The following is a 57,671-nucleotide window of genomic DNA, read 5'->3' on the forward strand; positions in this document are numbered from 1 at the left end:
ATATAGACCACGGCAAAGTTAGGGATATTTTGGAGAATAAAGGAAAAGCTATTAAATCATTACCATTTCCAGGAGCAGTTTATATCCTGGACACAGGAGAAAACCTTTTTGATAATTCCAAAAGATTAAAATTTAACATTTTTAATCGCAAATTATTAAATCAATCAGTTCAGGACGAATTTGGATTGTACAACTTACAGCAATCCCAAAAAATTTGTCAAGTATAATGTATTACCTTGATACTGATAGGCGACAGCCCTACTATGCCGAAAATAAAGTCAAAATCCAAGACATCTAAAAAATCAAAAAAGCAGACTTCTAAGGAAACTTCTACTCTTAGTCTCAAAGAACAGTTAGCCCAAAAACGCAAAGCAGCCCTAGCACGTAAAGAACTCATTAGTTTACTCACCACCGCCACTTTTGGCGGTTTATTCATTGGCGTTGTGCTTTTTTTCGTAGGTGGAATTAAAGCAGCAGTCCCCGGTGTTTTAGGGATAATCATCATGTCCCTTTCTTACAAATATCCGCGCCAAGCCCTATATGCCTTCATCATTTACGTACCTGTTGGGGGCACTATCACTTACTATTTAGGCAGTAGTCCCATACTCCAATTAGCTAAAGATGCCTTTTATGTTCCAGCGCTAATTGGACTTTGGCAAACTTGTCGAAAGCAGGGATTACCTTTAATTATTCCCCAAGGCATTAAAATTCCGCTTTATATTGTCTTGGGTTGCAGTGTACTAACGCTATTATTTGTCAATGGTGGACAGCAGTTTAACCCGCCTAGTGTCGGACTATTAGAAAAAGTAGAGAAAGAAATACCTTTAGGTATGGGAATTTTGGGGCTAAAAGTATTTTTAGGCTATGTCCCCCTTATTGGTTGTGCTTACTATTTAATTCGGGATAAGCGGGATTTTCTCTTTTTATCGCGCCTCCAAATTGTTCTCATACTGTTTTGTTGTGTGTTGGGATGTATCCAATACCTCTTACTGCTAACTGGTATATGTCAAGGCACTAGAGGTCTTGAAGGAAATGCCCTATTTGTCACATCACTAGAAGCCCGGTGTTATTTTGGTGGAGCGCTTTTATATAGTCCCGAAGAAGGGGTAATTCGTCTGCCAGGAACATTTGTAGCCCCTTGGCAATGGGCGTGGTTCTTAATTTCCAGCACCTTTTTTACCTTTGCCACCGGCTTCACCGATCCCTCTTTTATTTGGCGGATAGTCGGTTTAGGTTCTTTAGTGACAGTCTTTATCAATGCTGTAATTTCTGGACAAAGAATTGCCTTAGCCTTAGTACCAATATGCTTCGGGATTTTGCTATTGCTGACTGGTCAAATTGGCAACCTTAAAAAATTTATCCCCATAGGCATAGGACTGGCTATAGTTTTAGGAATTGTGATGGTAACTAACCCTACCGTCGTCCAAGAGAGAACCGAGAGTTTTACCAGTCGCTGGGACGCTTCACCACCTCAAGATTTTATCGTCCAGCAATTTGAAGAGAATTGGAAAAATGTAGATGGGCCTTTAGGAAGTGGCTTAGGTCGAGCAACTAACTCTGCCCGCGCAATGGGTAAAACTAAACTGGTAGAAACCTACTACCCCAAAGTCCTTTTTGAAGTTGGAATTATTGGAGTACTAGCTTTTTTGGGTTTGGTAACAACTTTAACAATTATGGGCTTTAAAACCTATCGCTCCATAAAGAACCGTAATTTCCGCAGTTACGGAGCAGCTTTATGGGTGTTTATATTGTTTATTAGCTACAACACCTACTACTATCCTCTAGATGTTGACCCGGTTGCTGTCTATTATTGGTTTTTTGCGGGAGTTCTTTTTAAACTGCCAGAACTAGAGAAACAAGATAAGGAAGATGCCGACCCTGAGCAAAAAAACAAGAGAAAACGTCTAAAAACAATTTAAATGAAATAAAAATGGCAAAAGTTATTATATGTGGTCAAAAACACCTCAGCATTCCCAACTTACCTAGAAATTCTCGGCATACACTCATCTACCCCAAGCCTTTCCCCGCAGGAAGATATCCTATAGAAAAAATTTGGTATCCTTTAGCCAGTTTTATGGCTTGGCAACCTGTATGGCAAAGATACCAAGCAATTCATTCTTTCAACAGAATTTTATATACAAATAAACCTTGGTTTCTCACCTTTGAGGATCATCGTGTTTTATATAGAAATCCTCAAAATCAAGTTGAAACAGTAATTTATGAATTATTAAATAATCGATTAGCACTAGACAATTGTCAAAAAATTATTGCAATTTCTGATTATGCCAAGTTGAGATTAATCAAGCGGATAGAAGGTTGGAAAATAGAAGAAAAAGTAAGTAAGAAAGTGGATGTTATTCATCCCAACTTCCCAATTAAAGTTAAGCAATCAAAACTTTATCAGGAACAGCAAAATCTCCAGCTTGTATTTATTGGAAATCACATTGCCCGGAAAGGTGGAGTTGTTGCTTTAAGACTAGCCCAGAAAGCTGAAAAGCTAGGTTTGCCCATTACTGTACATATAATATCGGGACTGGAACATGGTTCAGGAGTTCCAACTGATTTCCCAGATCGCAGTAAATATGTAGAGGATTTAAAGTTACTGAAATTAAATAACGTTGTCTTCCATAGAAATATTCCGAATGACAAAGTTATTGAGCTATTATCGCAAAGCCATTTTCAATTAATGGCAACATTACATGATACTTATGGCTTTAGTATCATCGAAGGTTTTTCTGTTGCAACTCCTGTAATTACGACAAATGTATGCGCCTTACCAGAGTTTGTTCGTAATGGTGAAAATGGCTATATTTTAGAGTTGCCAATTAATGAAATTAGGCACTGGAGCAATTGGCTACATGGAGAGAAAACTAAAACCGATGAATATTGGGAAATTGTCGATAGCACTTATGAATATTTAGCAGAACAAGCATTGCAACAAATCATGCAATTTCTTGATAGAAGTGATAAACGAGAACATTACGAATTTTTAAGTGCAGGAGCATTAGCTCAAGCGCAACTTGTACATAACTCCGAAAAGCAAAATGAGTTATTTGATAATCTCTATGCGGCTACGGCGGTTGAAATATAAAGAATTAAAAGCAATCTTATTCGGTTATTCGATTATTGACTGACTGTAAATTAAGGCAAGAGTAGCTTAGTAAAATTAATGAAAATTAATTTTTATAAGGTTATTATCGAAATAGAAAAATTACTTAATAAAAATCATGGATAATTATCCTTTAATTTCTGTAGTTATCCCGACTTATGGTAGAGAGGAAGCTCTACGAGATAGCATTGTAGATGTCCTAAAACAGGATTATCCTAATTTTGAAGTTTTAGTAGTAGACCAAACCCCAACGCACCAACCAGAAATTCAAGCCTACCTAGAAGAGATGGCAGATGTAGGTAAAATTAAATGGTTGCGATTAGATTGGGCAAGTTTGCCAGGGGCGCGAAATTATGCTGTGCGGCGGTCTTCTGGTGAAATAATATTATTTATTGATGATGATGTTCAGCTAACCCCAGGATTGTTAGCAGCCCATGCGAAAAATTATTTGCAAAATCCAGAAGTGGGGGCTGTAGCTGGACGGGTGTTTGACAGAATGAAATTAGGTGATTCTGGAGGAGATTTACAGATTGAATATCTGCCTCCCGAAGCTATGGACCCAGGAATTGCTTGGTATCATATTGATTTAGTACATACCACCAAACCTCAGCAAGTACTGACAGCAAGGGGTTGTAATATGTCATTTCGCCGCGAAATATTTACTAAGTATGGATTGAGGTTTGATGAGAGGTTTCGCGGTAGTGCAGTGCGCGAAGAGTCAGATTTTTGTTTGCGGGTGCGACAAACCGGATATAAAATTTGGTACGACCCAGAAGCCCATTTGGTACATTTAGGCGAAGAAACAGGGGGTTGTCATGATATTAGTATGCGATCGCTAAAATATCAACTCACCTTTTATCACAACCATTTCCTACTAGGGCTGAAAAACCTTACTTTTGCCCAAGCTTTACGCTTATACGGTCGTTTATTTGACTGTCACGTTCTGGGACGACCACCTTGCCATAAAAGTGGTTCCCCCATCAAAATTGCCACTCGCGGCATTTTCTACATTTTGGGTTTTTTCAAAGCCTTGGGTAGTGTTATCCAATCACTATGGAATGATGGTCAAATTTACAGTCGATTGGATAAACAAGTTTAGTCATTAGTCATTGGTCATTGGTCATTGGTCATTAGTCATTAGTCATTAGTCATTGGTCATTTGTCATTGGTCATTAGTGAATAACAAAGGATAGATGAAAATCTTAGTCGCTAGTCATACTTATATCGTAGACCTCAACTGTGAGAAATTACGCGCTTTATCTCAACTAGAACCTAACATTGAAGTGACGGTTGTAGTGCCAAAGCGTTGGAAACCAGGCGGTGTACAAAACAGAATTATTGAAACTGAATACCGTGATGAAGGCAGATTTAGAATAGTTCCAGTTTCTAATTTTAGTCAAAATCATCAGGGACTTCTTACTTTTGGTGCGGATTTGATATCTTTATTAAAACAATTTCGCCCGCAAATCATCCAAGTAGAACAAGGGTCTAGAGCCTTGGCTTATACTCAAATGATTGCCTTAAATCAGTTATTAGGACTCAAGGCAAAAAATGTATTTTTTACCTGGTGGAATCTTCCTTACCAACTGAAACTACCAATTTATTTATTAGAAAAATATAACCTCAACCACAGCCACGGCATTATTTCTGGCAATAAGGATGGAGCAGAAGTTTTGCGACAGAGGGGATATAAAGGAGCAATTAAAGTCATGCCGCAACTGGGCGTAGATGAAAGTTTATTTACTCCCAAAGCTCAACCAGAGTTAGCAGCTAGATTTGGTATTGATAAAGAAGATTTTGTGGTAGGTTTTGTAGGGCGATTTGTGCAAGAGAAGGGTTTGTTAACGCTTTTGCAAGCCTTAGTAAATTTGAAAAATAAACCTTGGAAGTTACTGTTATTGGGACGCGGAGAGTTGCAGACTGAATTACTCAAAATTGCGGCAGAAAACAATATTAGAGAACGGTTAATTTTAATAGAAAGTGTTCCTCATAATGAGGTTGCAAGTTATATCAATTTAATGAGTACTTTAGTATTACCTTCAGAAACAACTTACAAGTTTAAAACCCTAACTTCTGCTGGCTGGAAAGAGCAATTTGGTCATGTGCTAATTGAAGCGATGGCTTGCCAAGTTCCTGTGATTGGTTCTGATTCCGGGGAAATTCCCTATGTAATTGGCGATGCTGGCTTAGTATTTCCTGAAGGTGATGTTCAAGCTCTTGCTAATTGCTTAGTTCAATTAATGGATAAACCAGATTTTGCTCATAATCTCGGTGAAATGGGTTATCAAAAAGCAATGATTCAATATACAAATAAAGCATTGGCTAAACAGCAATTAGAGTTTTATCAAGAGTTAGTCATTAGCCATTAGTCATTGGTCATTAATAAATCAATACGGTTAAGTTAAGGTTAGTAGTCTTTCTAAAAGTAATTTTTTTAACGAACCACAGAGGCGCAGAGAACGCAGAGAGAAGAAAGAGAAGGAAAATTATATTAACTGGACCTATTGATAAATAACAAAGAAAAAAGTACAAATAAAAATGACAAATGGCAAGAAAATGAAGATATTACAAATTGTTCCCTCTATTTCTCTGATTTACGGTGGGCCGAGTCAAATGGTACTTGGATTAGCTCCAGCTTTGGTAAAAGAGGGAGTAAAAGTTACAATTCTCACAACTGATAGTAATGGCGATAATGGTCAAACACCTTTGGATGTTCCTTTAAATCGTCCAATTAAACAAGATGGCTATGAAATAATTTACTTTCGTTGTGCGCCGTTTCGTCGCTATAAGTTTTCTCTAGATTTATTAAACTGGCTAAAACGTCACGCTCACGAGTTTGACATAGCACATATCCATGCTCTATTCTCGCCAATAATTAGCGCTGCTGCTATTGTGTGTCGTCAGCAAAAGCTACCTTATATTTTCCGTCCTTTGGGTACTCTTGATCCGGCTGATTTACAGAAGAAGAAGCAATTAAAACAGCTTTATGTTGCAATTATAGAACGCCAAAATTTAGCTGGTGCGGCAGCTATTCATTTTACCAGCGAGCAAGAAGCTAAAATATCAGAAAGATTTGGAGTATCTACACCAGATTTGGTAATTCCCTTGGGTGTGATTCCCCGTCAATCTTCTATTAAAAATGTATGTACTCAGCTAGAAATACCAAAGGATGTGCCTTTGGTGCTGTTTATGTCACGAATTGACCCGAAAAAAGGGTTAAATTTGTTGATTCCGGCGCTAGAGAAGCTGTTAACGGTTGGTTATAAGTTTCATTTTGTCTTAGCTGGGACAAATCCTCAAGATCCAGATTACGAAAAAAAGATAGTATCCCAAATTCAAAATTCACCACTGCGATCGCACACTGCAATTACTGGCTTTGTCACTGGTGAACTCAAAGTTAGTTTACTACAAGCTGCTGATTTATTTGTCTTACCTTCCTACTACGAAAATTTTGGGATTGCTGTAGCTGAAGCGATGGTTGCAGGTGTACCCGTAGTCATTTCTGACCAAGTGCATATTTGGCAACAGATACTTGATAGTGAGTCGGGTTGGGTAGGTGCAACAGATGTCCAAGCACTGGTAGAGTTACTACAAGAAGCTTTGGAAAATCCCGCAGAACGCCAACGACGGGGATTAAACGCCCAAAAATATGCCTTGGAAAATTTTAGCTGGGATGCGATCGCAAAGCAAACAATCCAAGCCTACCAAAAAATCCTGGCAAACAAATGAATTTAACCCAACGCAGACAACAGCAGTTTTTGCCAAATAGGTGCTAGAACCGCTTTGACAACGATATCCGCAATCACAAAACTAATCCCAATTAACATATAAGTTTTCGGAAAGGGAGACTTCGGAACTTCGCCTCTGATGCGAGTTACTAGATTTAATCCTAATGCAGCTAAAGCTACCCCAGTGGCGATAAACCCGATTATCCGCAGAAGTGACCAAGGATACCATCCTAAAATAACTGCTAACCAAGGTTTAGCACTAACTTTTACCAGTTCTGCAACATAAAAATTCATGTAGTTCAGCATCCAGGTGCCGAATATCAATGCCACGCTACTAATAGTGGCAACGCAGAGAATACAAAAAATACCGTAGTGCAATAAATGGTCTGGTAAAAATAAATTGAGTGAACCTTCCATACCTTCTCCCGTGCGAATCCAGTGAAACATCTCAGTAGTGTATGACTGTCCACGGAGGATAACTTTTGCTGCTGTTTCTGGTGCGATCGCAGTTGCTACAATTACAGCAATACTCTGCAAAACTCCCCACAATAACATCCACCAAAAAGCACTTTTATATTGTTGACGACGCACTCGTAACAAGAAAATGGGATAGGGAACAGCAGTACCTAAAATCGGCATCAACCAAGGAACTCCAAAAACAAAACTTGCAGTTGTGCTGAGGATAACACCAATAACCAAAAGGATTAATATCATAATTAATTCAAAAATAATAAATATATTTGTAATCTTTATTCTCATTAGTCGTTCTGTGACAATTAAATTTGTCATAGCTTATAAATTTCTCATAATATTGCATCGATGCGAAGAAAAATTATCGGAATTTTGCAATAATGTGGAAATGTTGTAAATCAATAAGCCAGACGTGCAATAGCTTATAGCCAGCTATTGCCCTGATATTTGCAATCCTCTATGTAAAGAAAAACCTATAGGGAAAAAATAATAAACTAGAGCATGTATGTGTACTTTAGTCAATACTTTTTACCTCCTTTTAATCACTGATCTGAGAGCGCTGAAAACCTAAAATTTTGTTTCAAACTGCTAAAGTCCGATTGGGAAATCGGGGTTTTATGTCATGATGACATACTAGAATATATATGCCTTTTAACTACAGGGAATCTCACATGGCTCTCCGTCTAGGTGACACAGTACCCAACTTTACGCAAGCCTCAACACACGGCGACATCGATTTTTACCAATGGGCAGGTGACAGCTGGGTTGTGCTGTTCTCTCACCCTGCTGATTTTACACCTGTTTGTACAACAGAACTCGGCACAGTTGCCAAGCTCAAACCAGAATTTGACAAGCGCAATGTCAAAGCGATCGCACTCAGCGTTGATGATGTAGAATCCCACAAAGGCTGGGTGGGAGACATTGAAGAAACTCAAAGCACCACCCTTAACTACCCAATTTTGGCGGATGCGGATCGTAAGGTTTCTGAGCTTTACGACATGATTCACCCCAATGCTAATGCGACTGTGACAGTGCGATCGGTTTTCGTGATTGACCCCAATAAGAAACTCCGCCTAAGTTTCACCTATCCTCCCAGCACGGGACGTAACTTTGATGAAATTTTGCGGGTAATTGATTCTCTGCAATTGACTGATAATTACAGCGTGGCGACACCAGCTGACTGGAAAGATGGAGAGGATGTTGTAATTGTCCCCTCACTCAAAGATCCAGAAGTACTTAAAGAGAAATTCCCCAAAGGTTACGAGGAAATCAAACCCTATCTGCGGATGACTCCTCAGCCTAACAAGTAAATCTGAGAATGATTTCGGATAAAAAAACAAAGGCGCAAAGTTATATTTTTGCGTCTTTGTTTCTTCGCATGAGAATATAGTCAGTTAGCTAAGTATCCGAACCTGGAGAAGAACTTATAGATAATGATGTCTTGCAAAATACAGCGATTTTTGTTTTTTTACCGTAATGTGAGAAAAAAGTTTGACTGAAAAACTGCTATATGCCAGACAAAATCATTGAGCGCATTCTCGCTGCTGCCAATACTCCAGACCTTCTTGATATCTTGACGAATCGGTTGAGCTTGTCAGACTTACAATCTCTTCTACTTGAAGTTTATCGCCAACGCGCAGCTTCCCTCACGCCTAGCGACATCTTAAAGCAGTATGAAAACAATCGCTTTGTAGTGCCGTCGCAAGTGAATCCTGAACAACAACTTGAATTCGATCGCCTTGCTTATTCCGTTCTTCCACCAGGGTTTGAGGCGCTAGAACTTTCGCCCGTTTCTCCACTGGGGACAAACTCTGCCGTAGCAACAGTTAACCAAAACAAGGTACTGTCCACCGTTCGTAATACTGAAGTGACTGCGGACGTAACAAACGTTTTGGCGTTAGAGTGTGCAAAGCGCAAACGGGCTGCCAAACATACACGCGACCATGAAATCATAAAATTGTGTGCCAGTCATCATGTGTTACGCACCCAGCAAGTAAAGGGGCCAAATTTATTCCAGCATTTTCGTTTGCTGGGTCTTTGTACGGCTGGACGTGATACAGGTTCTTATCGTTTTGAAATTGATGCCCTTATAGAACATTTGGAATTCTATTTCCAGCTATTTGAAGCAGCTAACCATAGTGGCTTTGCGATTGCAGATGTGCGTGTCTCGTTAACCGCGTTTGATAAAATTCGCTACAGTGCGCTTCAAACCTCCGTACTTGAAAAACTAGCCACCCAATATCCACAAATTACCTTCGCATTCGATCAGGAGCGTGAAACTGGTCGTGGTTATTATGATAGTGCTGGATTCCATATCTATGGTCGTGACTCATCAGGAACAGAATATTTCCTTGTAGATGGTGGATTTACCAATTGGACTCAACAATTACTGAATAACAAAAAAGAACGATTGCTCATTAGTGGGATTGGAAGTGAAAGGTTTGTCCTCTGCTTTAAATAACAAGTTCAGATGCAGGGTTTATTTTGAATATGAGTAAAGTTTGGTAAGAAAATTTTATTTAAATTTAGGCTGGCGACGATACAGCAATTTAAATTGGGAAATTGGTGTCACATCTAAGGGTAATTGAATAGTAAAAGTGCTACCTTTACCTAATTGGCTCTGCACATTTAAACTACCTTGGTGTGACTGAATAATTGCCTGAGCGATCGCTAATCCTAATCCAGAACCGCCAGTTTTACGAGAGCGATCGCTATTCACTCGGTAAAAGCGATCAAAAATCCGAGTCAATTCCTGGTGTGGAATACCAATACCTGTATCTTGAACCTGAATCACAGCATAATTTTCACTGCGATCTAAGACAACAGTTACCTTTCCAGATTGTGGCGTGTATTGAATTGCATTGATAATTAAATTAGAAACCAGACGATAGAGTTGGTCAGAATCACCTACGATATTTAGAGGTTGCTCAACTCTGATTGCAGATATTAGTGTAACTTGAGCAGAAAAGGCGATCGCTGCAAATTCCTCTATTAAGTCATTGACAATATCATTTAAGCAACATTCATGTCGTAATGGCAGAGGTTGCCGATCTAGGCGAGCCAAGAGGAGCAAATCAAGAACTAAAGAAGTAAGTCGATGATTCTGACGGTTTATAGTTTGTAGAATGTCCCGCGCTTCGATTTCATCTAATTTCGGCATCAACAAGGCTGATTCCACCGTTGCTTGTGTTGCAGCTAAAGGTGTTCGCAATTCATGTGCTACATCTGCTGTAAATTGTTGGATTTGTCTATAGGATTGATAAATAGGTTGCATTGCTAATCCTGCTAACCACCAGCTAGCAACACTAACTACAACCATCGTTGTAGGCAATCCCACAGCTAAAATTAATTTCACAGCATCCAGATAACTATTGAAATCTTCCAGACTTCGCCCCACTTGGATGTATCCCCAATCACGATTATCCTGAGTGTGGAGTACAAAAGAAATTTGGTAATATGGGTTGCCTTTGCTGTCTTTGAGATTTTGCCAAAGCTCCTTGTTAAAGGCTAGAGAAAGTCCCTCTGGATGAGAACCTGCGATCGCAATCAAGTGTTCTGAATTATCAAAAAAACGTACATAGTAGTAGCCTTGATGGATGGCGCTGAGAATATGCCTTTCAGAACTCGACTGCTGTTGAATGCAACTTTCCCCAATTACACAAATATTTGGTAAAAGCTGCTTTACGACTGGTTCAATGCGTCCGGGTTGCTTTAGTTTCAGTTCGATACTGTCATGTATCGTTCCCGCGACAGATTCCAGTTCTCGGTCTAATGTTACCCAATGGGCATGGGACACGGCTGTGTATACGCCGAATCCGCATAGGCTTAAAATCACAGCCATCACAAGCGCATACCACAGAGCCAAACGCACCCGCGTTAAGTTAAAAAGTTTATTTTGATTCATAATCCACGTAGTTAGTAGCCATGCAACTTGAGCTTGACAAGGAAAACAGTTAGATGGAATTTATAAATCCTAAAAATGGTCGAGTCAGGCTCTTGCTGCGCGGTCGAAGGCGCGACCCTAGCGGATGGATAAACTCATACTGGGTCGAGATATTAATCGAAATAGCCTACTAACTACAATAAGCTAGACTGCTTAATCTAGGAGTATTTACTAAGTCAGTATTGGCTATCCAACCATTACCGGATAACTCTCCAGGGAAACTTCTGGAAAGGTCGATTTCTACCCAAATGTAATTTTCAGATTGGTGTGACTTAACTACATTACCTGTAACCAAGTTCACAAACACGATTGCGTTTGGATAAAGTGTTGTAATATAATCTCCTTTTAGACTTGGTTGGCGACGTAGAGTTTCAGTTTGCACAATTTGCCGACATACACTGCCAATAGTAGGTTTACTCAACAGGTTTTGAGTGTTGTTATTTGTCTGACAAAATTTCAGCACAGCAGTTTGAATAAACCCTGAACTCGGAGATTTAATTCTGACAAATCTATCTCCACTAACTGGTATATATGCTAAAGTAATCCTTGTTTGTGCCGACAATATTCTGATAGCATTGGATGATGTTGAAGGTTCTTTAAAAATTGGAGTATCTACTTTAGTTGCACGACAACTCGACTGTGAAGAATTGGAGGGAATCTGGGTGATTTGAGCAAATACAGGTACACTCAGAGCGAACGTAGCAATCTTTACTAAAGTAAAAATAGACAATAACTTCTGAAATTCCACGTTTTTTCCTCAATATCACTTACGTGAAGACTGTACATTATATTTGGTAGCCAGAATTGTTATTGTCTCATTGGTTTTTTTACCTAAAAATTGCTGTAAGAATGGGGATTTTCATTGGTGAGATTGAGACGATATCCCACACCATGCATAGTTTCAATAGGATTACCGCAGCCACTACTGGCTAATCTGCGGCGCAGCAAACGTATTTGAGCCGCCACCACATTACTAACGGGTTCTGCACTCACCTCCCAAAGCTGATTGCGAATCTGTTCAGTTGTGACAATTTGGTGCGGATGCTTCATAAAATACTCTAGTAGCTGGAATTCTTTATTAGTTAAAGGAATTACCTGTTTATGCCCTTGATGGTTCTGGCTGACAACCATACTGTTGCTGTAATAAAGAGTCAGGTTGCCAACAGTTAATTCTTTGGATTGAAATTGGGGCGATCGCCTCTGCAAAGCACGCAACCGCGCTAACAATTCCGCCATACCAAAGGGCTTCACTAAATAATCATCAGCACCTGCATCCAACCCAGCAACTTTATCTTCCATCCGATCTTTGGCTGTCAGCATCAATACTGGCAAAGGATTACGTCGTGTTCGTAGCCGACTACACAGTTCTAACCCAGACAATCCTGGCAACATCCAATCGATAATAGCCAAAGTGTACTGCGTCCACTGGTTTTCTAGATAATCCCATGCTTCATTACCATCTAAAACCCAGTCAACTACATACTTTTCCAGATTCAAGGTGCGCTTGATTGCCGAACCCAAATCTGGCTCATCTTCGACTAGCAACACTCTCATATTATTTATTAAAACTAAAACGACCATCTACTTTTTTGCCATCAATATCTACAAGCATCTTTACTTGATATTGACCAGAAGATTTTTCTGGTAGCAAAACAGTGTAGTGTTTATCTTCTCGATCATAAGCAAGGTTTAAAGTTTTCTGCCTTCCATCAGGTGTCTGAACTTGAGCCTTTACTTTGGCATTAGATATTGCTTCGTGATTGTCTCCTTTTTGTAAGTAGAAATCTATATGAGTTCCATTAGCTTCTTTCTCAGCTACAAACTCTAAATGATAGGCTCCTGTTTCCACAACCTGACCTCCTTTAGATTCACCATGCTGGCTAGATGTTTTGCCAGCAGGCGAAGCTGGAGTTGAGGTAGAAATAGCTGGACTTTTCTCGATAGTAGCTACTTGATTACTGTTACTACAAGCTCCCAAAAAAAGTAGCCCTACACTTCCTATAAGAATCAAGCTTGATTTTACTGAAATCATTGATTTACTCCGGATCATAAATAATAAACAAATATAAAATTCAAATTATAATACTGGATTTTTGGCTACATCAATCTTTTGTAAAAAAATAGTATTTTTAGGAGCCAAAAACTTCCTAAACTGAGCATACAGAGCAGGAATAACTAACAGTGTTAATGCTGTCGAGGTAAACAAGCCACCTAATACTACTATCGAAAGGGGTTGCAAAATTTCTTTACCAGGGCCACTCTCAACTACTAATGGTGCTAATCCTAAAGCAGAGGTAAAAGCTGTCATTAAAATGGCGTTAAGCCGTTCCATTGAACCTTGAATAAGCACTTCTTTAAGAGGCATCCCTTCTGCAAATTTGGTATTGTAATTATCTACTAGTAACAAACCATTACGGGTGGCAACACCAAATAGAGTGACAAAGCCAACTAAAGAAGCAATAGAAATAATGCCGTCTGTTAAAGCTACCGAAAATACTCCTCCCACTAACGCCAAAGGTAAGTTAATCATAATCATGATGGTAGAAGGGATGGATTTGACTGAAAGATACATAATTACTGTAATGACAACAAAGGCGATCGCACCGGAAATGAAGATATTCTGAGTGGCTCGTTCTTGCGCCTCAAATTGCCCTGCATATTGAATATAGTAACCAGAGGGAGGATGCACTTGTTGATTAACTTTGTCTCGAATTTCATTTACGATAGAGCGCAAATCTCTACCGCTAGCGTTAGCGGAAACAACAATCAAGCGGGAAACATTTTCCCGGTTAATCGTATTTGGTCCTGTGCCATTGTTAATTATGGCAACTTGTGATAAAGGAATCTTTTGACCGCCAGGAGTATCAACTAATAAATTGCCAATGGTATCCAGACTTTGACGTGCATCTGGTTTTAACCACACAACTAAGTCAAAAGTTTGTTGTTTTTCTAAGACTTGGGAAACGACTTTTCCATTGAGGGCAGTTTCAATAATTTCGGAAAGTTTTCCTACCGTTAAACCATATCGAGAAGCAGCTTGGCGATTGAACTTAATTTGTATTTGTTCCACTGGTACTTGAGGCTCAAGTTGTAAATCAACAATTCCATTAACGGTTTTCATCACCTCATTTACCTTGCTCCCAATGATGCGAAGTTGTTCTAATTCTGAACCGAAAATTTTAATAGCGATCGCACTTCTCACACCAGACAAAACCTCATCCATCCGATGAGAGATAAAACCTCCAATATTTGGCGCTACTCCTGGTAATTTAGCAAACTCTTCCCGCAGCTTTTTAATACTCGCTTCCCTATCTTCCATCGCCGCTTTGCTCAACTCAATATCCAAATGCCCCAAATTCACCCCTGCTGCATCTGCATCACCAGGCGCACGTCCAGAACGCAACTGCACGTAAGGAAATCTAGAGTCTCCCTTCAGCGCATCTTGAAGTGCTTCTCCAGCTACATTAGTAGCTTCCAAAGATACACCAGGATAGAGAGTAAGGGTATTCACCAAAGTTTGCTCTTGAAATTCTGGTAAAAACACTCTTCCAAAGGAAGGAGCAATCACAGCAGATGCTACTAAACTGGCCGCAGCTAGAGTTAAAATAATTCCAGAATGCCGTAGAGAAAATGTTAATAGGGGATGATAAAGCTTCTTAAAAAATCTTGCTATCCAAGGCTCGGTTTCTGGCAAGTTACCGTAAGGTAATAAGATTGCACATAATGCCGGAGTCACCGTTAATGCTGTAATACTAGAAGCGATAACTGCCGCCATATAGCCTAATCCCATTGGGATAAAAATACTACCTTCTACACCAGCCAAAGCAAAAACTGGAGAGAAGACAACTATTGTAATTATGGTGGCTCCAAAAACTGAATCGCGTACTTCTTGACAACCGTCAAATACTACATCTAAAACTGGACGCGGGTTGGGTGAATATTTGTTTTCTCGGAGGTTACGATAGACGTTTTCAGCATCCACAATTGCATCATCAACTGCGGAACCAATTGCTACTGCTAACCCTCCCAAAGTCATAGTATTTAAACCTTGTCCTAGCAAATTTAGTAATAGTACTCCTATTAGTAAGGATAATGGTAGAGCCGTTAGACAAATAGCTAAGTTACGCCAATTCATCAAAAATGGAATCAAGATAAGTGCAACAATAATACTGCCTTCAATTAAAGCTTCTCTAACATTGGCAATGGAAGAATCAATATAGTTTTCTTGGCGGAAGGTCGGAGTTATATTAATATCTTTGGGTAAAGCAGCTTTTATTTCCGACATCGCCTCTTCTATGGCACGGGTAATAGTAGGCGTATCGGCTTGAGGCTGTTTATTAATCATCACAATAATTGCCTTTTGACCGTTAAAACTGCCATCACCGCGTTTGATAGCTGCACCAATTTGGACATCAGCTAAATCGGATATTTTTACAGGTGTACCGTTGCGGGCAGTAATTACTGACTGCTGTAATTCTTCAATAGATTCAATCCGTCCAATACCTCGAATTAATTTTTCGCGATCGCGGGTAATTAAATAGCCACCAGGTGCATTAACATTGGCAGCAGATACAGCTTCCTGCACATCTGCTAAAGTGACATTAAATGCTTGTAACTTCTCTGGGTCAATTAATACTTGATATTGGCGAGTATCGCCGCCATACGCTATAACCTGACTAACACCTGGAACAGCCAAAAGGCGATTTGTTACTTGCCAATCGACAATGCGTCGCACTTCCATCAAAGGAGTATTTTCAGAAGTGAAGGCGTATTGCAGTACAGTACCGATGGGGGAAGTGGTGGGGGAAATTTGTGGCGTTTCCACTCCTTCAGGAAGCTTACCAGAACTCTGCTGCAATCGCTCTGTTACCAATTGGCGAGCTTGATAAATATCGCTTCCCCAGTTAAAAATTACTTTGACAACGGAAAGTCCCGATGCGCTAGAAGAACGTACTGCTGTAATTCCTGGAGTACCGTTAATGGCACTTTCAATTGGTAAAGTTACCAGAGATTCAACTTCTTCTGGTGCTAGCCCTGGTGCTTCAGTTTGAATTTCAACTTGGGGTGGTGCAAAGCTGGGGAAAACATCTAACGGCATTTGGATAATTGTCCGAAATATCCAAAGCGTTATGACAATTGTACCTAGGATAACTAACCAACGGCGGGCGATCGCCCATTTAATAATCGCACTCAGCATTATTTGTAGTTCGTAATTCGTAATTCGTAATTCGTAATTAAGATGGTGTAAGGGTTTTAGACATTTCAAATGGGTGGTTTATTTACGTTGTGCTGTGCTGGTTGAAGTTGGTTGGTGCGACGATTAGACCAAAAAGCACCTGCAATGAAAGCGATCGGGGTTAATGCGGCTCCTGCTCCCAGTAGCCACAGTGGTGCTGGCTCTTTTGTAGCCTGTATAGGAGTTTCTGGGTGTTCATCTACTTTTGGCTTAGTATCGCCACGCAAAGACTGAGCATAAAGCTGAGGCGATCGCACTGTCACGATCAAATCGTCCTCGAATAAGCCAGTTTTGACCTCAACCATATCCCCAGAGGTTCGACCTAAAGTAACTTCAACAGGCTGATAGGCATTGCCATTTTGTACATAAACCTGTTTTTTCCCATTGGCTTCAACTACAGCCGCGCTGTTAATTGCTAATATGCCTAATGATGTTTGGTTTGTAACAACTTCTAATTCCGCAAACATTCCTGGTTTTAGCACTCCACCAGAATTCTCTAGTTCAGCTTGCACTGGTACGACTCGCGTTTCCCCTTCCACCACAGAACCAATGCGGGTAATTCGTCCGATAAAGGTACGGTTGGGTATAGAAGCAACTTTGACCCTTACCTGTTGACCGCTTTTTACCTGATTCAAATCTTTTTCATAAATATTCGCGGTGGCAAAAACGCGACTGTCATTGATAATTGTCATCAACTTCCCACCCGCATCCTCAAACGATTGACCAAGGGTAACTTCCCGATCGGCAACTTTGCCGGAAATTGGAGATGTCACGGTAACAAGTCCTTGAGCATTAGCGCGGGTTCCCAATTGAGAAAGCCGAGTTTGATAAATACTATTACTTAGTTGGATACGAGACTTTGCTACCTGAACGGCTGAATCAGCGCGTTTTAGCTGATTTTCTGCCTCGATAACATCACGACGACTAGCAGCTTTCGCAAGTTCGGCTTTGGCTTGAGCTAACTGAGTTTCGGATTCAAGAGCGTTACGACGTGGTAAAGCGCCAGCATTAACTAACCGTTGATCTTGGTTAAACTTCTCTTGAGCAAAAGCCACTTGGCTCTGTGCTTGAGCGATTTCAGCTGCGGCTATTTGTTGATAGCGATCGCGGTTTTGTTGAGCTAGCCTTAAATCAGCCTGCGCTTGCTGTAAATCAGCCTGACCTTGAGCAAGTTTTTCCTGGGAATTAACCCGCATTTCCACCAGTTCAGGACTGGATATAATGGCAACTGGTTGACCTTTTTTCACCATGACACCAGGTTCCACTAATAACTCAACCACTTTCGCTTGAGAAATTGGCGTATTTACTTCCACTTTTTGGCTGGGTAGAGTTTCAATCTGTCCGGTAGTTTTAATACCAACAGCTAGCTGCTGGCGTTTGACAGGTTCAACTTTAATTCCTAGCCGTTTGGCTGTTTGGGCATCAACTTGAATAGAGCCACTAGCACCACTTGCTTTACTTCCTCCTTGAAATTCATTTCCGTGTCCAGTGTGAGCTAAAACAACTGCGGGACTAGCAAGTAAAAAAATATTGAAAAGTGTCCCAGAAACACAGCGAATAACTGTAAGTGCTTGGGAATAGGATTTAGGCATCGCTATCAAAAGTCTTTGGATACAGAGGCAGAGGAAATATAGTGGTTCCGTCTCACTACCCAGTCTTCCATTGGGAAATGAAATTAGGATGAAATTTTGCTGCGTAGGCGTAGCCCATCGTAGACAGCGCTCCTGGAATAACCAAACACCTACCCCGAATTACGTTAGCGAGTCATCAAGCATCTACTTGTTGTACCAAGCTTTTCGCCACTGTTGCATTTGTTTAATCTCTATATCTTGGGCTTTAACAATTTCTTGGGCTAATTTCTTGATTTCAGGGCGCTTAGACTTACTTAAAGCATCTTGCCCCATTGTTACAGCCCCTTCGTGGTGAGGAATCATCGCATTGATAAAGCGCAGATCAAATTCCGCATCAGCTGCACCTAAATTCTGATTCATCATCATGGTTTGCATTTGATCAGAAGACATTTCCATCATGTGGCCCATTTGACTGTTGTAAGCCATTGGTTTATCCCCCGCCTTGGGATACCAAGCTTGTCGCCACTGCTTCATCTGAGTGATTTCTTGGTTTTGCGATTTGATGATATTGTCTGCTAGCTTTTTGATTTCAGGACGTTTTGATTTCTGCTGCGCTTCTTTAGCCATTTCCACCGCCCCTTGATGGTGCGGTATCATAGCATCAATAAATCGTAAATCAAAATTAGTATCGGCTGGGCCTAAATCCATTCCCATGCTGTGATTCATTATGCCACCACCGTGATTCATCATCTGCTTGTCATTAGCATTGGTGGCGGTTTCCTTTAGGGCTTGGCTTTGGTTCTGAGAAGTAGTATTGGTACATCCTGTGATTAACCCACCTGCTGAAGCGATCGCAGTAAAAGTTAACGCCAAAAAGCCATTCCTCAAAGATAGCAGTTGCATAAGTCTCACCTCATAGTTTCCTAATTCTATATTTACTTATTAGCTTGGCAGCCAGAAATGAAATTAGGATGAAATCTCACTGATTAAATAAGTCCAGTATCTTGTTGTTTATTTATCACTCAAAATTGTGTAAGCATCATTAACTAAGTGCATTTTTTCTTGTGCTTGTTTGAGCAGTTGCGGCTGATTCACAAACAAATCTGGATGCCATTTTTTTACTAAGGTTCGATAAGCCTGCTTTACCTCAGCCTGAGAAGCATTTGTTTGCAATCCTAAAATGCCGTAGGCGCGGGTAATCTTATCTTTTTCCGTTTGGGTTTTTGGTTGGTTGGGTGCTTTATTGCTTTGAGTTGAATTTTGCTGTTTGCTAGTTTGGGAACCAGGTGATTGCATCTCTGCTTTCATCCGTGCTATTTCCTCATTGAGTTCCCACTCACGAAATTTCGCTTCCACTTGTTCTGGAAGCGGAGACGGAGAAGGTTTTGGCGATGGTGGTGGAGAAACAGATTCTACCCTTGTACCACTATTTTTAGCAGTCTTTTCCTGTTGTTGCTTAATAACAGGATCTTTTTCAGGGGAAAGTTTAACTCTTTCTGGCTGTGGTGAATATTTTCTATTAATATTTGTGTATTTCGGTATTTCTTTATAAGGTTGATAGTTTGAAAGTATTTTGACTTTTTTTAACTCTCGTAACAAATCATTAAAACCATTTTGTAACTGTTGCAAATTTCCCCGTTTATTAGTAATTTCTCCTGGCTCTTGGCTGAATTGAAAGCAAATAACTTTTTCCGATTGCCGTTCATATTCAGCCAGAATGGATAATCCTTGGCTGCTAAAACTAGAAAAATAATCTTCAATTGTAGTTATACAAAGTTTAGCAACTTCCTGATGATAAGATTCCTTTGCTAATTGATCATCTTGTTTTTGGATATTCTTGTTTAACAAATAAGAAATACTCCCGACGACAGCAGCGCCAACTGGGCCGCCTAATAACCAACCGATACCACCACCAACAGCGATAGAACCAGGTTCACTCAAATCATCATTATTGTTTGGCCTTGGGGGTAGTATTACTTGTGGTTCGCTAGGAAAAGGAATTAATAAATCTTGCGGTCGTTCTTCTTGGAAAAATTCGTAAGCTTGATAAAGCCATTTTACAGCAGCTAATTGTAATTGATTCAGGTCTTTTTTAAGAGTATTTGTTTGCCAATCTTTAAACTTATTTTCTGCCAATGCAACTGCCGCATCAGCTTGATATTTTGTAAGTAGCTTGGGTAATTCTAGCCAATCGCGTAATTCTTCGATGCTGGTAGCGAAACCTTTATAAATTAAGTTAGCTGCTTTTTGTTTAATTTCAATTTTACTATTTTGTTTATCATCAAAAGATTTTATTTCAATAGCAATCGGGTCAATTTTAGCTTTTAATGATAGTTGGATTTGAGAAGCGATCGCTTCCACTCTTGGCAAACGCACGCTACCACGGTTTGGTTGCAAAATCCCCACAATATTTTGCAAAGCTGTTTCAAAAGCCGCTAACCCGCTACTATTGGCAGCCGCAACATCACCTTTTAATCTTGCTCTTAAAGCAGGTAAAGCATCGACGCGATATAAATTACTAAAACCTGGAGATAATTCGGCTCGAAAGCTTTCTGCAACAAACAGCAAGCGATTTTGGACTTGTTTTTGCTCGTCGGGTTCGAGTAAGTTCAGAAAATTAGCAACAAATATAACTGTTTTAATACCGCGATCTAATAGCCAATCTCGTAAGTTCTCCCGCTCACCTAAAGTCATTAATTTACGTGCATCTAATAATTGGATAACTAAATCTGCACCTAAAAGTTGTTCTCGAACTAAATTATCTTGTTCATCTCTATCATTTGTTCCCGGTAAATCAAGGAATTCTACACCTGTTTCCAAAAAGGGATGTGGACAAAAAACTTCCACAGATGCTACATCTTTTCGCATCTGTCTATTGCCATCAAGAATTGCAAATTGTTGTAAAATTTCTGTGCCACTGCGATAGATTTCTGTGCCATCTACCAACATGATGCGAGTTCGCACATCAGAGCCATACTTGACAGTAATCGATGCGCCTGTAGTAGGGATTAAATCAATTGGTAAGGTGCGATTCCCTAGCATGGCATTCAGTAAGGTAGACTTGCCATGATTAAAAGGGCCAAATACTGCAATGCGGAAACTAGGATTAACAAGATGATTGCAAATGGTAATTATATCTTGATGCAGTTGCGATTTGCGTTCTAAATTAAGTAAACCAGATGCAGATTTGAGAGAATCTGCTAAATCCTTATAACCTTCATACTGTTGTTGCATAGTTCTCGTTCTCAGCTTCTAGCTAGTCATGCATATCGTTGAGGCTAACATCTCACATTATTATGTTTATGCCAGGCATAATTAAACATATAACAAAATTTTAGATCGTCGTGAGCAATTTATCGTTTATAGGCAAGCTTATTAAGACTAAACTTCTGACACCATTATTTTTTGTTAGGTTGCGCCAAAGTTCCTTTCTTTCTTTCTTTCTTTGTGTCCTTTGCGGTTCGTTCCTAATTGCCAAAGTCAATTATTTTAACGAACCGCAAAGGACGCAAAGAACGCAAAGGGAAGAAGGAAACAGTTAACTGAATCGTATTGACTTATAGTTAGGGGAGGCATAGTTCAGAGCCTCCCTATAAGCATTTTTAGCTTCTATCTAAGAATGGAATAAACTATTATTAGCTATAGTAAGCTAATAAATTACTATACGCCGCTTCAATTTTTTGCAACTGAGCTATTACGTCTTGCTGTAAGTTTTTTAAACGATTCAACTCACCCTCACGATTGATTTCACGGGTTTGTTTCTGTTTGACTAAATTATCTAATTCAGATTTGCGCGAGACAATATCATCGTTAATCCGCTTACCCACTTCTTTTTCGTAAGAGTCAAAACACTCTTTTACAGCATTATATACAACCTGAGATTGCTCGTGTGCTACTTGAGGTAGATGTTTAACTAATTCTTTCTTTGCCGTTTTAACTAACTCTTTACGGGCTTGATCTGCTTGCAAAAAGCCGACTCCTAAACCTAGCAGTGCAAATCCGATTGGTCCAAGAAAAATACCTGTCACTGCTGTAATTATTCCGCCAATACCAATTACAGTGAAGTAGTTTAACAAGATATTTTTCCAATCAAATCCGGCTCCAGCTAGTGCGAAACCAGCAAGATTTCCTTTAGATAGTGATAACAATCCCATTGCCCATTTTGCCCAACCGGGAGAGTTATCTTCTTCAGCAGTAGTAGTGGTATGTACCTTTACTTCTTGTCCAGTCAGCTTTTCTGTAATTTGGTCTGTGATTTGATTGTAAGATGCGCCATATTGTGCAGCACTGCGAGAAAGTTCTTTAAAAGCTGCATTGATATCTTTTTCAGCAGTTAATGTCCAAGCCGCAGATTTGTCAGTGATATATTGCTCAAAGGCTTTTTGCAGTGCGGCGTTAAATGCTTCTCGTTTACCACTGCTGAGAAAATCAAACAAATTTAATTCTGGTTGATAACGTAAGAAATCGGTTTCAAAAGTATTACCTAAATTTAAAACGTAGCCGCGAAAAGATTCAGAAATTGTTCTTGCTTGGGTGTCTCTGGTATTGATAATTTCTTTTTGGAACTCATCTCGAATACCTGTAAGTTTGTTAAACTCAGGTTCCACTGAATCAATCCGTTTTTTTAATTCATTTACATCTTGATCGAGTAATGGTATGCGTCTAGCAACTGCTTCACGGGTATGATTGCAGGCTTGCCTTGCCAAGGTTCTGACTTGACGAAGTTCTGCGATCGCACGTTCTCTGGTAAGAAATGTATTAAGGGCTTCCATAAACTTCGGAAAGCCAGTCCCATCTAAATCAGCTTGGGGGTTCTTCAACCGTCGTCTGAGCGCTTGAATTGACGAAAGCTCAAACACCCTTTCGTCATAAATATTCTGACCTTCTACAGTACAATATTCTGCTAAATTGGCGTTAAATACTTGCCGTAATCTATTCTCCGATGCTTGTAATTCTTCGACATCATCAGGATCAATCAATGATTCCCGCACCTGATCCCAAGCATTAACTAAAAAGAAAACCGTTAACCCTCGACCTTTGATATAATTTTCTAGGTAGCGACGCTCACCCAACGTACAAGGTTGAGAAGCTCTCATGACAAACAGAATTGCATGGCAGTTATTTACATAACCCAAAGATAATTCGTTGCGCGCTTCTGTATCATTCAATCCCGGACTATCGACAATTTCAATTCCCTTTTCTAGTAGCGTTAAGGGATACTCAACTACTGCATAATCAACATCAGGAAAGGCTTGTTTTTTCTCCTGCTCTAGTTTTTTAGCTTCAGCCGGATCAATGGTATATTTATATTTAAAGTTCTGAAAATCTAGCTGTTGTGGACTTTTACCATCATTAAAATGAATAGTAACTTTCTTTTCTGGCCCATAACGTAAAACTGTTAACACTGCGGTACAAGGGTTAACGTCGCTTGGTAATAAGTTTTCACCAATCAAAGCATTAAGAAACGTACTTTTTCCCCGCTTCATATCACCCAATACCAAAAGGCGAAATACACCTTGACGGAGATTTTTGCTAGCTATTGTAATATCTTCAATATCTCGTTCTAAACTGAGTTTTCCTGACGAAGAATCTCCAGCCAACTCAGCTTGATTAATTGTTTCAGCCAGTTTACTTAAACATACAGACATTTCCGATCGCACTTGAGCAACCCGCTCTAAATCTTGGATAAATCTGTCAGTTGCTACCTGATTTGTCATAAAAATTACACCTTTATTAAGGATTAGTTTTTTTAGATTCCAAAAATAATTTGTAAGACATCCATCCCAGCGCCCCAACAATAATAAACCCAGCCAATACTGAGGCTATTCTCACTGCAACTAGTGTTACTACAGCAAAAGCAAACAGCTTTCCACCCAGAATCAGTTTTTTCATCCAAGGTTTCTGATCTGGTTGATGCTTCACAGTTTGATGAAAAGCCGCATCAGTAGCATGGATGTTAGTTTCCATTTCCCGGAGTCGCAATTCAACTTCTCGTTCCCGTAATATACGTTCTCGGAGTTCAAGTTCTTTTTGGCGATCGCTCTCAGATGTCATCGGTGTTCATCCCGTCTAAGACAATGAAAAGATGTCAGCATTTACTCATCAATCATGCTGTATACTAACTTACGTAAATATTTAGCAACCCCAGTAAAATTACTATTTAAATGCGATCGTGCGATGCCTGCGGCAAGCTACGCTTACGCAATGGGCATCATTTACTGTAAATGATGCCTAATTTTTGTTGGTTACGCCGTCTGTTTAGAAGTTGCTTTTAAGTCTGCGGTCGATTTTATCCGGGTGATAGTGGCTTTACGAATGCGTAGGCGTAGCCCGCCGCAGGCATCGCTCTTGCGTACCCCGCCTGTCATCTCGTATTCCCGGCTATCTTTGCCATATTTCAACACTACACCACTAACTAAGCGTTCTGAGGTTTCGCAAATGCTCTTTTCGAGGGTTTCTATTTTTGCCTTTGCCGAATCAAGGGCAGTTAGCATCATATTATACTGGTCGATTTGGTTGCGGAGTTGTCCGGTTAACTGGATTAAATTGTTTAAACTGATAGAATCACCAAAGTCAAGGCTGGAATCAATCGATTTAAATCCGATTACTCTCTTTTCGGTTTTTTATAGCACGGAAGAGCTTCTTGTTTTGCGTGGCATCAATCTATACTTTTTACTAAACTTTATCTCTCTAGAGTGTCTCAATGGGATAATGTAGCGGTTCAGTAAAGCTTGCAAAAAAAGGTGTTTTTTTTAATAAGATTGGATTGCTAGCTCAGTAATTGCACGATACTAGATAAGAAATTGTTGAGAATGGACTTATGTTCTGACAGAATGGACTTGTATTCTGACAGAATGGACTTGTGTTCTGACAGAATGGACTTGTATTCTGACAGAATGGACTTGTGTTCTGACAGAATAGACTTGTGTTCTGACAGAATGGACTTGTGTTCTGACAGAATGGACTTGTATTCTGAACGAATATAACAATCAATACAGCCACAGCCCAAACAACAGCAAAGATTTGCCCTCATCTGTCCTGATTTTATAGTTGAACTGCGATCGCACCAATGCAGTATCTTCGCCAGTCACGCCATTAGTACCAGCTTATCGCCGATAATTTCGGGAAAAAGGTGATAATACGGTGAAGGTTACTCTGGAAACTCCTGCTGTCAGCCATGCCCCTAAACTTCACCTTCGCCCTCAGTCAACAGCAAACTTTTGAACTGCGCTGTGATTATGGCTCACGTCGCCTGGATAAAACGGAGTTGGCAGCGCTGATTGATTTGTGTGAGCAAAATTATTATGCTCAAGGTACTCAAGATGCTCAACGAAGAGAAAGCTTACTCCAAGACTTAGGACGGCAACTTTATCAATGGCTGGATGGTAAAGAAGGATGGCTGAAAAAGGCGCTGGATGAGGCGGATGAGCAAACGATTAATCTAGATTTGATTCAAACCAGCGAAGCGCAGGGGTTAAACCCGGAAACAGAACGGGTAGCGTTGGGTTTGGCGCATCTGCCTTGGGAATTGCTACATGATGGTGCAGGGTTTTTAATAGAACGCCAGAATCTTTCCGTTTTACCAGTGCGTTCTGTGCAGCAGCGTCAAACTCAAATAATTGGCGTGCAAAATCGCCCTTTGCGGTTGCTGTTTATGGCGACTTCTCCTGAAGATCCCAGAGTTCCACCACTAGGGTTTGAGCAGGAAGAAGCGAACATTTTGCAAGCAACTAAAGATCAGCCTTTGGCGTTGATTGTCGAGGAAAGTGGCTCGCTTGCAGAGTTAGCCAACTTGGTGCAATCCTACGAAGAAAACTATTTTGATGTCTTTCACCTCACAGGACACGGGATAATTTATACCAAAAAAGATTACGGCTCTTTGCTGTCAACAGGTGTAACGCTGGCAGACAATACCCCTTGCTTCATTACTGAGGATGAGGTGGGGAATATGCAACTTACTACTGTCAATGATTTAGCAAAAGCCTTTCGGGGACGCTGGCCGCGTGTAACTTTTCTCTCTGGTTGTCATACGGGACAGGTTGCTAACCAGGGGACAGTACCCTCGATGGTACAGGCATTGGTGAAAGCGGGGGCAGGTATAGTTTTAGGCTGGGCGCGTCCGGTGTTTGACCGCACGGGTATTGTAGCGGCACAGGCACTTTATCAAGCTTTGGCGACGGGGGAAACTGTTGAAGAAGCGGTGAAAGCGGCGCAGCAGGAGATGATTGAAAAAGAATGCACCGACTGGCATCTGTTGCGGATGTATCGGGATACGCGCCCCATTGCAGAACTAGTGACAGCGCTGAGAACAAGAAATCGTGAAAAGCTGAAGTTCACAGCGCCAGAGCAAGAATTTTTGGATGAGAATAATCAAGTTAAAGTTGCCAGTCAGTTTGAGTTTGTCGGACGCAGACGACCTTTGCAACGCTGTCTCAAGGCTTTGCAGGAAACCAGCGACCAAATCGGCGTGTTTATTGCGGGGATGGGTGGACTGGGTAAAAGTAGTCTGGCGGCGCGGTTATGTACGCGGGTGCAGATGCAGCGTTCTAATTTTGCGCGAGTTGTGTTGGTTGGGCCTTTGGATGAGTGGGGTTTGCTGAATAAGCTTTCTAATAAGTTTGAGCGGTTTGCAGATGTGCCCGCACTTTTGAACGAACCAAAGGTGTCTCTGAAAGGACGGTTGCAAAACTTTTTTGAAGCAATAGAAAACATTCACAACCAACCCTTACTGCTGGTGCTGGATGACTTTGAGCAAAACATCCCCACAGGTAATATTGAGGATGGCTCACTGCGGATGACGGCGGAAGCTTACGAAATTTTAGGGGCGATTTGTGCGGCGTTGGAGGAAAACGGGGCAGAAAGTCGGCTTATTGTCACCTGTCGCTATTTAAAAGCAGACACCTTGCCACCTCATCGCCTGCACTTAGAATCTTTGGCAGGGATGAGCAGCAGTGATATTGATAAAATCTGCTTTCCTTTAGATAAAGAAGTTAGGCAGCAGTTAAGAACTCAAAGGATTATTCACATTGCCGCTGGTAATCCCCGGTTGCTGAAGTGGCTGTTAGAGGTGATTCAGCAACCAGGAATAGCGGCGGATGAATTACTGAATCGGTTGGAGGCGACTGAGCAGAAATTCCGTGAAGATATTTTGGCACAAACTCTGCTGGATACTTTGGAACCGGAAGAACAAAAGTTTCTCGCACGGTTGAGTGTGTTTAATTTGCCTGTTACTGTTGAAATCATTAACGCCATCTCCCCCTCTGTTGCTTCTCTGCAAAAGCTTGTCAGCCTCAGCTTAGTTGAGTCTGCCACCACTCACCCCACCCAGACAGCTAATTATCGGGTGACGACAATTTTAGAATCGTTGCTAGAAACAGTGTTGATTCAGGAAGAATGGCAAGCAACGCGACAGCAAGCGGTTAGGGAAATTCATCAAGCTTGGTGGGAGGAGAATGACAACCCCACGGAAGTAGAAGCACTGGAAATTGTACGTTTGGGATTGCTGGCAAAAGAGCAGGAGATTGCTGTCAGCGTTGGAAATAGAATTGCAAGCAATTGGCTGAACAATTCCCGCTTTGTGGAAGCTTTTGATTTGTGTAAGCAAGTTCTGGCAGTTTTTCTAGACTACCGCATTTTAAGAAGCATCGCCTTAGCTGAAGATGTTTTGGGTTTTGTGCAAGAGGCTCTTTCGCATTATCAGCAAGCTTTAGACCTTTGCCCTGAAGATGACTTAATCACAAAAGCTGCAACTCTCAACAACATGGCAGAGATAATCAGCCAACAGGGAGATATAACTAGTGCATTTGCACTCTACAAGCAATCCTTGGAGATAATTGAGCAGACTGGCAATGCCCAAGGCAAAGCCGCTATCCTCAACAACATAGCAGGGGTAATTCGCCAACAAGGGAACATAGCTAGTGCAATCGCGTTCTATCAGCAATCCTTGGAAGCCACTGATCGGATTGGTGATGTCAAAAACAAAGTCACTATTCTAGGCAGAATGGCAAGTATTCTCGGCCAACAAGGATACATAGCTAATGCGATCACACTCTACGAGCAATCCTTGGAAATAATTAATCAGATTAGCGATATCCAAGGTAAAGCCTCAACCCTCAACAACATGGGACTGGTCATCGCCGACCAAGGGGACATAGCTAATGCGATCGCACTCTACAAGCAATCCTTGGAGATAATTGAGCAGATTGGTGATGTCGAAGGTAAAGCCAAGACCCTAAACAATATGGCAATGGTTATCGACCGACAAGGGGACATAGCTAGTGCATTCGCACTCTACGAGCAATCCTTAGAAATAATTGAGCAGATTGGCGATGTCGAAGGTAAAGCCGCTATCCTCAACAATATGGCTTGTATTGCTGGTAAAACAGGAGATAAAGCTAGGGAGTTAAAGCTAAATTTGCAAGCTGCTTTGGCTCTTGTGCAGGTTCGTGCCTATAGTCATTTGGTAACGGTTCTAAATAATTTAGGTGTAGCAGATGAAAGCAACGGTTTAGTCTACCTAGCTCAAGCAATCTGGCTAACGCTGAGAATTCAAGCCCCCTTATCGGTCACTATTCAATTAATCCGTGTTTTACATAATAGAGTGCTTCAAGGCGATGAACTAAAAGTTTTGCTGGGGGCAACAGCAGTATTCTTTTGCATTTACCAAGGTGAAGGTCATCCTCGGTTAGGAGAACTCCAGGATATAAGTACCAGATTGATATCAGAGACGGCGGATGCCCAAGGAATTGAAACAGAGGAAGCCGTTGGTGCTTGGTTTATCCAGCAACGACTAAATGATCCAGAATATTTCCTCCCCCGACTCAATCAACGCCTAGAGGAGATTGTCGGCGATGGGTGGTTGTTTGACCGCAGTCAAGTTTTAATGGGTGAATAAGGGGAAATGCGATTACGATTACACCGTAAGATGATTTCTAATTAAAAAAATACCTCTGTTGACGAGTTTCGACTTCTCTGCGAGACGCTACGCGAACGCTCAACTCTCGACCACTCAGTTGGTTGAGCGAAGTCGAAACCAACGGCTATGGTAAATTTATTACTAGAATTCACCTAAAGTCAAAAATTCACTCTACCGTAAAAGCAAATACCGCCCTTAGCGCTTCTGAGGTAAGGGTAGGATAGTTTTCTAGCACTTGTTGTTCTGTCCATCCCGCAGCAAACAAACCCAATAAGAACTCTACAGATAAACGAGTTTCTTTCACAGTCAGCTTACCCAGCAAAATTTTTGGGTCTGAATGAATGTACTGTTGCCAGTCCATAGTTTTACTCCGACTAAGCTACAGCTATTGTTGCACAGTATGATTTTTGTTGAATTGCTGAAGGGAAATGCGATCGCGCTAATCTTAAATTAATTGATGACAATATAACCAGCTTATGCAATCCCTAAATATCATACTGCCAGATGCGATCGCTAATGCTCTCAGTGCTTACATCGGCGATCAAGAAGTTTCCCTACCTGCTAACGCTATCGTAGAAAATGCCCTCGAAGAATTCCTCAGCCAACGTGGTTATTTACCTCCACAAAAGCAAGGTTTACGCCTTACTCCTGCACCCAAGGGAAGCGGATTTAAAGATACGTCAGTAAATCACGATAAAATTCTAGCTGAACAAACGTTTTTGCAGTCATTGCCACCAAACACACCTTGAGAGCCGTAATTGCTGACACTGGGCCTTTATATGCTGCTGTAGATATAGACGACCAATATCATGAGCGCTCCCAAGCCGAACTACAACGTATAAATACAGAAAATTTAATAATCCTAGTTCCCTTTCCTGTTTACCTGGAAACATATAATCTTTTGCTATATCGTCTCGGAACTGAACAAGCGATTAGCTTTGCTAGACAATGTATAGGAGCAGTTCATTTCGTCAATCCTTCACAGGAACAATATATGGCAGCAGTTAAAAAAGCTGCAAGTTTTCCAGATCAACGGATTACCGTCTGCGATGCTGTCACTGCCGTTTTGTCAGAAGAAATGAAGCTACCAGTGTGGACGTATGACTTTCATTTTGATCTGATGCTGGCTCAGGTATGGCGGTAAACAACTATGATTATTGTTGGATTGCTCAGAGACGAAATGCGATCGCGCTACTCTTAAATTAATTGGCGACAATATAATCAGCTGATGCAATCCTTCAATCTCACACTGCCAGATGCGATATGGAATCTCAACTAATACAGAGTTCTCCCGACATCCTTTCTGGTACACCCGTTTTCTATGGAAGTCGCGTACCAGTACAAACATTGATTGATTATATCGAAGCAGGCGAGAGTGCTTCGCACACGCTTCGTGAACGCCTTGACGACTTTCTAGAAGATTTTCCCACTGTGAGCCACGCACAGACAACAGCGTTTCTCAAGCTAGCCCTGAAAGCTGAAGGAAAATGCGATCGCGTTAATCTTAAATTAATTGCTGACAATATAAGCAGCTTATGCAACCCTTAAATATCACACTGCCAGATGCGATCGCTTAGGTAACTATGATTATTATTGGATTGCCGAGTGGGGAAATGCGATCGCTATAAGCCAAAATTTTTATAGATACTCACACAGGTATAGTCAAAATGGATATTAAAAATGGCTTCGTTGGCGCTGTTGGCAACACACCCCTGATTCGCTTAAACAGCTTCAGTGAAGAAACAGGGTGTGAAATCCTCGCTAAAGCTGAATTTCTCAATCCTGGCGGTTCCGTCAAAGACCGCGCTGCACTTTACATCATTGAAGATGCAGAAAAAAAAGGTTTACTCAAACCCGGTGGTACTGTTGTAGAAGGAACTGCTGGTAATACTGGCATTGGACTAGCACATATTTGCAACGCCAAAGGCTACAAATGCCTAATTATTATTCCCGATACTCAGTCACAAGAAAAAATAGATGCACTGATCGCATTAGGCGCAGAAGTCCGTCCCATTCCTGCTGTACCCTACAAAGACCCAAATAACTACGTCAAGCTATCTGGCAGAGTCGCTGCTGAGTTGGAAAATGCTATTTGGGCGAATCAGTTTGATAACCTAGCCAACCGCCACGCCCACTACGAAACCACAGGGCCGGAAATTTGGAAACAGACAGATGGTAAAATAGACGCATGGACAGCTGCAACTGGTACTGGTGGTACTTATGCTGGTGTGGCGTTGTACTTAAAAGAACAAAATCCAGCAGTTAAATGCGTTGTTGCCGATCCACTGGGTAGCGCACTTTATAGCTATGTCAAAACTGGCGAAATCAATATAGAAGGAAATTCCATCACCGAAGGCATCGGAAATGGTCGTGTCACAGCCAATATGGAAGGCGCACCTGCTGATGATGCCATCCAAATCGATGACAAAGAAGCTTTACGTGTAGTTTACCAACTGCTGAGGAAAGATGGACTGTTAATGGGCGGCTCAACAGGTATTAATGTTGGCGCAGCTGTCGCCCTAGCAAAGCAGTTGGGGCCAGGACATACCATTGTCACCATCTTGTGTGATAGTGGTTCCCGGTATCAGTCGCGGATATTCAACCCTGAATGGCTAGCCTCAAAAGGACTTTCAATAGATTAGTTATGGGGAATTGGGAATTGGGCATTGGGAATTGGGAATTGGGAATTGGGCATTAGCTAAATTTCAATACTGCTTCCCCTACTCCCCCTGCTCCTCTCCCCTCTGCGTCCTCTGCGTCTCTGCGGTTCGTTAAAAAATGACAAACATAACTCAACCATCAAACTTCTCGACAATAGACCAACCTTCTTCTTCTAAATGTGTGCGGGTTTGTCAAAATCGCACCTGCAAAAAGCAAGGTGCAGCCAAGGTATTAGCAGCTTTTACAGCTTTGCCAATTCCTGATGTAACGATAACGGCTAGCAGCTGTTTAGGGCAATGTGGTAATGGGCCAATGGTGCTGGTATTACCCGATATGGTCTGGTATAGCGGTGTTCGACCCGATGAAGTCTCTCTACTGATAGAAAATCATTTGCTAGGTGGTCAAAGAGTCAAACAGATGCTCTATTATCGGTTTCATCCCCAGAAATAAAGCTAAATTTTCAATATCAGGCTCTGTAATCTTGTTGACTGAAGCGAGGCATCCAATGAATATCCAACAGCTGCGTCAATCCTTAAAACAAAAATGGCTTATTTACTATAAGCAAAATATTACCTGGCTGGTCAAAATGCGAATTTGGGGGACTTACGATGGTTTGCGCCGTCCTTTGTCCGGTTTTATTTTGGCAACACTGTCTGTTTTAGAACCCCAGTTTGATGAAATACTTGCTTTTATGCTGGATCTGAATAACGATCCAGATAAAATAGTTGCCGCTTTAGGTCTTAATTTCAATCCTGATGAAGAGTTAGATTTAATAAAATCAGAACATTTTATGGCTACAAGCCAAGTTGAAAGCGAGTCGCCAGATGAGAAGCATTTTGAGGATAAACATCTGTCAGAGGTTGTAACTGCCAGCAAAATTGCGCTTCATTCTCTTGCCAAGACTTTAGACTCCAACTTGTCACAGACTGATACACTTGTGCCATCCTTTACGGCTACTGCTGAGGTAGTTCGCACACGCAAACCTGAGTTAGCTGTTGCATTTGCTACTAAAATCGCTCCAGATACTCCGGTTAAAACGCCAAATTCTGGTTTCCTAAGCGAATATCAACCACTACGTAGCTACTTTGCAACTACTCGTCAGACATCACTTCTTGAACGCCTCCCTTCAGGAATGACCAGTGAGGTTAACAGCAAAGCCAAAACTATGCCATCTGTGGCATTAGCTAGCGAGGTTAAAAGCAACGCGCCATCTGTCCGAATCCCTGTAGGCGCATTGCTGGCAATTACTACTGAAATTAACAGTAATGGTAAACCAGTGCGATCGCTAGCAATTACTACTGAGGTTAAAAGTAACAGCAAGCAAACGAATATTCAACCACAAGATGTTAAGAGCAAAGTGAATTTACCAACCACAAATGCCCGTAGTTTAGCTTCTTGGGTAGATGAATTTTGTTACGGCACTAGGAATAAAGAAGATATTTTGACTTGAATTACTTACGGGTATTCGTGAGAAACAAAGGGTATTTCTATGACTTCACCTTCAGTTTCTCCCACTTTAACTTTTAAGCCGACACCACCAGCTTTGGTGCGAATGTAACCTAGTCCAAAATAACCATCAGCCGTTTCTGTGTAACTGGTAAGTTTGCCGACCTTTTCATCTCCCACTGCGATCGCACTTCCAACTGACGCAGGGGCACTGAGCCGGATACCCAAAAGGTGTTGTTTTACACCTTTATATGTATTTAACCGAGCAATGGTTTCTTGCCCAATATAGCAACCTTTAGTAAAAGAAATTGTCTGCCACAAACCAACTTCCAGAGGATTGTAATCATCTGTGAGTTCAGCATCTGGGGCGGGGCGGCCTTGTAAGATTCGTAAGGCATCCCAGGCGCGATCGCTCATTTCTATCGCCCCAGCTTCTAACAATTTGTTCCACACTGTTGTTTTGTCAGTATAGGGGAAAGTGAAGGTGTATCCGGGAGCCGCTAACCCGCTACCCACAGCAATCCGTACTCCCTCAGCCGGAGCGATCGTGTATACTTGGTGATTACCGTAAGGTTGGCCGATGAGTTCGCCAATACCCAATTTTTCTAAAACAGCGTCGCTTCCTGGGCCAATGAGGCTGAAGGTGTTGGTGTATTCTGTGATATCAGATAATTCCACCTTGTCGGCATAGAAAATATATTTATCCAGCCATTCCATGAGATATTGGCGGCGGTTGGGTGAAACTAGCAGGATTACCGCATCTTCTCTAACATAGGCGGTTGCTAAATCAATTGTTCTCGCTGTAGAAGTGACGAAAACCGTATCACAACCTTGTCCAGGCTTGAGTATCTGGAAATTGTTAGTACTTTGGTTGTGTAAGAAATTGAGGCGATCGTCACCAGATACTTTGATACGTCCCCAGGCGGTGCGATCGCATATTGCAACCCCAAATTTGGCAGCTTGGATTGCTGCTGCGTCTTTATCGTCAAGTGTAGATGTTGGCATGGTGATGAGAAGTTGCCCTGTTTGAATGTTGTTGCACTGGAAATCTTAGCAAATAAGGGTTTCCGGCTTCAATGGTGAAGGGATGAAAGGAATTATGCTGATAGCGATCGTTTAAATTACGAACTCTTAACGCGAAGTACATTAGGATATCTTGTGCCAACCTATGAACTGTAAACAAGAGGTTGATAATTAGATATGCGATGTTTGACAACAAGCCGCTCTGTATCTACACTTCCTCTGGAAATATACTTTTTCAGCAACTTACCGACGATCGAAATACCTTGCTCAATCTCCTCTGGTGAGAGACAAAAAGTTAGACGCATCGCCGGATAACCTTGCTTATCAGGGAAAAATGCCGAACCGCACGCCAGGTAAACATTTTCTGCAAAAGCTTCGTTACGAATTGTCCCAATCGGAATATCATCTGGTAACTGTACCCAGAGAAATAATCCTCCCGTGGGAACTGTCCACCGGATCTCTTCAGGGAAATAACGCTCTAAAGCTTGCAGCATTATATTACGACTTTGCAGATTATCTGTGCGAAGTCGGCTGAGGTGACGGCGGTAATGTCCTGAAGCGAGATATTCGCTAACTATTGTTTGCGAAATACTGGATGTGTGCAAGTCATGGAGCAACTTCCGCTCAATAATTGCTTGATAATGCTTACCTGTAACTACCATATAGCCCACTCGTAAACCAGGCATTAAAGTTTTAGAAAAGGTGCTTAAATAAGTTACCAAATTATTTTTATCTAAAGCTTTAATTGGCGCTGGCACAGCATCAAAATTTATTCCTTCATAAGCATTATCTTCCAAAATAGGGCACTCATATTTTTCTGCTAATGCTAGTAATTGTTGACGATGATTTTGTGTTGTCGTCAATCCTGTTGGATTGTGAAAAGTACTAATCGTATAAATTAATTTCGGGCGGTGGCTGCGGAGATATTGCTCTAATAAATCTAAATTCATTCCCTCCGCAGTCATGGGAATACCAATAATCTTGGCTCCTAAGTTTTCTAAAATAGAAATTGCACCATAATAAGTGGGAGCTTCCACAATCACCCAATCACCAGGTTGTACATAATAATTCATCGCTAATGACAACCCTTGCTGAGAGCCATTAGTAATAATTAAATCTTCTGGAAAAACCTCTAATCCTTGATGTACTAACATCTGAGCAATTTGTCTACACAGAGTTAGTTGTCCTTGAGGCATTTCATGAGGAAAGAAAATATCAGCATCATCTTGTCTTAGCGCTCGTCTGGCAATGAGGTTAATATCTTTTGGTGGACGAGGATAACCGTAGCCAAAATTAATTATTCCTGGCTGTGTTTGTGCTTGCACCAGTGGAGTATACATTTCATAAAAAGAACACTTTCCTGGCTTTGTAATTATGACATTTTGGGCTGGAGCGAATTTAGATTCTAGGTTAGTGCTTTTAAGAGAAATGCTGCTGACAAAATATCCTGAACCTTGACGAGCAGAAACAATCCCATCTGCTTCTAAAACGTTATATGCTTCAATAACCGTGAGTTTATTAACTTGTAAGCTTTCTGCCAGAGAGCGGATAGAAGGGAGGCGATCGCCACTTTTGAGCGCGCCAGATTTAATCAGATGACTGATGCGATCGCTGATCTGTAAATAAATCGGTTTGGGTGATTGCCGTTCTAATAAAATGTTCATTTTGGCGCACTCGTCAATGACTAAATAATCATCAATACTGGCAATATAAACTATTTCTACCAACTTTACCTAGTACAGTTGAGAGTTTTTTTACTATACCAGTTGTAATGCGCCTTAACTGTACTAGATCAAATTGTCCAAAACTGTACCTTCTCAGTTGAAAAGTATTACGTGAAAGTAAAAGTAATAGTTCACTGTTTATCAGGTGCTTTCACTATGAATAAATTTAATTTTTTGTTAAATTTACAAAAATATTGGCAACATTTTGTCATCTGGATGGCTAGTGGTTCTGACCTTCAAGTGTGGCACGAATCAGACTGGCGTGGTCATATTTCTTCTTGGCACGCCTACGATCCGATGACAGGACGCTCTGCCTGTTTTGGTTCTGAAGAAGAAATGCGAATTTGGATTGACAAGTGCTATTACAGATAAAATCTTTTGTCAATCAATCTTATACTTTGCGTCCTTTGCGTCCTTTGCGTCCTTTGCAGTTCGTTCTCTTATCCCTGAAAATTAATGGAACAGACTACTAGGAGACTTTACCAAAGCCGCCTCCTCCAGGAGTTTCTATCACAAAAACATCTCCAGGTTTCATTTCTACTGTTGCTGTACTGTCTAAATTTTCTTCAATTCCATTCTGACGTTGTATCCAGTTGCGTCCAACAATTCCGACTTGTCCACCATTTAATCCAAAGGGAGGAATAACTCGATGTCCAGAAAGAATATTAGCTGTCATAGGTTCTAAAAAACGGATGCGGCGGACAACTCCATTACCACCTGAATATTTTCCTTTTCCACCACTATCGGGACGTAGGCTAAAGCTTTCTAAAAGAACAGGATAGCGGGTTTCTAAAACTTCTGGATCAGTCAATCGAGAATTAGTCATGTGAGAATGAACACCATCAGTTCCATCAAAATCAATTCCTGCTCCAGAGCCGCCGCAGATAGTTTCGTAATATTGATATTGCTCATTACCAAAAGTAAAATTATTCATCGTTCCTTGAGAAGCAGCCATCACACCCAAAGCGCCATATAAAGCATCAACAATTGTTTGAGAGGTTTCTACATTACCCGCTACTACTGCTGCTGGATAAGTTGGGTTCAGCATACAGCCGACTGGGATAATAATTTCTAGAGGGTTAAGACACCCGGCATTCAGAGGAATATTATCATCAACCAGAGTTCGAAAAACATACAATACTGCTGCTTGAGTTACAGCTTTCGGAGCATTGAAATTACTATTTAGTTGCTCAGAAGTTCCAGTAAAATCAATAGTAGCACTGCGGCTTTCTTGATGAATTTTCACTTTTACTTTAATTGTTGCCCCATTATCCATCTTATAACTAAATGAGCCATCTTTGAGAAGGTTGATAGCCTTTCTGACTGACTCCTCAGCATTAGCTTGTACAAACTTCATATAAGCTTGAACAGTTTCAATTCCATATTGTGAAACCATTTTATAAAGTTCTTTTCCTCCCCGTTCATTTGCGGCAATTTGTGCTTTGAAATCAGCAATATTTTGTCCAGGGTTACGAGCAGGATAAATATGATTTGAAAGATGCTGTCTTACTGCGGCTTCTCGGAAATTGCCATCTTCAACCAAGAGAAAATTATCAAAAAGAATTCCTTCTTCTTCTACTGTGGTGCTGTGAGGAGGCATTGAACCGGGGGTAATTCCACCGATATCTGCTTGGTGTCCACGAGAAGCAACAAAAAATAGGGGCATCGGGCATTGGGCATGGGGCATTGGGTATGGATTATTTTCACTACTTTCCAAAAAAACAGGGGTAATTGCAGTGACATCAGGAAGGTGGGTTCCACCGTTATAGGGGTTATTAGATAGATAGACATTGCCTGGTTTTAGGGTGCCGCCTTTATCGTTAATTAAACTGCGAACACTTTCACTCATAGAACCTAAATGTACGGGAATATGAGGAGCATTTGCTACTAATAATCCCGATGAGTCAAAAATAGCGCAGGAAAAATCTAGCCTTTCTTTGATATTCACAGATGTAGCCGTGTTTTGTAAAACAATCCCCATTTGTTCAGCGATAAATTGATAGAGATTCTTGAATATTTCTAAACGGATGGGATCGGGTTTAGTTGTTGTGTACATATTTGACTCCTATTATTTGCTAAGATTATCTACTAAAGTGATTAAAGTAGTTCAAGGAAGATTCGTTCTGCTACACCTGATGATGTATTACTAATTTTTTCCTTTATCCAAAAAAAGTCTGAATTTGATAGAAACATTGGTGCTTATTCTGGTGTACTTAAAGTTACTGAGGAAAAAATACGTAAAACGATTTTTGGAACAGTACCTTTCTCTTATGTTTTATTTGCAGAAACCTCAAAGTGTGTGGTTGGGTTTGCTTTATATGGATTTAGATACTCATCTTTTGTAGGGCAACCGAGTATCTGGCTTGATGATTTGTATGTGGACGAAGATATGAGAAGTCAGGGAGCAGGAACCGCGTTAATGAGTTATTTAGCTCAAGTAGCAAAGAACAATGACTGTACCCATCTCGCTTGGAATGCTGATGTTCGCAACAGTCGCGGGCTTAGTTTCTATGATAGGCTAGGTGCAAAGGTTACGGAGCAAAAAGGTAATCGCTGTTTCTTAACCTGGACACCACAAATACTTGCTGTATAAGCAGTTTATAGGCGCTGTAAAATTAAATAATTACATTCAGTTAATCTTGCTTGCCAATGAGGTTCCACTACAATTGTGCTAATTTTTTCGACAACGATCGCAGGCCCATTAATACTATCTTCTGGTTGTAAATCTTCCCGTCGGTAAACAGGTGTATCATGCCATCTATCAGCAGTAAACATCCTTACTACCTCAACGGCTTCGGGGACTTCAGCTAGATAACGTGTACGAGTAATTAAGGGTTCTTCAGGAGTCTCCATTTTCTGAATTACTTCTACAGAGGCTGATTCAACAATTAAAGTTTTCTCTAATTGAATAAAACCATAACGTGATTTATGTTCATTCTCAAATTTTTGCCGCATCAATACCACATCATCGGCAAAGGTAACGGTTAAAGTAGAGTTAGTTCCTTCATATTTTAAGTTTACTTTTTTGACTATTTCTATTTGAGAATTAGCTTCATTTATTTCACTTCTAGCTTGAGTTTCTAGATATTGCATTAACTGGTGTAAGTTAGGGATTAATGGTTGAGCTAAAGGCTGTTCTACTCCCCCTTCTCTAATTGCCCTGACATCTGCTAATCCCATTCCATAAGCGGAGAGAACACCAGCATAAGGATGTAGAAATATTTTTTTCATTCCCAAGGTATCGGCAATTAAACAAGCAACTTGTCCGCCTGCGCCGCCAAAACAACAAAGCACATATTGACTGACATCATAACCCCGTTGCAGACTTATTTTTTTAATTGCATTCGCCATATTTTCCACTGCGATCGCAATAAATCCAGCCGCTACCTGTTCGGGAGTACAATGATTGAATGTCGCGGCTTGAATATCTTGGGCTAATTGGGTAAATTGCTGAATGACAGTATCTTTATCTAAAGGTAAATTCCCATCAATTCCAAAAACCGATGGAAAATATTGTGAGTGAATTTTGCCTAACATCACATTGGCATCAGTAACCGCTAATGGCCCGCCGCGTCGGTAACAAGCAGGGCCAGGATTTGAACCAGCAGATTGAGGGCCGACACGATAACTAGAACCATCAAAATAGAGAATTGAACCGCCTCCAGCCGCAATGGTATTAATTGCTAATACGGGAACTCGCATCCGTGCCCCAGCAATTTCGGAATCTAGCTGTCGTTCATACTCTCCTTTAAAGTGGGCGACATCTGTACTTGTGCCTCCCATATCAAAGGTGATAACTGAGTCAAAACCTGCTCTTTTACTAGTTTGGACTGCGCCGACAATACCGCCAGCCGGGCCACTTAAAATGCTATCTTTGCCTTGAAATTGTTGGGCTGCAACTAAACCGCCGTCAGATTTCATAAACATTAATTTTACTCCAGGTAACTGACTCGCTATTTGGTTGACATAGCGACGGAGAATCGGAGTTAAATAAGCATCGACTACTGTTGTATCTCCTCGGCTAACTAATTTCATTAACGGACTAACTTGATGAGATACAGAGATTTGTGTAAAGCCAATTTCTTGGGCGATTTGGGCGATTTGTTGTTCGTGCTTAGGATAGCGATCGCTGTGCATAAAAACAATAGCACAACTCCGAATTCCTGTGTTATAAATTTCTTCTAAGTCATTTCTAGCTTGTTGAATATTTACAGGGATTAATTCATTTCCATTAGCATCATAACGTTCGTCAATCTCAATTACCTGCTCATAAAGCATAGTTGGTAAAATAATATGACGAGCAAAGATGTTAGGACGGTTTTGGTAGCCAATTCTTAGCGCATCTTTAAACCCTTTGGTAATGATCAGAACAACTCTGTCTCCTTTCCTTTCTAGCAGTGCATTTGTTGCGACTGTTGTCCCCATTTTTACCACTTCTATCGCTTCAGTAGGAATGGGTTTGTTTTTAGAAATATCTATGATATCCCGTATACCTTGGATAGCTGCATCTTGATATTGTTCGGGGTTTTCTGAAAGCAGTTTGTAGACTATAATCCATTGCTTTTTAGGTAGAGAAACCATTAAAAAACGTTCAGGATATTTTGAGAGCCTATCTATAATTGCCTGATTATTTGTGACGGCAACAATATCTGTGAACGTACCACCTCTATCAGCAAAAACTTTCAACATGATTCTGTTTTCTCAGCGCTATACAGGTAGCATAACAATAGCTTATAAAGTCTTTCTACTTCAGGTGTAGAAAAATTTTCTACAGATGTGGAATCTTTAGATATAGTCAATTAACTGGAAAACAGAAAATTTAAATTGTCCACTGCCATTTATGCTGTTTTGCGTTCCATTTTACAGCTACTATTTCTGCTGGAGGATTGATGCGATCGCCATTTTTTTCAAATTTGATAATTCCTGTAACTCCTTTTATTTCTTTTTTCCCTTCTTTGAAATATTTATTCATGTGTATCAGCAAAGATTGACTATCGGAAATATGAAATTGTTCTAAAATTCTGAATATTATTAATACTGAATCGAAAGCTGTTGCACTACGCCATGTTAATTTTCCTTCTCCCCATAATTGATCGCCTAGTTGACAAAACCTTTGTCCTAGCTGATTTTCACTATTGCAACCATTTGTTTTACTTTGCCAATGCCAAGGAACACAAGCTATAATTTGACACTCATTTTGATTCACCAAATTATACTGGCTTTGCTCATGAATCCAATGTAGAACATTTTCATGATAAAAAGTAGCTGAACCAGCTATTAGGCAGTTATTGATTTTTAATCTACTAATTAATCCAGCGTTGTCGAGGGAATTAGGTTCAATCCCTCCATCAGGAATGATAATTATAATATCAACGCCATTCTGTTTAATATCTTCTAGATAAGCTTGAATCTGATAATAGTTTTCGCTGATATAACTACATTCTTTGAGAAAAATAAGCTGTTCGCTATATTGCTCTAGATATTTCTTGAGAGTATTTCTGTATGAAGTGCTATAACTACTATTTTTATTATAGATAATAGCTACTTTTTGATTATTTTTACCTGACAATTTTTCTGTTAAGTAATGAGCTAATTGTGTGGCATTTATGCTATCTTGAGTTGTCAGTCTAAAAAAGGATAGGCTTTCACCGCCAGATAGATGAGAGAGTTCATTAGAAGTACTACTAGAGTTGACTAAAATTAGTCCATTTTGAGAATATAACTGTAGTGCTTTTTTAGTCATTTCACTTGAATAGTGACCAATAATAGAAATCAGATTTAATTGTGGCGCTAAATTGGCTAAATTCTCTGCTGTTTGGCTATATGGTGCATAGAGATTATTAGGATCGTTGACAATTAAAATTCTTAAGGCTATCCGACTATCAGTATTATTTAGAGTAAAAAGTTTGTCAGGTTTTATTTCATCTAAATTTATCTCTTTCTCTAGTGAAATTCTCTCAAAGCTTTGAAGATTTATTTGAAGTTGAATTTGAGCGATTCCGCGTAAAATCTCAGATGCCACATGACCTTGATTATGGTAAAATGGCACAACTACAGCTAAAGTATAAATATTAATATTTTTCTCTTTGAAAAGAGATTTTTTGTATTCAATTAAACAGTTATTGATATAAATTAAAAATTCTGGATTACCTATGCCATATATTTCTTTTTCTTTTTTCCAAGCCCAAATGAAGCACTTTAATGCTTGATAGTAAAGTCCTTGTTGGTAAAATTTATTAGCTTGAATTTGTAACTCAACAATATCTTGATTTGGGGGATAAAGAAAAATTTGTCTACCAAAACTACCTTGAAAGTTATCATTGTTTAATTGAGGAGCAATCTGCAATTTATATCCGTTATTAGGATGAAGTAATAAATTAATAAGCTTAACCCACTTTCCAGCTATCTGCTCTTGGTCGATTTGCATCAATTCTGCTATTCTTGGATAAATATTATTACTCAGTCTGTCTCTAATTTGCTGGTCAGATAAATTGAATATTTGAGCTATATGTTGTCGAGAATGCCCCAATAGAGATTGACAAATGATTTCTTTGTCAAGTTCACTAATTTGCCTTTTATTTGAAGTTGTCTCTAATTTTTGAAAGAAGAGGTCAATATTAATATTTAGCTGTTCTATAACCTGTTGGCAGTTTGGACACGGCATAATTATCTATCATCCTTTTTCCAAAATGATAGTATAATTCCTAACTTTTACGATTCGATAGGTGTCGAACTAATTTCTATTCATGTTGATAATTAGATAGCTTGCTTCTTTAGCGGAATAACAACTACAAATTCTGTACCCTCTCCCTGGGTAGAAATACATTGTAATTGTCCCAGATGTTTTTGGGTGACAATCTGATAACTAATAGATAAGCCTAATCCTGTGCCTTTACCAACTGGTTTAGTAGTAAAGAATGGTTCAAATAAATGTTTTTGAATATTTTCGGGAATGCCTGTACCATTATCTGCAATGCTAATAACTACCTGCTTTTCGCTATTAAGTTGAGTATGAATTTTAATTTGGGGAGTAGATAGTGCTGCTTTCTTTACTTCCCACTCACCATTTTCTACAGCTTCTTCTAAAGCATCGATCGCATTTGCTAGAAGATTCATAAATACCTGATTCAGTTGTCCAGCATAACATTCTACTAATGGTAGATTGCCGTACTCTTTGATAATGTCAATTGTTAGAGAATTAGATTTAGCCTTGAGCCGATGTTCTAGAATGAGCAATGTATTATCTATACCCTCATGGATATTTACAGCTTTCATCTCTGTTTCGTCTAACCGAGAAAAGTTTCGCAAAGATAGGACAATTTCTGTGATTCTTTCGGCACCAACAGTCATAGAAGTTAACAAGTTAGGCAAGTCTGCTATTACGAAATCTAGGTCGATAGCTTCTGTTTCTTTTGTAATTTCTGTTACTGGATTAGGATAGTTTTGCTGATATAATTGCAGTATCTTCAGTAAATCTTCAATATATTGATTAGCATGGGTGATATTGCCATAGATAAAGTTGACTGGGTTGTTAATTTCGTGCGCTACACCTGCTACCAACTGCCCTAAACTGGACATTTTTTCACTATGTATGAGTTGAGATGCTAAATGCTTTGCCTCTTGGCGTAATTGTGCTTCTGAGTATCGCAATATCTGCTCTGCTTGTTTGCGCTGGGTAATGTCATGGAGAATGACGACATACTCCTGAAAATCCTGATGTGGTCTGTCTGAGATGGAAACTTCTAGGATTTTGTTTTTGCCATTGCGGAGTAGGGTTTGTTCGCTGCGCTTTGTCCACTCCTCTGGATAGGAGACTAATGCAGTTAGCCATTTGTTGAGGTGATTTCCCCGTAACTCGGATGGGTTGACACCAAAGAAAGATTCAGTGGCTGGATTTGCTTGCTGGATAATACCTCGATCGTCCACAACTAAAATACCATCTTGGGCAACAGTAAATAGGTGTTCGGCAGCTTCACGGGCTTCTGCGATCGCAACCACTTGCGGTAAACTTGTCCAACAAGCGATCGCTACTCCCACAAATGCCACCATCATCAGCAGCGCCACAAATATATTCTCCCCCGCCTCACTTGCCGTTTTATTCAGTTTGACACCAAATAACCAGCCAACTGCCACTGCACTGGATAGTAAAAAAATCAGGATGCTCACCTGGAGAACTACCGAGTCCTTGATAATTACCTGAGAGCGTGTGCGATATCGCCGCATCCACCAAGTGGGATGAAATGGAGGGAATTTCACCCGGCGAATCACTGCATCTATTCCCATAACCCCAATGGGAAATAATAGCCCAATTAGCAAGTTGAGCCAACCCCAGGCAAGTCCGCCCACTACTAGCACCACAACTTCCAACAGCAGAATGGCCAGAGATATGCGAGGGAACAAAACTTCCGAGCGATCGCGCCGCAGCCAAAGCCCCAAATGCAATAACATAAAGGAGACAAACCAGCCAACATTACCAACGGCTACGATTCGCGCCACATCTCCCCAAATCAAATAAATCAGGCACAACACCAATGTTAATGTCAGCGCTGGTACAAATACACCCCGACGTGACACAACAGAAAATACAGGTGAAATGTGTTTATCTAAAGCCAACTGATACAAAATCCGAGGGCAATTAGAAACAACCGTTGCCGAACCTAAAAGACAAGCAGCTACTAGCAAAAAGGAAACACTTATAGCGGCTGATTTTCCCCAGAACGGCTGGGAAGCTGCCACAAGATTCATAAAAGCATTGTCTTTGAGGCTGGGATCGGTTGCTAACCGCATCATTACCCAAGATCCCCCCAAAAAGATCGGTGGCATCATCCAAGCCGCAACATCTAGAAAACGTAGCGTCTGGCTGGGTTGGCGGCTATCGGCGACAAAAGAAGAAGCCGTTTCACAACTGTAGGTGGCATAAGTGACGAAAAAGAACCACTTCGCCCAATCGACAAAACCCAGAGATGACCAATTGCTAGGAAAAAACCCAGGACTTACATCAGAGAACGCTAACCAGCCCAAACCCTGTACGCAGAAAGTGATTAGCAATCCAAAGGCGGGAATTACAAAAAATAGATGTAAAATACTTAGGGCGCGAGTCCCACTAAACGCGACTATAAACGGCAACAGTGTAAAGCCAATATCTAAAAGTATTTCTGGACAGGCAATACCTAGCGCCTCCAAATTCACCTTAATTAAATCTTTGAGAACGATGGTATTAACTGACAGGTAGGAAACCCAGTTGAGGAGGTATCCAATTGCTGCATAGCAAGCTATTCCTGGGTAGTTTTGCAGCAACTTAGTAGCATAGTTAGGCGTTCCTCCAGCCACATTTATAAAATGCATACCCAAGCGTTTCACTTGGTAATTGAGCAGCATTCCAAAAATCACCGCAGGTATCCAGACAAAAATAGCTTGGGGGCCGAGAGCAGCATGAATTGCTGGAACCAATGCTGTCCAGGAAATATGAGCGGTTAAACCGAAACCCCAACTTTCAACAGCACTTAAGCTTCTAGTCAAGCGCGGGTAAGAAGATTGGCCCAAAGTGGGATGAGCAGGATGGGACATCATTGGCAGTGCTGGGTGGGATACTGTAATTAAACTTATTAGCTAGAGTTCCCATCTTCTAAATGTTCTGAACAGAGACTTTTTGCTCGAAATCATAACATATTCACAACACCAGCATTTCTTTACACCATAATTTCCCCTTCTAGATGCCGCTCTCTTTGGGAGTTTCAAAAATTAAATTATTCAATTTTGGGAGAGACGATTGCAATTGCTGTTTGACCTCACAATCCCTGCTCTTTTAGGGCGGGGAGTATGTCAATCCCACTCCATGCTTTCAGGAAGCTTTTTATTGAGAAAACGATCCATGCACCGCTCCGCTAAAGCCGCGATGGTTAGCGATGGGTTAGTGCAGGCAGTCGAACCAGGAATCAGAGAACCATCTACAACAAATAAGTTAGAGTAGCCGTGGACTTTGCCATAAGTGTTGCATACAGCACCCATCGTTGCACCACCAAGAGGATGCGCCGTAGCCCTAAAGTCAAGGGGTGCGCCAAAAGTTGTACCATTCGCTTGATTTAGCCGTTGGTAAGTATACTGATTAGCCTGGGTAATTTTTTGATTATTGGCTGAGTCTTTCGGCCAGAATAGATTAGCTGATTGCGTAGAATTATTGTAAGTCAGATAGCCCTCTGGCTTAGTAATTGCTAGGCTCGCAGGAGCTAACACACCTTGTGGAACTATCGGAAAAGGAAATTGCTCGGTGACTACTGGAGCAATGGGATTGTCGAAGTCTTCAATTACTACCGATGCTGGCCCGCCTAGTGTGGCATTCGTTTGACCAGATGTGACGATCGCACTCACCGCATCACCGTTAGTTCCCCACAATTTTCCGACTTGATTGTTCAGGCGGCGCAATGTGCCATTATTTTTGGCACGTAAAAGCAATTCAGTCGTGCCAATGGAACCGGCTGCTAAAAACAGATAGCGACAAATAAAAGATTTTTTAGACAGTACAACTCCCCGCTCATCGATTTGATTGCAGGTAACACGGTAACGTCCAGCATCGTATTCTTCAATCGTGTTGACTACGTGTAAGGGTCGAATTTCCACCTTTTTAGTAGCTTCTGCCCTGCTCAGATAATTTCGATCTAAGCTATTTTTCGCACCACTGTTGATACCATAGTAAACTTGACCCGCGATCGCAGAAGGAACCTTCTTACCCGCAATTTCTTGACGAACGATATCCCAATCAACAGCTACATCAAGCTTCCTAGTTTTTAAACCAGCTTTGGCTGCTTGCTCTAATAAAATACGGCTGGCCAAATAGTAGTCTGTCTGTAAAATATCATCCGGTATGGGGGATGGTTTGATAATGGAACGCACCCTTGGATAGTAAACTTTATCCAGTTCTTCATATTTGATGCTGCGTGGAAAAACTTGATAAAAAAGTTCTTTAGTTGGCTGATAACTGGCAGCATTGTAGACTAGCGAACCGCCTCCTACCCCCGCCCCACGATAAGCAATAATGCCATCGCCTACCTTAACATCCAGGACACCAGTATAAATATCAATTGGAACTTGGTTGAATATAACTGTAGTCGGACTTAACCAAGTAGACCGACCATCTGGATTTTGATATGTAGAGAAAGTATTACCTGCGTCGGTTATCGGCCATCGTCGTCCCCGTTCCAATACTATGGTTTTAATTCCAGCTTCACCAAGGCGCAATGCTGCAACTGCTCCACCAAAACCGCTACCAATCACCAGCGCTTCTACACATTCTTCACCACGATAAGTTGCAGAAGCAATCTTAGACACGCCTATGCTTGCAGTTGCTGCCAGTGTTGCTTGAATAAATTGACGACGTTTAATTACGCCTGGCATACTTGATTTCCTATACGAGTTGATTATGCAGCGACATGTTGACATACCAGTTGAAACAACTAGCTGCAATTGATATCTTCAAGGAATTACAGAAGTAACTTAGAAATCTCGATCACCTGGTTATGGCAACTTCTGTTACATTCCTTGCACAATCCCAAAAATATCAGTATCAAAAATAGTTGATCTGCCAAATTGCCAAAAACTTGTTTTTGTGTATTTAGAGACTGGTGAATTGCTGGGTAGTTGTCTCACCCGCCTGTAACACTTCACGCTATTCTTGATCAAACGTCAGCGAATAAGTTTATTGCAGCGAACTTTAAAAAGCATGGGTGGCAAATTAATTGTATTTGAAGGGGCGGAGGGCTGCGGCAAAACCAGCCAAATGCAGCTTTGTTGTCAGTGGTTGGAAAGTTTGGGTGTTTCTGTGGTGGTAACTCGTGAACCAGGGGGAACAGAGTTAGGCTTACATCTTCGCCGCTTACTACTAGAGAAGGCAGAGGATAAGCCAGTTGCAGAAGTGACCGAACTTTTATTGTATGCTGCTGACCGATCGCAACACGTGGAACAAGAACTTAAACCAAATCTCGCAGCAGGGAAATATATTTTATGCGATCGCTACACTGACTCTACCATTGCCTACCAAGGATATGGTCGCGGTCTGAATATGAGTTTAATCAATCAGCTTAATAATATTGCTACTGGTGGTTTAGAAAGTGACTTAACTATTTGGTTAGATGTCGATGTCGAAGTTGGACTTTCCCGCAAACGGGGAGATGGATTAGGATTAGACCGCATTGAACAAGAAGCGATCGCTTTCCATCGACGCGTTCAGCAAGGATACACAGAGTTAGCAGCATCTAATCCTTCAAGAATTGTGCGGGTAGATGGCAGCTTGAGTAAAGAAGCTGTGCAAAAAGTAATTCAAGAAATTCTGCGCGTACACTTGAACCCGGATTTCTCGCGCATAGTGTAGGCAGAGGGAGAAGAGGAGTGTGGGGAGTGTGGGGAGTGTGGGGGGTAAGACTTCTTCCCCGTCCTTCCACACCTCCCACACTCTTTGATTTCTCACTTGTGAGAAATCAAGGTTGAAGGGATTGCCATAGGTATCGTCTCAAATTTTCAAGTGTTTACTTAACTGTCTTAACTGTCCTTGCATCCTTGCTTTAAGCCTGAGAATATAAAAGACGTGGCATTTTCCGATTCCACACCCGAATTTAAGACCATTGCATTGCTCACAAAAGCGTTGGCGCAGACTGCCGCAGGCATCGTTATCTTTAGGGGTCTAACAAACCCACTACACTGAAACGAAGCTTAATTTGCTATATATTTCAATAAAAGCTTGGGAGGAAGAGTTTGTATGAAATTTAAGCCTGTTTCCATAGGTATTGGTTTAAGCATTCTCAGTTTTTCAGTTAGTTCATTCCCACGGACTATATTCAATTCACCAAAAGTCCTTGCCCAAGAAGTTAGTTCTTCATGTCCTCTGCCATCTGATATTGCCGTTACCTTCCTAAATTCTAAATGTGAGGAAGTCAAACTAGAGGAGCCTAAAACTTTTTATCGTTACTATAGTAGCAGCGAGAATAGATATGGTAGATATTTAACAACTGATAAATATGAAACAAATGTAGAAGTAATTAGGAATTTAGCTCTGAATCAATCATGGGGCAATAAAGCCACTATGATCCAACCAGTTACTTTGCCGGCAGGAATGACAGTTTATCAAGGCATTGTTGCCCCTCAAACCCCCACTCAATGCTATCCTGGCGGTGGTCAACAGACTTTTATTCAAGATACAAGAGATCCAAACATTAAGTGGTCTGAGGGACAAAATATCATCGCAAAAGATTTTAGTTGTCCGTAAAAATTATGGAAAATAAGACAGAAGAATTCATCAAATTGCTCGATAAAGCTCTTGAGGTTGCCGAACAGATTCGTAGAGATAAACAACCAGAATTTAAACACTCAGAGCGTTTAAACAATCTGATCGGTGCCCTAGAATCTATTAAAAGTAAGACGCTGATTGGTAAACTTGAAGCATCAGGAGGAATCTCAACCCTTGGGCTGGCCCGTGAAGTGGCTGATTGGATTGAGCCGTTAGATTCGCCATTATTAAAAGCTGTAGGTACGATAGAGGAATATTACCAAAAACACCTCTAAATACTACAGGCTCCTCAGTAATATTAGAGAAATGAAAACGTTAAAAAATAAAAGCGATCGCTTCTTAATTTAATGAAGCGATCGCTAATTTTTTAACTACCAAATAAAGATTAAGCAGCAACAGGTTCTAACAATTTGATGTCAGAGAAGATAAATTCCTGAATAGATATTTGTCCTGCTATCTCGGTACGAATCTCCCGACGATTTAGGATAAAATAATCACCAACTTTTTCATACTCATCGACAAATTCGCTTCTACCGCCCTTTTGTTCCCCAGTTTTGGGGTCATGGTAAACAGAGTCATAGCGATGGGACAAGTAGCCTTCCCCGGTGTCGTGGCTGCTGAAAGTGTCAATTGTCACGAAAGTACCGTGGATGAGGCGGTGAACATGACACACTTCATTATTGCGGACTTTATATTTATCGCCCTCAGCCTTACCACCCATTAAAAGCTCAATCGCACCAGTTTCGTCAGTTTTACCATAGCTAAAGGTATTGGCGCTGTGGGTGTCTTCAAAACTGCGGCGGACGCGGTGAATTGCTATCTCCCACGCTTGACCATGAATTGCTTTCTGGGCTGGCTCGTCATCTACACCCAAAACTTCGGCTTTGAGATTGGCAGTGATGATGACCTTGCCTGTAAATACTTTATCATCTTGCTTATAGGTAATATTTGCGGTATAACCGGGGAAATTCTTGTCCCAAGTATAGCGGTTCTCATAAGCAGCCCGGAAAAGTTCCTGAGCAGAGAGTTGTGTAACTGTCATGTGCTTCTCCTAGTCGCTACTGTAAATTAGCGTTTTAGTTTCGTTGGTATTAGCATAGAAGTAATTGTTGAGGCTTGGATAGTCCCCAACTGGGTACACTTATGCTTATGGTTAATTCTCTCCATGCCATATTTCATGCGATCGCCAATGTCCGAAATGAGCAAGAATTAAGGCTGGCTCTGACGGATAAAATTGGTAAGCATTTTGGTGTGCAAAATTGGGGTATTTATCTCCTAGATGAGCAGCCAACGGCTGAAATCGATGTTCAGAGTATTCCGGCAATATGCTTAGAAAGCAATCCAGTCGGGCGCTACGTGGTTGAGCGTCATGCTCCCGCCCATGAGCAGTTATTATTATCACCAGGAGACTGGAAGCATTTTTGCTCGCGTTCCGATCACGAACACGTAATGACTGGGCCTATTGTTTGCGATGGTCGTCTTGTAGGAACACTTAACTTGGCTCGTGATAAGGGAAATCCTGCTTTTAATGGCAACGATTTAGCCGATCTGAGTGCATTATGCATTCATTTATCAGCAAAAATGGCGACTCTACGGACGACAAAACCACAAATATCCAATTCCCTTTTAGTAAGTCCTCTAACAGCGCGTGAGTTAGAAATTGCCGAGTTAGTAGCGCAGGGGTTAACAAACTCAGAAATTGGGGAAAAACTTTGGATTACGCAAAATACTGTCAAACAAGCTTTGAAGAGGATGTTTCGTAAGTTGAAGGTTTCGGCGCGTGCAGAAATGGTGGCAAAGCTGCAAGATATCAATGTTTCTTAGAGGAGATCGGAGTCAGTTTCCCCGGATGGATTTCTCACGCATAGTGTAGGCACAGGGAGAAGAGGAGTGTGGGGAGTGTGGGGAGTGTGGGGGTAAGACTTCTTCCACATCCTCCCACATCTCCCACACCCCTTCGATTTCTCACAAGTGAGAAATCCAGTTTAACTATTTAGTTAACACTTACAGCAATTTTTAAATTAATAGACTATACCACACCTTGCTACTTGCCCTAGATGTAGCCTATACGTTTAAAATTTGTTGCCAATTTCGATTCTTTTTGTTTGTTGCAATCAATTGTTTAACTATTTTCTTAACTGTCTTATCTGTCATTGCATTTTATTAGCGATGACGGCAGAATACAACGTGGCAATAAAAAATATTTGTCGAAAATGCAATTATTTCAATAGAGTTAATTATTTTTAAGGAGAAAATTAGTGAGTTCTATAGAGCAAAAACATACCTATATCTTAATACAAGATAAAGATATTGAGCTGTCTGGTAATCCCATTCAAACTGAAAAATTTTCTATTCAAAATACCCTACGAGATGGAGGGAAAATCCGCTTCAAAATTCGTTATTCTGCCGAACTACAGGGTTTTTGCCTGCTGGAAGTTTTTCTGATCAGAGCGCAGAACAGAACACAAACTGCTAGCATGATTATTCCCAACGGTGGCTCGACAGCTACTGTTCAAGAACAAGAACAAGAATTTAGTATTTGGGAGCCAGGAGATTATTACTTCTTTTTCAAAATGTCTTCCAATAATGGATATTTTTTTATTGAGGATTATCAACTTTATTGGTCAGCTAGTTAATTAGTTTAAAATCTTTTCCAGCCGCCATCATTTAAAAATGTAGATAGTTCTTGGTGTTGCTAATTCAAGATCCAAAAAGCTCATGCTCTAGATAAATTTGAGCAAAGGAAAACTCAGCCCATAATTTAGGTGAGCATCTAAGCGTGAGATAAAATGTACCTGATAGTTTTTCAAGCACGTTTTTGCAATGATTTATATTCAAATTCAGCAACACCTAGTTGTTTTTTAAAGTACGCGCGGTAGAGTTGGCAACGCGGTAGGATGCGATCGCCTTCATAAGTGATTAATCCCAAGCTTTCGAGTTTATGAGCATCAATGGGATTCAAAGAAGCGCTTTGCTTTGAGCTAACAACTTCAATATATGCTTTTACCAAACTAGAATTTTCTTGCAGAATTGCCCAGTGTCGCCATAAATGATAACGGTAGATACCGCCGTTAGCGATCGCCTCATGTATTACTTCCTCTAAGGTGATTCCTTGACAGCATATATAATACAGAGCAATCCGAATTAGCGCTGGATGTCCCCCCACCAGAGACATCAGTTGCATAACCTCGTGCTGAGAAGTCCAGTCTAGACCATGCCGTTGGGCCAAATACTCTACTTGATGCTTAGTAAATTCTGGCAGACGGATCGGTAGTCCAACATTAAATGGGGAACGGTTGATATCCAGAGAGACGTAAACTTCAGTGGAATAAACCACCAGTAGCCTAAGTTTCTGCAAGTTAGCATCTTGTCGCGCTTCTTCATACCAAGAGCGTAACAAACCAAAGAACTCCTGAGCAATTTGAGGATATTCAAAAAAGTGGTCAACCTCATTTAACACTAAAACCACTGGACTTTTACTCTGCTTCAGTAAGTAGGATTGTAAGTATAAACTGCAACTTAACTTACAGCCTATTTCCTCATCCCAGTTTTCATCTATCTTGGGGTCTATGCCTAATTCTGTTGCAATTTGCCAGCAAAAAGAACGCAAAAACTTGTTTAAGTCTGTCAGACAGGTTGCATCCATTTGCTTGCAATTCAGGTTCACAGAGCGATAACCTTGCATCTGGGCAAAAGCCAATAGCCGCAACACAAGAGAAGTTTTTCCCATCTCTCTTGGCGCTCGAATTCGGATCACACAGCCTGGTTGAATTATCTCCCGATAAACTAGTTCTTCAATGGGAGGACGTTCAACATAGAAGGGGGAATCTAGAGCTACGGGGCCATCTGGGTATGACCAAAGATTTTCGAGGTGGTTATGGTTCTTGGTAACAAATGATTCTAAGGACAATGGCGGAGATAATTTCTTTTCTCCTGTATCTAAACTCGACAATTGACTTGGAGATACTTCAGTATTATTCGGTTCACTCAGAATTGTGTAGTCTTCCCTGTGTAATTCTAGGTTAAAGGCGGTAAAGCACAATTTTAAGGTTTTTTGATCCACGCCTGTATTCAACGACCATAATCGGTTCAGAGTTTTGGTTGAAACATTCATGCGATCGCCTAAATCTTCTAGAGTGAAGTGATTGCCATTGTTTTGAACCTTTTCCATAGTCAGAATCGCCGCTTGTAAACGCTTTAGCCCAGCGATCGTTAAGACAATTCCTCGCTTTCGCGTACTTTTAGAATGCTTCATATCGCTAATCATCTATCTGCTTTTTATTAACTGTCTCTTCATTGTTCCATGTTTTTAACCAGTTATCATACAGTTATTCAGATGTTACTAGACTACTAAATTTTAGTAATAAAATATACATATTCGCTTGATAGCAGCTAGCTGATGAGGTATAAATAAACATAACTATATTGTATTGATTGTTATATTTACTGCCCTATGCAAAGCTGTTGACGCTTCTGCATCAAATGTCTTTTACTGCTTACAAATAACAAGCCTTAATAGTTTTCTTTATTTATGCCAGCTTCCGAGGATATTGCTTAAATTATTTCTTATCTTGTATTAATCTGAATATTGCAGTAGGGGCGTACAGCTAACTGTACGCCCCTACTAAAGTAGTATATTTTATGCAACTGAGGAAAACTACAATCTATGATCAGCAAAGGTAAGCGCGTTACCCAAGTATCAGAATTCAGTGGTTAGACACCAGCGCCCCTATTATTACTATTTTATTGGCGAAAAGTTATTAGTACTTGCTGCCAATATGAGATTGTAACGCATTTAGCGTCCAACTTTGTTTGAGACATCTCTGGCTGCCTCTGCCGCACTGTCGCCTACATCACTAGCAGTTTCTTTAGCGCCCTTTACGTATCCACCTCCAAACTCTTTAAAGGCTTCTCCTGACTGTTGCCCAATCTTCTGAAGTCTTTCACCAGGAGAATCTTCGGTTTCACGAGCATCCTTAAACCACTGCCCTACTGTTTTCGGTCTTTCAGCATCATTTTGCTCTACCTGTTGGCGGACTCTCTCCTTTAAGCCCTTATCATTCTGTCCCTGCCCATAGTTAACATTCGTCGTCAGCACTAGAAAACCAACTACGACAACAGCCAAAAAAGATTTTACCTGAAGTCCTTTAAGTAGGGAACTGATGTTAGCAATCGTCCTAGAAATCAAATTTATCATTCCAATTAGCTTTTTTTTGACTACAAATAAACATTAACTATAGAAAGGTAATTATCCTTCTAGCAAAAGGCATATTTTAGTTATAAAAAAGAAATATATTTTAAATCTTTGGGAAGAGGTGATTTGTTAGACGCTAATTGGTCATTGCGAACGTAACGTAGTGAAAAAAAGCAATCGCAAAGTACAGATGTTGCAATTGCTTAATTTTACAACTCTTAGAAAAGCTAGCGCGTTAAGCAAAGCTATGCCGTTGACTTTACGCTTCATTCGCAATTGACTTGTAACGATTTTGGTAAATTTACTTGCATTGGGATGCTCCCATTTTTCAATCTACTAAAGAAAATCATTATGTTCAAAAAGCTACAACAACTACAAGCGATTATGGCTTATAAAAACTCAGAAAATTTGGGTGATATTGCTATTCTTAAATCTGAATTCTTCGGTGCTAAAGTTTCTCCAACAGTCGCCTCTAAACTGCAACCAGTAGCGGGATATTATCCCGTAATTGATTTGAATCAATTAAACCAATACCCTCAAGGCTCCTTTGGGCGAAAATATGCCAATCACATGCAAGCAAATCAACTTAAACCATTAACCATCAGCCCAGAACTAGAAGACATTGCCAAACGTAATCTATTTGCTCTGCGATATTTAGTCACCCACGATATTTTTCATGTATTGCTTGATTTTGATACCACCTACGCGGGAGAAATTGGTGTACTTGCTTTTGCTGCTACACAGAACTACAGTAAATCACTCCAAATCGGTTTATGGTTAGCTAAATTGCTCTATCCCATCTTGGCTCCCCGACAAATCAAAGGAATTTTCGCTAACTTGGCAAAAGGGCGAGAACTAGGCAAGAAAGCTGATTTTTTGTTGGGCTACCGTTTTGAAGAGCATTGGGAAGAACCAATTGAGGATGTGAGAAAACGGTTGGGATTACTATAAATTTCCACAATTAATCTTAAAAAAGGATTTTTATGCTCAATAACAGCTTTTTTAGGAGTCGTGCTTTCTTTTTGTAAATCATGCTTGATATTCCTTCGGCTGGCAAATGTAGCACTAAATACATTTTTAATGCTACATTTGGTTTTTAATACAGATATAAATTAAAAAAACATATATCCTTAGTTATATAAATTATCTATCTTAAGATATATATCCTTAATGGATATTTTCTAAATAGCTACTAATAACAATCAATAGTCACACGACTTTTAGGCTAAAGACAAAGTTTTGTCTGACTTAGTGGATTTATACCGTAATCCCTAGATATTTGAAGGGCTTGCAGACGGCAAATTAATCCACATTTTTTCCTCAACACAAGAACTGCTTCAGGTGGAAAGCCCAAGGATGAAATACTGGATAAGGAAATTAGCAATCTGTATAGTATTACTGTATAACTTGTTTTTATCAAGTGATTATGCAGGAGCAAATCAACTTTCAAATATTGATGCACAGCAAGTAAATACGCTCCCAGTAGTTGAAAACTTAGCAAGTAATGACAACGATCTTGCTAAGAGTATAAAGGAAAATTTTTGCCAATTTAATGAGGTCGCCAAAGGGATAAATAAAGTAGAAGGACTCTTCACACTTTATTGCACTGAGAATTCGGGAAAAATTTACTTAGAAATTAAACCAGAACAGTTAAATAAAAACTACCTAGCTATAGTGACATTAGAGTCGGGCGTTGGGGAAAGTGGAATTTATAGTGGATTACCTCTTTCTGATTTTATCTTTTACTTCCAACGAGTAAACAATAGATTGCACTTTGTGGTGCGGAATGTGAAATTTCATGCAGAAAGTAGACCAGAACAGCGATCGCTTGCTCGTTCATTTAGCGACTCTGTTCTTTATTCACTCGAAATAGCCAATATCGATCCACAGAATGAAAATATTCTGATCAACCTGAATGAACTGCTAATGCAGGATTTACCTGGATTAACTACCATTTTGAAATACTCTTTGCAGGCTGATTACCACTTGGATGCACACAAGTCATATTTTGGTGACGTTAATAGCTTCTCAAAAAATATAGAGATTGATTCTATTTACGGTTTTTCATCATTAGAAGGAGCAAATTTAGTTACCGTACCTGATAGTAGGGCACTCACTCTTAAGGTACACTACAGTTTTTCTCAACTTAGAGAAAATAATGATTATATTCCCCGGCTTGCTGATGATAGAGTGGGATATTTTATTACTGCTTTTCAAGATTTATCTAATAAGAATCCTCATGAATCATTTGTACGTTACATCAATCGTTGGCATTTAGAGCCATCCGATCCGAATGCTCCCTTATCTCCGCCTAAAAAGCCAATTGTGTATTGGATTGAAAATGCTGTGCCACTAGAGTACCGCGATGCGATTCGTGAAGGCGTTTTGATGTGGAACAAAGCATTTGAAAAAGCCGGATTTCAAAATGCTATTGAAGTACAGCAAATGCCAGATGATGCTGATTGGCAACCCGCAGATGTACATTACAATACTATTCGCTGGTTCAACTCTTTAGATGCAGCTTTTGCTAGAGGACCAATGCGCGTCAACCCATTCACTGGGGAAATATTGGATGCAGACATTATGGTAGATGCCAATATGGTGCTATCAATTCAGCAAGAATATCACGCATTGATGGAAGTAAATCCATCTTTAGTGGGCAAAAATCCATGTCAAGCCCTTTGGGGAAGCCAAAAGCCAGGAGTTAATAATTCTCTTCTACCGGACTCTGAGTTCTGCTATGGTATGGAGTCTTCAAATCAAGCCGCGATGGGAGCGCTGGCTTTGTCAATTTTGCCAAATACTACAGCCAGTAGTGAAACAATGAAGGAGTATGTGCACCAATATTTGCGTTCTCTCATTGCTCACGAAGTCGGGCATACTCTCGGTTTGCGTCACAACTTTCATGGCAGTACGATGTTAACGCCTGAAGAATTAAATAATACTGAAATCACTCACACTAAAGGCTTAGTGGGTTCGGTGATGGACTATCTACCGGTGAATATAGCACCACAGGGATTACAGCAAGGTGACTACTTTCCAGGGGTTGTTGGGCCTTATGACGAATGGGCTATTGAGTATGGTTATAAAACAAGCCCATCAGCAGCGCTTGAGGGGATAATTCCAGAATCAGAAAAAAGTTTTTTAGAGCAGATTGCACTAGCGTCGCCTCAACCAGAATTGTCTTACGCAACTGATGAGGATATCTGGGACATTAATCCTTTGGCGAATGTCTGGGATATGAGTAGTGATGTGCTACTTTATTCGCAGTGGCAAATGGATAATGCCCGCGTTATGTGGCAGCGCCTTGATAAGGGTTATCTATCAAAAGGAGAAAGCTATAGTAATCTGCGCGTCTCATTCAATAGAGTACT

Annotated in this window: 46 protein-coding genes and 1 pseudogene (1 of these 47 running past the window's edge); 24 read left to right on the top strand and 23 right to left on the bottom strand. The window is 40.6% G+C overall.

Features of this window, described 5'->3' with window-relative positions:
• The 6 genes and pseudogenes from GNF10_RS37815 to hpsP all read left to right on the top strand — a co-directional run.
• Positions 1-227, top strand: a pseudogene (locus tag GNF10_RS37815) (glycosyltransferase family 2 protein); the annotation flags it as partial.
• Between the two features lie 36 nt (positions 228-263).
• Positions 264-1,919 carry a hormogonium polysaccharide biosynthesis protein HpsL gene (gene hpsL, locus GNF10_RS07830; RefSeq protein ID WP_185581612.1) on the top strand — a complete coding sequence of 552 codons (1,656 nt, stop codon included), beginning with the start codon at positions 264-266 and terminating at the stop codon, positions 1,917-1,919.
• A gap of 11 nt (positions 1,920-1,930) precedes the next feature.
• The gene (locus tag GNF10_RS07835; RefSeq protein WP_185581613.1) at positions 1,931-3,091 is read left to right on the top strand and encodes a glycosyltransferase family 4 protein; all 1,161 of its coding nucleotides are present in this window, start codon (positions 1,931-1,933) and stop codon (positions 3,089-3,091) included.
• Between the two features lie 136 nt (positions 3,092-3,227).
• Positions 3,228-4,208, top strand: a complete 981-nt coding sequence (hpsN, locus tag GNF10_RS07840; RefSeq protein ID WP_185584068.1) for a hormogonium polysaccharide biosynthesis glycosyltransferase HpsN — start codon at positions 3,228-3,230, stop codon at positions 4,206-4,208.
• 94 nt (positions 4,209-4,302) lie between these two features.
• Complete coding sequence (gene hpsO, locus GNF10_RS07845) at positions 4,303-5,478, top strand: hormogonium polysaccharide biosynthesis glycosyltransferase HpsO (RefSeq protein ID WP_185584070.1); 1,176 nt, start codon at positions 4,303-4,305, stop codon at positions 5,476-5,478.
• Between the two features lie 187 nt (positions 5,479-5,665).
• Positions 5,666-6,838: a hormogonium polysaccharide biosynthesis glycosyltransferase HpsP gene (gene hpsP / locus GNF10_RS07850; protein ID WP_185584122.1), complete on the top strand. Its 1,173-nt coding sequence runs from the start codon at positions 5,666-5,668 to the stop codon at positions 6,836-6,838.
• A 2-nt stretch (positions 6,839-6,840) separates the two neighbouring features.
• Here hpsP and GNF10_RS07855 read toward each other — a convergent pair whose 3' ends face one another.
• Positions 6,841-7,551: a hypothetical protein gene (locus GNF10_RS07855; RefSeq protein ID WP_185584072.1), complete on the bottom strand. Its 711-nt coding sequence runs from the start codon at positions 7,549-7,551 to the stop codon at positions 6,841-6,843.
• Between the two features lie 428 nt (positions 7,552-7,979).
• On the opposite strand from GNF10_RS07855, the gene GNF10_RS07860 reads away from it, so the two are divergent.
• Together GNF10_RS07860 and GNF10_RS07865 are read left to right on the top strand one after the other, a co-directional pair.
• The gene (locus tag GNF10_RS07860; protein WP_114085723.1) at positions 7,980-8,618 is read left to right on the top strand and encodes a peroxiredoxin; all 639 of its coding nucleotides are present in this window, start codon (positions 7,980-7,982) and stop codon (positions 8,616-8,618) included.
• A gap of 200 nt (positions 8,619-8,818) precedes the next feature.
• Complete coding sequence (locus GNF10_RS07865; protein ID WP_185584075.1) at positions 8,819-9,769, top strand: hypothetical protein; 951 nt, start codon at positions 8,819-8,821, stop codon at positions 9,767-9,769.
• A 54-nt stretch (positions 9,770-9,823) separates the two neighbouring features.
• Here the strand turns inward: GNF10_RS07865 and rppB are convergent, their stop codons facing one another.
• The 11 genes from rppB to GNF10_RS39260 all read right to left on the bottom strand — a co-directional run bounded on the left by rppB (position 9,824) and on the right by GNF10_RS39260 (position 24,555).
• Positions 9,824-11,212: a two-component system sensor histidine kinase RppB gene (rppB, locus tag GNF10_RS07870; protein ID WP_185584077.1), complete on the bottom strand. Its 1,389-nt coding sequence runs from the start codon at positions 11,210-11,212 to the stop codon at positions 9,824-9,826.
• A gap of 169 nt (positions 11,213-11,381) precedes the next feature.
• Entirely contained in the window at positions 11,382-11,999 is a 618-nt protein-coding gene (locus GNF10_RS07875; protein ID WP_185584079.1) for a hypothetical protein, read from the bottom strand.
• 83 nt (positions 12,000-12,082) lie between these two features.
• A complete protein-coding gene (gene rppA / locus GNF10_RS07880; RefSeq protein ID WP_185584124.1) occupies positions 12,083-12,805 on the bottom strand; it encodes a two-component system response regulator RppA in 723 nt (240 codons plus the stop codon).
• A gap of 1 nt (position 12,806) precedes the next feature.
• A complete protein-coding gene (locus GNF10_RS07885) occupies positions 12,807-13,283 on the bottom strand; it encodes a hypothetical protein (protein ID WP_185584081.1) in 477 nt (158 codons plus the stop codon).
• A gap of 45 nt (positions 13,284-13,328) precedes the next feature.
• A complete protein-coding gene (locus GNF10_RS07890; protein ID WP_185584082.1) occupies positions 13,329-16,448 on the bottom strand; it encodes an efflux RND transporter permease subunit in 3,120 nt (1,039 codons plus the stop codon).
• Positions 16,449-16,513: 65 nt separating this feature from the next.
• Positions 16,514-18,079: an efflux RND transporter periplasmic adaptor subunit gene (locus GNF10_RS07895; RefSeq protein WP_185584084.1), complete on the bottom strand. Its 1,566-nt coding sequence runs from the start codon at positions 18,077-18,079 to the stop codon at positions 16,514-16,516.
• Between the two features lie 183 nt (positions 18,080-18,262).
• Positions 18,263-18,961 (bottom strand): DUF305 domain-containing protein, encoded by a 699-nt coding sequence (locus GNF10_RS07900; RefSeq protein ID WP_185584086.1) that lies wholly within the window; start codon positions 18,959-18,961, stop codon positions 18,263-18,265.
• A gap of 108 nt (positions 18,962-19,069) precedes the next feature.
• On the bottom strand, positions 19,070-21,292 hold the full coding sequence (locus GNF10_RS07905) for a dynamin family protein (protein ID WP_185584088.1): 2,223 nt from the start codon (positions 21,290-21,292) through the stop codon (positions 19,070-19,072).
• Positions 21,293-21,693: 401 nt separating this feature from the next.
• Entirely contained in the window at positions 21,694-23,775 is a 2,082-nt protein-coding gene (locus tag GNF10_RS07910) for a dynamin family protein (protein ID WP_185584090.1), read from the bottom strand.
• A gap of 16 nt (positions 23,776-23,791) precedes the next feature.
• Positions 23,792-24,112 (bottom strand): DUF3040 domain-containing protein, encoded by a 321-nt coding sequence (locus GNF10_RS07915; protein ID WP_185584092.1) that lies wholly within the window; start codon positions 24,110-24,112, stop codon positions 23,792-23,794.
• A 191-nt stretch (positions 24,113-24,303) separates the two neighbouring features.
• Positions 24,304-24,555 carry a hypothetical protein gene (locus GNF10_RS39260; protein WP_311774128.1) on the bottom strand — a complete coding sequence of 84 codons (252 nt, stop codon included), beginning with the start codon at positions 24,553-24,555 and terminating at the stop codon, positions 24,304-24,306.
• 680 nt (positions 24,556-25,235) lie between these two features.
• Here GNF10_RS39260 and GNF10_RS07925 point away from each other — a divergent pair.
• Positions 25,236-28,952, top strand: coding sequence for a tetratricopeptide repeat protein (locus GNF10_RS07925; RefSeq protein ID WP_185584094.1), 3,717 nt, complete (start codon positions 25,236-25,238; stop codon positions 28,950-28,952).
• Between the two features lie 187 nt (positions 28,953-29,139).
• Here GNF10_RS07925 and GNF10_RS07930 read toward each other — a convergent pair whose 3' ends face one another.
• Positions 29,140-29,334 (bottom strand): DUF433 domain-containing protein, encoded by a 195-nt coding sequence (locus GNF10_RS07930; protein ID WP_185584096.1) that lies wholly within the window; start codon positions 29,332-29,334, stop codon positions 29,140-29,142.
• Between the two features lie 115 nt (positions 29,335-29,449).
• Here GNF10_RS07930 and GNF10_RS07935 point away from each other — a divergent pair, with 115 nt between their 5' ends.
• The 6 genes from GNF10_RS07935 to GNF10_RS07960 all read left to right on the top strand — a co-directional run bounded on the left by GNF10_RS07935 (position 29,450) and on the right by GNF10_RS07960 (position 33,084).
• Entirely contained in the window at positions 29,450-29,722 is a 273-nt protein-coding gene (locus tag GNF10_RS07935) for a hypothetical protein (protein WP_179072254.1), read from the top strand.
• Positions 29,719-30,117, top strand: a complete 399-nt coding sequence (locus tag GNF10_RS07940) for a type II toxin-antitoxin system VapC family toxin (protein WP_185584098.1) — start codon at positions 29,719-29,721, stop codon at positions 30,115-30,117. Before GNF10_RS07935 ends, GNF10_RS07940 begins: the two co-directional genes overlap by 4 nt.
• A gap of 119 nt (positions 30,118-30,236) precedes the next feature.
• The gene (locus GNF10_RS07945) at positions 30,237-30,521 is read left to right on the top strand and encodes a DUF433 domain-containing protein (RefSeq protein WP_185584100.1); all 285 of its coding nucleotides are present in this window, start codon (positions 30,237-30,239) and stop codon (positions 30,519-30,521) included.
• Between the two features lie 119 nt (positions 30,522-30,640).
• Positions 30,641-31,615 carry a cysteine synthase A gene (locus tag GNF10_RS07950; protein ID WP_185584102.1) on the top strand — a complete coding sequence of 325 codons (975 nt, stop codon included), beginning with the start codon at positions 30,641-30,643 and terminating at the stop codon, positions 31,613-31,615.
• A 136-nt stretch (positions 31,616-31,751) separates the two neighbouring features.
• Positions 31,752-32,084, top strand: a complete 333-nt coding sequence (locus GNF10_RS07955) for a ferredoxin (RefSeq protein WP_185584104.1) — start codon at positions 31,752-31,754, stop codon at positions 32,082-32,084.
• 55 nt (positions 32,085-32,139) lie between these two features.
• Positions 32,140-33,084 carry a DUF5331 domain-containing protein gene (locus tag GNF10_RS07960; protein WP_185584106.1) on the top strand — a complete coding sequence of 315 codons (945 nt, stop codon included), beginning with the start codon at positions 32,140-32,142 and terminating at the stop codon, positions 33,082-33,084.
• 5 nt (positions 33,085-33,089) lie between these two features.
• Here the strand turns inward: GNF10_RS07960 and GNF10_RS07965 are convergent, their stop codons facing one another.
• Positions 33,090-34,085 carry a folate-binding protein YgfZ gene (locus GNF10_RS07965; protein WP_185584109.1) on the bottom strand — a complete coding sequence of 332 codons (996 nt, stop codon included), beginning with the start codon at positions 34,083-34,085 and terminating at the stop codon, positions 33,090-33,092.
• A gap of 161 nt (positions 34,086-34,246) precedes the next feature.
• Positions 34,247-35,767 (bottom strand): PLP-dependent aminotransferase family protein, encoded by a 1,521-nt coding sequence (locus GNF10_RS07970; RefSeq protein ID WP_260445806.1) that lies wholly within the window; start codon positions 35,765-35,767, stop codon positions 34,247-34,249.
• A 216-nt stretch (positions 35,768-35,983) separates the two neighbouring features.
• Here GNF10_RS07970 and GNF10_RS07975 point away from each other — a divergent pair, with 216 nt between their 5' ends.
• Positions 35,984-36,199: a hypothetical protein gene (locus tag GNF10_RS07975; protein ID WP_185584113.1), complete on the top strand. Its 216-nt coding sequence runs from the start codon at positions 35,984-35,986 to the stop codon at positions 36,197-36,199.
• 97 nt (positions 36,200-36,296) lie between these two features.
• On the opposite strand, the gene GNF10_RS07980 is transcribed toward GNF10_RS07975, so the two are convergent.
• Positions 36,297-37,883, bottom strand: coding sequence for a hydantoinase B/oxoprolinase family protein (locus tag GNF10_RS07980; RefSeq protein ID WP_185584115.1), 1,587 nt, complete (start codon positions 37,881-37,883; stop codon positions 36,297-36,299).
• Positions 37,884-38,072: 189 nt separating this feature from the next.
• On the opposite strand from GNF10_RS07980, the gene GNF10_RS07985 reads away from it, so the two are divergent.
• A complete protein-coding gene (locus GNF10_RS07985) occupies positions 38,073-38,420 on the top strand; it encodes an N-acetyltransferase family protein (RefSeq protein ID WP_369009407.1) in 348 nt (115 codons plus the stop codon).
• Between the two features lie 5 nt (positions 38,421-38,425).
• On the opposite strand, the gene GNF10_RS07990 is transcribed toward GNF10_RS07985, so the two are convergent.
• The 4 genes from GNF10_RS07990 to GNF10_RS08005 form a co-directional block, all read right to left on the bottom strand.
• Entirely contained in the window at positions 38,426-40,516 is a 2,091-nt protein-coding gene (locus GNF10_RS07990; protein WP_185584118.1) for a hydantoinase/oxoprolinase family protein, read from the bottom strand.
• Between the two features lie 130 nt (positions 40,517-40,646).
• Positions 40,647-42,491, bottom strand: coding sequence for an ABC transporter substrate-binding protein (locus GNF10_RS07995; RefSeq protein WP_185591912.1), 1,845 nt, complete (start codon positions 42,489-42,491; stop codon positions 40,647-40,649).
• Positions 42,492-42,583: 92 nt separating this feature from the next.
• Positions 42,584-45,397 carry an ATP-binding protein gene (locus GNF10_RS08000; RefSeq protein ID WP_185585545.1) on the bottom strand — a complete coding sequence of 938 codons (2,814 nt, stop codon included), beginning with the start codon at positions 45,395-45,397 and terminating at the stop codon, positions 42,584-42,586.
• Between the two features lie 252 nt (positions 45,398-45,649).
• Positions 45,650-47,218: a GMC oxidoreductase gene (locus tag GNF10_RS08005; protein WP_185585546.1), complete on the bottom strand. Its 1,569-nt coding sequence runs from the start codon at positions 47,216-47,218 to the stop codon at positions 45,650-45,652.
• 325 nt (positions 47,219-47,543) lie between these two features.
• Between GNF10_RS08005 and tmk the strand changes: the two genes are divergently transcribed.
• The 3 genes from tmk (at position 47,544) to GNF10_RS08020 (ending at position 49,378) form a co-directional block, all read left to right on the top strand.
• On the top strand, positions 47,544-48,191 hold the full coding sequence (gene tmk / locus GNF10_RS08010; RefSeq protein WP_185585547.1) for a dTMP kinase: 648 nt from the start codon (positions 47,544-47,546) through the stop codon (positions 48,189-48,191).
• Between the two features lie 384 nt (positions 48,192-48,575).
• Positions 48,576-49,082, top strand: coding sequence for a hypothetical protein (locus tag GNF10_RS08015; protein ID WP_185586951.1), 507 nt, complete (start codon positions 48,576-48,578; stop codon positions 49,080-49,082).
• A 5-nt stretch (positions 49,083-49,087) separates the two neighbouring features.
• Complete coding sequence (locus GNF10_RS08020; RefSeq protein ID WP_185586953.1) at positions 49,088-49,378, top strand: hypothetical protein; 291 nt, start codon at positions 49,088-49,090, stop codon at positions 49,376-49,378.
• Between the two features lie 110 nt (positions 49,379-49,488).
• On the opposite strand, the gene GNF10_RS08025 is transcribed toward GNF10_RS08020, so the two are convergent.
• Positions 49,489-50,145: a DUF3386 domain-containing protein gene (locus tag GNF10_RS08025; protein WP_185586954.1), complete on the bottom strand. Its 657-nt coding sequence runs from the start codon at positions 50,143-50,145 to the stop codon at positions 49,489-49,491.
• A gap of 107 nt (positions 50,146-50,252) precedes the next feature.
• Between GNF10_RS08025 and GNF10_RS08030 the strand changes: the two genes are divergently transcribed.
• Complete coding sequence (locus GNF10_RS08030; protein WP_185586966.1) at positions 50,253-50,927, top strand: LuxR C-terminal-related transcriptional regulator; 675 nt, start codon at positions 50,253-50,255, stop codon at positions 50,925-50,927.
• Positions 50,928-51,361: 434 nt separating this feature from the next.
• A complete protein-coding gene (locus GNF10_RS08035) occupies positions 51,362-51,739 on the top strand; it encodes a hypothetical protein (protein WP_185586956.1) in 378 nt (125 codons plus the stop codon).
• 170 nt (positions 51,740-51,909) lie between these two features.
• On the opposite strand, the gene GNF10_RS08040 is transcribed toward GNF10_RS08035, so the two are convergent.
• Positions 51,910-53,358: an AAA-like domain-containing protein gene (locus GNF10_RS08040; protein WP_185586959.1), complete on the bottom strand. Its 1,449-nt coding sequence runs from the start codon at positions 53,356-53,358 to the stop codon at positions 51,910-51,912.
• Between the two features lie 540 nt (positions 53,359-53,898).
• A complete protein-coding gene (locus tag GNF10_RS08045; RefSeq protein WP_185586961.1) occupies positions 53,899-54,300 on the bottom strand; it encodes a hypothetical protein in 402 nt (133 codons plus the stop codon).
• 348 nt (positions 54,301-54,648) lie between these two features.
• Here GNF10_RS08045 and GNF10_RS08050 point away from each other — a divergent pair, with 348 nt between their 5' ends.
• Both GNF10_RS08050 and GNF10_RS08055 read left to right on the top strand, forming a co-directional pair.
• A complete protein-coding gene (locus GNF10_RS08050) occupies positions 54,649-55,248 on the top strand; it encodes a Coq4 family protein (protein WP_185586963.1) in 600 nt (199 codons plus the stop codon).
• A gap of 405 nt (positions 55,249-55,653) precedes the next feature.
• Positions 55,654-57,671: part of a zinc-dependent metalloprotease coding region (locus GNF10_RS08055; protein WP_185607136.1), annotated on the top strand (this coding region is incomplete at its 3' end). 590 nt of the annotated region lie beyond the right edge of the window; the window shows 2,018 of its 2,608 annotated nt.

The sequence above is a fragment of the Nostoc sp. UCD121 genome, assembly GCF_014222285.1.
Lineage (GTDB): Bacteria > Cyanobacteriota > Cyanobacteriia > Cyanobacteriales > Nostocaceae > Nostoc.

Bases quoted from the DNA above. Each gene is read 5' to 3' on its own strand.
- hpsO (WP_185584070.1), top strand. From the start codon at position 4,303: ATGAAAATCTTAGTCGCTAGTCATACTTATATCGTAGACCTCAACTGT.
- rppA (WP_185584124.1), bottom strand. From the start codon at position 12,805: ATGAGAGTGTTGCTAGTCGAAGATGAGCCAGATTTGGGTTCGGCAATC.
- GNF10_RS08050 (WP_185586963.1), top strand. From the start codon at position 54,649: ATGTTCAAAAAGCTACAACAACTACAAGCGATTATGGCTTATAAAAAC.
- GNF10_RS07835 (WP_185581613.1), top strand. From the start codon at position 1,931: ATGGCAAAAGTTATTATATGTGGTCAAAAACACCTCAGCATTCCCAAC.
- hpsN (WP_185584068.1), top strand. From the start codon at position 3,228: ATGGATAATTATCCTTTAATTTCTGTAGTTATCCCGACTTATGGTAGA.
- GNF10_RS08000 (WP_185585545.1), bottom strand. From the start codon at position 45,397: ATGATGTCCCATCCTGCTCATCCCACTTTGGGCCAATCTTCTTACCCG.
- GNF10_RS07865 (WP_185584075.1), top strand. From the start codon at position 8,819: ATGCCAGACAAAATCATTGAGCGCATTCTCGCTGCTGCCAATACTCCA.
- GNF10_RS07915 (WP_185584092.1), bottom strand. From the start codon at position 24,112: ATGACATCTGAGAGCGATCGCCAAAAAGAACTTGAACTCCGAGAACGT.
- hpsL (WP_185581612.1), top strand. From the start codon at position 264: ATGCCGAAAATAAAGTCAAAATCCAAGACATCTAAAAAATCAAAAAAG.
- GNF10_RS07995 (WP_185591912.1), bottom strand. From the start codon at position 42,491: ATGCCGTGTCCAAACTGCCAACAGGTTATAGAACAGCTAAATATTAAT.
- GNF10_RS07905 (WP_185584088.1), bottom strand. From the start codon at position 21,292: ATGCAACAACAGTATGAAGGTTATAAGGATTTAGCAGATTCTCTCAAA.
- GNF10_RS07925 (WP_185584094.1), top strand. From the start codon at position 25,236: ATGCCCCTAAACTTCACCTTCGCCCTCAGTCAACAGCAAACTTTTGAA.
- GNF10_RS07855 (WP_185584072.1), bottom strand. From the start codon at position 7,551: ATGATATTAATCCTTTTGGTTATTGGTGTTATCCTCAGCACAACTGCA.
- GNF10_RS07955 (WP_185584104.1), top strand. From the start codon at position 31,752: ATGACAAACATAACTCAACCATCAAACTTCTCGACAATAGACCAACCT.
- GNF10_RS39260 (WP_311774128.1), bottom strand. From the start codon at position 24,555: ATGATGCTAACTGCCCTTGATTCGGCAAAGGCAAAAATAGAAACCCTC.
- GNF10_RS07935 (WP_179072254.1), top strand. From the start codon at position 29,450: ATGCAATCCCTAAATATCATACTGCCAGATGCGATCGCTAATGCTCTC.
- hpsP (WP_185584122.1), top strand. From the start codon at position 5,666: ATGAAGATATTACAAATTGTTCCCTCTATTTCTCTGATTTACGGTGGG.
- GNF10_RS08020 (WP_185586953.1), top strand. From the start codon at position 49,088: ATGGAAAATAAGACAGAAGAATTCATCAAATTGCTCGATAAAGCTCTT.
- GNF10_RS07960 (WP_185584106.1), top strand. From the start codon at position 32,140: ATGAATATCCAACAGCTGCGTCAATCCTTAAAACAAAAATGGCTTATT.
- GNF10_RS07945 (WP_185584100.1), top strand. From the start codon at position 30,237: ATGGAATCTCAACTAATACAGAGTTCTCCCGACATCCTTTCTGGTACA.
- GNF10_RS08030 (WP_185586966.1), top strand. From the start codon at position 50,253: ATGGTTAATTCTCTCCATGCCATATTTCATGCGATCGCCAATGTCCGA.
- GNF10_RS07860 (WP_114085723.1), top strand. From the start codon at position 7,980: ATGGCTCTCCGTCTAGGTGACACAGTACCCAACTTTACGCAAGCCTCA.
- tmk (WP_185585547.1), top strand. From the start codon at position 47,544: ATGGGTGGCAAATTAATTGTATTTGAAGGGGCGGAGGGCTGCGGCAAA.
- GNF10_RS07990 (WP_185584118.1), bottom strand. From the start codon at position 40,516: ATGTTGAAAGTTTTTGCTGATAGAGGTGGTACGTTCACAGATATTGTT.
- GNF10_RS08040 (WP_185586959.1), bottom strand. From the start codon at position 53,358: ATGAAGCATTCTAAAAGTACGCGAAAGCGAGGAATTGTCTTAACGATC.
- GNF10_RS07900 (WP_185584086.1), bottom strand. From the start codon at position 18,961: ATGCAACTGCTATCTTTGAGGAATGGCTTTTTGGCGTTAACTTTTACT.
- GNF10_RS07980 (WP_185584115.1), bottom strand. From the start codon at position 37,883: ATGTACACAACAACTAAACCCGATCCCATCCGTTTAGAAATATTCAAG.
- GNF10_RS08025 (WP_185586954.1), bottom strand. From the start codon at position 50,145: ATGACAGTTACACAACTCTCTGCTCAGGAACTTTTCCGGGCTGCTTAT.
- GNF10_RS07975 (WP_185584113.1), top strand. From the start codon at position 35,984: ATGAATAAATTTAATTTTTTGTTAAATTTACAAAAATATTGGCAACAT.
- GNF10_RS07965 (WP_185584109.1), bottom strand. From the start codon at position 34,085: ATGCCAACATCTACACTTGACGATAAAGACGCAGCAGCAATCCAAGCT.
- GNF10_RS07885 (WP_185584081.1), bottom strand. From the start codon at position 13,283: ATGATTTCAGTAAAATCAAGCTTGATTCTTATAGGAAGTGTAGGGCTA.
- GNF10_RS08005 (WP_185585546.1), bottom strand. From the start codon at position 47,218: ATGCCAGGCGTAATTAAACGTCGTCAATTTATTCAAGCAACACTGGCA.
- GNF10_RS07930 (WP_185584096.1), bottom strand. From the start codon at position 29,334: ATGGACTGGCAACAGTACATTCATTCAGACCCAAAAATTTTGCTGGGT.
- GNF10_RS08045 (WP_185586961.1), bottom strand. From the start codon at position 54,300: ATGATAAATTTGATTTCTAGGACGATTGCTAACATCAGTTCCCTACTT.
- GNF10_RS07910 (WP_185584090.1), bottom strand. From the start codon at position 23,775: ATGACAAATCAGGTAGCAACTGACAGATTTATCCAAGATTTAGAGCGG.
- GNF10_RS07890 (WP_185584082.1), bottom strand. From the start codon at position 16,448: ATGCTGAGTGCGATTATTAAATGGGCGATCGCCCGCCGTTGGTTAGTT.
- GNF10_RS07970 (WP_260445806.1), bottom strand. From the start codon at position 35,767: ATGAACATTTTATTAGAACGGCAATCACCCAAACCGATTTATTTACAG.
- rppB (WP_185584077.1), bottom strand. From the start codon at position 11,212: ATGAATCAAAATAAACTTTTTAACTTAACGCGGGTGCGTTTGGCTCTG.
- GNF10_RS07895 (WP_185584084.1), bottom strand. From the start codon at position 18,079: ATGCCTAAATCCTATTCCCAAGCACTTACAGTTATTCGCTGTGTTTCT.
- GNF10_RS07950 (WP_185584102.1), top strand. From the start codon at position 30,641: ATGGATATTAAAAATGGCTTCGTTGGCGCTGTTGGCAACACACCCCTG.
- GNF10_RS08015 (WP_185586951.1), top strand. From the start codon at position 48,576: ATGAAATTTAAGCCTGTTTCCATAGGTATTGGTTTAAGCATTCTCAGT.